The organism is Aromatoleum toluclasticum ATCC 700605, assembly GCF_000378245.1.
In the GTDB taxonomy this organism is placed as follows: domain Bacteria; phylum Pseudomonadota; class Gammaproteobacteria; order Burkholderiales; family Rhodocyclaceae; genus Aromatoleum; species Aromatoleum toluclasticum.
Map to the genome: position 1 here is coordinate 320,674 of NZ_KB899495.1, position 57,671 is coordinate 378,344.

Sequence of the window (57,671 nt, forward strand, 5' to 3'; positions counted from 1 at the left end):
GGTCGGACAGTTCGAGGTCACCGCGCTGTATGACGGTGCGATCGAGCTCGATACCAAGCTGCTCAAGAACGCCGACCCGGAAGACCTCAACCGGATGCTGGCACGCATGTTCGTCGGCAACCCGAAGATGCAGACCGCGGTGAATGCCTACCTGATCAACACCGGCGGCAACCTGATCCTGGTTGACGCCGGGGCGGCCAAGCTCTTCGGGCCCACACTCGGCTTCGTCGTCGACAACCTCAAGGCTGCCGGCTACGACCCCGCCCAAGTCGACACCATCATCCTGACCCACATGCACCCCGACCACATCGGCGGGCTCGGCGATCCCGCGGCTCCGCCCGCGTTCCCCAACGCCAACGTGTATGTCTCGGTGCTCGACAACGACTTCTGGCTGTCGCAGCAGGCGGCCGCGGCGGCCAAGCCCGAGATGCAGAATTTCTTCAAGATGGCACGCGACATCGCCGCACCCTACCAGGCACGCGGCAAGTGGCGCACCTTCGCCGACGGCACGGAGATCGCCGCCGGTGTCCGCGCGGTCAAGGCCTACGGCCACACGCCGGGGCACAGCGCGATCTCCATCGAGTCGTCGGGCCATAAGCTGCTGATCTGGGGCGACATCGTGCACTCGCATGCGGTCCAGTTCGCGCTGCCGGGCGTCTCGATCGACTTCGACTTTGACCAGAACCAGGCGATCGCAACCCGCCGCAGCCTCATGTACTCGCTGGCCGCAAGCAAGACGATGGTCGCCGGCATGCATCTGCCCTTCCCCGGCATCGGCCACGTGCGCGCGGATGGCAAGGGCGTCTACGCCTGGGTGCCGATCGAGTATTCGCCGCTTCCCAAACCGGGGCAGTGATCAGCGTTCCGGCCAGAAACGCTCCATCAGCGGTTTGACGCTGATCCCGTGGCACAGGATCGAAAGGGTAACGACGATCAGTGTCATGTGGATCAGCTCAAGCGCCAGCTTTTCCGGCAGCCCGTGCTGGATCGCGTACATCAGGTAGTACAGCGAGCCGATCCCGCGCACGCCGAACCAGCCGGCAAGCGCCTGGGCGTTCCAGGGCGTGCGCGTGCCGGCGAGCCCGACGAACACGCTCACCGGACGCGCGACGAGGAACAGGAACAGCGCCAGCGACACCGCGCGCCAGCTCCACGAGTCGACGAACAGGGTGCCGCCGATCAGCAGGATGAGCACGACCTCGGACAGGCGCTCGAGGTGTTCCTTGAACACCAGCGAGCCCTCGCTCACTGTCGCCGCCGGCACGCCCTCGCCCGCCTCGCCGATATAGTTCGCCAGTAGCCGGTCGGGCACATCCGGTCCGGCACCCGCCAGCTTCCGCTCGGTCTGGCGTAGCGCGACCGCGGCGAAGAACACCGCCAGAAAACCCCATGCGCTGATCAGCAGGCTGACGCCATACACCAGCGCGATCAGCCCGAGGCCCAGGAAGTCGTCGAGCAGCCCCTGTCCGGGCCGGTTGCTGCGCAGGCGATGCGCCATGTGGGCGAGCCCCGCACCGGAAACCGCCCCCAGGGCGATGCCGGCGAGCGTGGCCCACACGACGTCCACCAGCAGCCAGCGCGAGCCCAGCTCACCCAACTCGTGCAAACCGAGCAGCCCGAGTCCCAGCATGACGAAGGGAAACGCGCTGCCATCGTTCATGCCGGCCTCGCAGGTCAGCGTGAAACGCAGGCGGTCGCGGTCACCGGGGTGGCGGACCTGGACCTCGGTCGCGAGTACCGGATCGGTCGGCGCAACGATCGCCCCGAGCAGGATCGCGGCGCCGAGCGGCAATCCCAGGGCGTAATGGGCAAAGGCGGCCACCAGGCCAACCGTCACCGCCATCGACACGAACGCGAGGAGAATGGGCGTGCGCCAGCGCGCCAGGCTGACCGGAACCGGCATCTTGACGCCCGCCGCGTAAAGTGAGATCAGCGCCGCTGCTTCGGTGAGGATCTCGAGGAGCGCGGACTCCTTGAGCGGATTGAAGTGGAAGAGGTGCAGCACCGTCGGCCCGACCAGCATGCCGACCGCGAGGTAGATGATCGCGCTGGTGACCGGCAAGCGCTTGAGGACCGACGAAGTCAGGCCCATCGCCAGCAAAAGGCAGCCCACCAGCAGGAACCACTGCGCGTTAGTCATTGCGTAATCCGTGAATGCGGAAAGGCGCCGCGGGCGATCCCTTCCCCCGATATCGAACGTTTCCGCTTCGAGGCCGGCAAGGACGATACCTGTCGATGAAAGGCTGGCGCGGCCGAAACCCGGCTGCCACAGCACGAAGACCAGCTTCGCACGGACCGCCATTGCGCCCTATGGTGCCCAAGAAGGGACTCGAACCCCCACGCCTCGCGGCGCCAGAACCTAAATCTGGTGCGTCTACCAATTCCGCCACTTGGGCCCCGCCGTGCCCGCGAAGCGGGCTGCCGCCATTGCAGCGGCGGGCGCATTATACACGGCCTCACATCCGCAGGCGTTCGGCGTAGCCGGTCATCTCGAGGTAGCCGCGACCGATCTCGCGGCCCGCTTCGAACAGCCGCACGGCGCCTTCCCAATACACGGCGCCGGTCGAGCGGCGGCTGTCGAGTTCCTGGTCGTCCAGCAACGGGCGCAGCTGCAGCCGGCGGCCGTCGATGTCGATGTCCCATTCGACTGCGTACTCGGCGCCGGTGCGCGGGGAGCGCCAGCGCCGCTGGGGCGTGAAGGCCACCTGCGCGGGCCGCAGCGCGCGGGTTTCACCCGCCGCGGTGCGCAGCGTGCCGGAGGACCACATGGACCCGCCCCGCTCGTCGCGCATGCGGAAGGCCATCAGCGAGCCGCCGTCGTGGAGGTTGATGCCGATCCAGTCCCAGCCTCTCGCCCCGTCGGGCAGCAGTTCGCTGGACCACTCGTGGTCCAGCCAGGCCCGGCCCTTCACCGGGACGGTGGCGCCATCCACGCGCAGGGAGCCGCTCACCGCGAGCTGGGGACGGCTGTAGTAATGGCTCGCGTGCTTCGCATCGCCGGCCTTCTGGCTGAAGCCCTTGTCGCCGTTGAGAACGGGCGGTCCGGACGGGTCGAAGCGCAGGTCGAAGGCAAAGGATCCGGCGTCGACGCGGCTGCGATAGTGATCCTGGGCCCATTCGAGCTGCCAGTCGCGGATCCACACCCGCGTCGCCCCGGTGGCGGCGCCGGCCAGCGGGTCGAGCGCGCGTTCGCTGCGTTCGGCATGCAGCAGGCGACCCACTGCGGGATCGGCGATCGCCGCATGGGCAAGCACCAGCTGACGCGGCGCGAAGCGGCTCGGGTTGTCTTCCCCGATGCCCGTGCGGACGCGGAAAAAGGTGACCTGGAAGCCGCGCTCGACGCCCCGTTCGTCGGTGATCCACCCCGTGACATACCACCACTCGGTACGGAAGTCCGGATGGGCGCCGCCATCCGCGGGAAAACGCATCACCGTTCCGGGCAACACGGGCGGATAGTCAGGCCCCGCCTTCGCCGCCGGCACGGCAAGCGCCGCGCACAGAGCGAACGCAAGCGCACGCCGGATCGGCCACCAACGCATCACCAGTCCTCCCGCACGGCCAGCACGGCCGAACCGCGCATCGCCTGAAAGCCGGACACGCGCGCGGCGAGCCCCGCAAGCACGATCACGGCGCCGGCGAAAGCCAGCAAGCCGCCGAACGGAACCTGCAGATCCATGCTCCAGTGGAAACTCTGGCGATTGACGACTTCGATCAGGACGAAAGCGACCGCTGTTCCCGCGACCAGGCCGAGCGTGGTTCCCGCCGCGGCCGTGAGCACCCCCTCGAGCGTGATCAGCCGACCGACCTCGGGGCGCGTCATCCCGAGATGGCGCAGCACGCCGAATTCCTTGCGCCGTGCGATCGCCAGAACCGCAAAGCTGGTGCTGACACCGAAGAGACCGATGAGCACGGCGACCGCCTCCATCAGGTAGGTGACCAGGAAGGTGCGGTCGAAGATCGCGAGACTCTGGGCGCGAATCTCTCCGGGGCTCGCGATCCGCACGGTGTTCTCGCCGAGGATGCCGCGGACTGCCGCAGCGATCTCTTCGAAGGACGCGCCGTGGGCGAGGAACACGCCGACGTCGTTCGCGGCGAGGTCGCCCGTCGCCGCGCGGTAGTCCGCCAGCTCGATCGCGACTGCGCCCTGCTGCCGCGCGTAGTCGCGCCAGACGCCGGCGACGCGGAAGGCCACCGGCTGCCCGCCCAGTGGCAGAACGAGGCGGCCGCCGACCCCGAGCGCGAAGAGGTCGGCCAGCGCTTCCGATACCCACGCAGGTCTCTCCCCCGCGGGCGGCGGCACCGACTGGCCGACCAGCGGGAGCAGCCTTCCGCCGTCGAGCGGGCGCGCGATCAGGGATACCGGAAGATGCCGGTCGTCGAGACGCAGCGTGTCGAAGCGCACGGGCATGGTTCGCGTCACGCCGGGCAGGGCTGCGATCCGCTGCAGCGCGCCAGGATCGAGGACACCGCTGGTCCCCTGCGGGGAGGCGCTGACGTAGAGATCGGCGGGCAGCACGGCGGTGAGCCAGCGATCGACCGAGTCGCGGAAGGACGCGACCATGATGGCCATCGCGACGGCAAGCGCGACGCTCGCGACGACCCCGGCACCAGCGACGACGGCCTGCCCGGGTGCGGCCGCAAGGCGGGCGCCCGCCAATCTCCACAGGGCCTGGCGGTGGCGTGGCGCAATGCGCGTCGCACCCCGCACGAGCATGGGCAGGATCAGGACGGCACCGACCAGGATCAGCGCGACGGCGAGGTAGCCGAAAACGGGCACGCCGCCGAGCGGCGGCAGCAGGCACAGCGCGACCGCTCCCCCCAGGCAGGCCGCAGCGCGGCGCGGCTGCGGGCGGAACTGGAACATCCGCGCCTCGTCGCCGGACTTGAGCGCACGGGCGGGCAACATGCGCCGCGCCTCGCGCGCCGGCAGCCATGCCCCCGCGACGCCGGCGAGAACGCCCAGCAGGAGATAGGTGCCACTTGCTGGCAGATCGACGCGCAGCGCTGGGGTCACGCCGCGAAAGTAGCCCGCGCCGAGATCACCGCCCGCGACATCGAAGGCGATGGCGGCGAACCCGTGCCCGAGGGCGACCCCGAGCACGCCACCCGCGAACCCGACCACGGCACCTTCGACCAGCAGTCCGCGCATCAGCGTTCCGCGGTCGAGCCCCAGTGCGCGCAGGAAGGCGAACTCCTGGCGGCGGCGCGCGACGGCGAGGAATTGCGTCGAGAAGACGAGGAAGCCGCCGGTGACGAGGGCGATCGCAGCCAGCATCGTGAGATTGACGCGGTAGGCGCGCGACAGGCCCGCCGCGAGTTGCTCGGCTGCACGCGGGGTGAGCACTTCGACCCCTGCGGGCAGGCCGGCCGCGAGCGCGCTGCGTGCGGCCGCGACGTCGACACCTGCCTTCAGCCTCAGGTCGATGCGCGTGATGCGGCCCGATCGGCCGAAGAGCTGCTGGGCAGCGGCGATATCCATGACCGCCAGCGCCCGCCCCTGACCCGCTCCAGGCACCGATCCGGCCACGCGCAGCGACGCGACCCGCGTGCCGGCCAGCACGTCCAGCCGGTCACCGGGCGCGACACCGAGTTCGGCCTGAGCCGCAGCGCTCAGGAACAGCGTGTCGGGCTGCAGCGCGGCCAGGGCTCCATCGTCGTCCCGCGAGGCCTCGGCGACCCGCGGCATCAGGGCCGGATGGACATGTGCGACCCGCAGGGCGTCGACGCCGAGTATCCGCAACGACCGCTCATGCCCCGGCAGGCGGACCTCGAGTTCCACGATCGGGCTGGCATCGGCGACCTCGTCGCGCATCGCGAGCCGGCCGTACAGCGCATCGTCGAAGCCCTCCCGCGCGCCCGACACCTGCAGGTCCGCCTCGCCGGAAAGAAGGCGCATGCCGCGGCCGAATTCGTCGAGCGCCGCGCCGTGGATGATCTGCACGGCCAGGCCGAGGGCGACGCCGAGCGCGATCGCGACCAGCGACAACGCCGTCGCGAGCCGGCGGCGTGCGAGGCTTGCGACGAAGATCCGGCCGAGCACCCGGCTCACGTGCTCACCGCCTCCGGCAGCAGACCGCCGGGAGACAGGCGCAGGATGCGGTCGGCACGCAAGGCGGCGGTCCGCGAGTGCGTGACGAGGATGCCCATCGCCCCCGCGTCGCGAATGCACTCGAGCAGCAGGTCGAGCACGCCCGCCGCACGGCCGGGATCGAGGTTGCCGGTCGGTTCGTCGGCCAGCACCAGCGACGGCCGATGCACGAGGGCGCGGGCAATCGCCACGCGCTGCAGCTCGCCGCCGGAAAGTTCGCGCGGCCAGTCCCCGGCACGGTCGAGGAGCCCGACCCGCTCCAGCATCGCCCGTGCGCACCGGTCTGCCCGAGCGTCATCGGCGTCGAGCAGCCACAGCGGCAGGGCGACGTTCTGCGCCACATCGAGGTGCGGGAGGATGTGGAAGGCCTGGAACACGAAGCCGAAGCGGTGCCGGCGCAATCCGGCCAGCGCCTCGTCGCCGAGGCCGACGAGCTCGGTTCCGTCGAGACGGATGCTCCCGCCGTCGACCGACTCCAGCCCGGCCATGCAGTTCAGCAAGGTCGACTTGCCGACCCCGGACTCGCCCATGATTGCGACACACTCGCCTCGTTGCACGCGCAGCGACAGCCCGGCGAACAGCACACTTGTGCCAGCGCTCCCGAACCCCTTCTTCAAGTCGTCGATCTCGAACATTCCGAACGCCCCCTGTCCGGTCCCTCTTTCCCGAAGCATCCTGCGCACGACATCCGCGGCTGCCGGAATGACGTGCCGACGCGAAACAAATCCATGCCGCTTATGATGGGCACATTCGGGATTGACTCGACCGGGCATAAATGGAAAGCTGCGCTATTCGAATAGCACAGTGTATCCGGCGCGCATGAGGCGGATGAAAATCACCCGGGCCGGAAGCCCCTCCGTGCGCATCCTCGGTAACGAGGACGCGCACACTGGTCCGAAGCAAACCTGCTTGCAAGCATACGCTGCCCTGTTCCCCCGCGACGGTTGTCGCATGCCACGGATGACATGCTGAACCGCTTGGTGCGACTCGTCCTTGCCCTGTCGGTGCTGGCTCTGCCGGCCCCGTCGGCGTTCGCCCTCGAGGCGGCGGTGGTCCTGTCGAAGCGGAGCGATGCGCAGACGGCATTCGCAGCCGCGCTGGGCCGCGAAGTCTCGTCGTCGGCCTCTGTCCGCCTGAACGATTCCGGCAGCACCGGCGACGCGATCAACGAGGCGGCACTCAAGCGCGCCGACGTCGTGATCGCGGTGGGTGCGGAAGCGGCCGACGCGGCCGCCGAACGCAGCACGGCGCCGATTCTGGTGGCACTGATCTCGACGCCCAACCTGCGGGCGCTGCAGCAGCGCCATCCGCGTGCGAAGCTCGGCGGTTTCGTGCTCGACCAGCCCCTTGGCAGGCACATGCGCCTGATCCGCGCGACCAATCCGAAGACGACGCGCGTGGGCGTGCTGCTCGGCCCCCAGTCTGCCCCGATGCGCAGCGCACTCGCCGAAGCCGGCGCCCGCCATGGGCTGACGATGAACTTCGAGACCATCGAGGACACCGACGGCCTGCTGCCCGCGCTCGAACGCCTGCTCGAGGGGTCCGACGCGATTCTCGCGGTGCCCGACCCCGTCGCCTACAGCCCCGGCACGGCACGCCCTATCCTGCTCACCACGTACCGATACCGCAAACCGCTGTTCGGCTATTCGCAGGCCTACGTGACGGCCGGCGCGATCGCCTCGGTCTACACCGCGCCGGAGGATGCCGCTCATCAGGTAGGCGAATGGCTCATCGCGCAGCAAGGTGCAGCACACGTCGAGTTGCCGGTGGCCGATGCTCCCCGGTATTTCAGTGTCGGCGTCAATCGCCATGTCGCGCGTTCGCTGTTGTACCCGGTTCCGGACGAGTCCGCCCTCGTCGAGGCGATCGAAAAGAGGAGGCCGCATTGAAGCCGAGCCCCCTTTCCCTGCACAACCGGCTGCTGCTGGTGGCGCTGCTGCCCGCGGCGCTGCTCGCGACGCTGGTGACCGCGCTGGTGCTGTATCGCAGCGCACAGACGCTGGACCGGACCCTGCACCAGCACGGCAACGCGATCGTCAGCTTCCTCGCGCCCGCCGCCGAATACGGCGTCATTGCCGGCAATCGTGCCACCCTCCAGTCGCTGCTGCAGGCGGCGACGGCGCAGCGCGAAGTGAGCGCCGCCGCCGTGTATGACGATCGGGGCGCCCTGCTCGCCAGCAACGGACGCATCCGCGTGCTGGAGCCCGAGGTGCTGCGCAGCGTCAAGGATGGCGCGATTCCGCACGCGGCCCCGGACACCCTCGCGGTGATCGCGCCGATCAAGCCGGGCGGCATAGCCGTCGACGACGAGTTTCTCGACGGCTGGCAGGCTGGCGCCACCGAGCATGGGACGCGGACGATAGGCTGGGTTCACGTGGAGCTCGACACCCGGCCGTCTTCGCGGGAGAAGTCGCTGATCATCTGGACCTCCTTTGGAATCCTCGTCGCCGGCCTGTTGCTCACCGCGGTGATCGCCGTCAGGCTGGCGCGCTCGGTTTCGCAACCCGTGGCACGCCTGGTGCGGGGTGTCGGGAAGATGGCGGGCGGCGCGCTCGACGTCGCGATTCCCGAAGAGGCCACCAGCCACGAACTGTCAGCACTGGAGCGCGGCTTCAACACGATGGCGCGGGCGATCTCCGAAAACCATCGCACCCTGCAGTCGCGCATCGACGACGCCACGGCGCTGCTCGCGTACCAGGCGCAGCACGATCCGCTGACCGGCCTGCCGAACCGCCGCGTGTTCGAACAAAAGCTCGACGAATGCGTCGTGGCCTCCCGTCGGGCGGGCGATCAGGGGGCGCTATGCTTCATCGACCTCGACCGCTTCAAGATCGTGAACGACACCTGCGGCCATGCTGCCGGCGACGATCTGCTGATGCGCATCGCACTCCTGATCCAGCAGCGCGTGCGCGAGCAGGACATCATCTGCCGCATCGGCGGCGACGAGTTCGCGTTGATCCTGCGCGGCTGCAGCCCGTCCGATGCGATCAACATCGCCGACGAGCTGCGCGAGAGCATCTGCTCGTTCGACTTCGAGTGGCTGGGACACAACTTCTCGGTCGGCGCCAGCATCGGGATGGCCCATATCGACGGCACCTGTACCGATCCGTCGGAGATCCTGATCGCGGCCGACGCAGCGTGCTACGAGGCCAAACGCATCGGCCGCAATCGCGTCGTGCGGTATCCGCTCAAAGCGGGGAGCCAGGACTCACCCGCGCTTGAAGGGCCGGACAACGCGCAGACCGTCTGACTCCTCCCGGGGCGGGCGACGCCCCTGTGGGAGCGGCTTCAGCCGCGAATGAGCGGTTCACTCCGCGGCACGGCTGCTTCGCGGCTGAAGCCGCTCCCACATAACAGCTCTCACGCGAAGCCCCGCACCTGGTTCCTGCGATTGCCCTGGCGTGCCGTGCGGCGGCGGACGCGGCTTCGCGTATACTCGCGACGCCCCGATCATGCCCGTCGACCACTACGAAAACTTTCCTGTCGCGTCGCTCCTGCTTCCGGCCCGCCTGCGCGAGCCCGTGGAGGCGATCTACGCGTTCGCGCGCAGCGCCGACGACGTCGCCGACGAGGGCGACATGGCGCCCGTTGCGCGATTGGCACGGCTCAACGACTACCGCATCGAACTGAATGCGATCGGCGCCGGCCAGCCGCCGCGGGATGCCTCGCTCGTACCGATCTTCACCCGCCTCGCGGCGAACGTCCGTGCCTACGAGCTGCCGCTGCAGTACTTCCGCGACCTGCTCGACGCCTTCAGCCAGGACGTCGGCAAGACGCGCTATGCCGACTTCGCCGAACTGCTCGACTACTGCCGCCGCTCGGCGAACCCCGTCGGGCGGCTGCTGCTGCACCTCTATGACGCTGCGACCCCGGACAACCTGCGCCGCTCCGACCTGATCTGCACCAGCCTGCAGCTCATCAATTTCTGGCAGGACGTCGCGATCGACTGGCGCAAGCAGCGCATCTACCTGCCGCAGGCCGACATGGCGCGCTTCGGCGTCGATGAAGCGCGCATCGATGGCCGCCGCTGCGACGATGCGTGGCGCGCCCTGATGGACTTCGAAGTGCAACGTGCGCGCGCGATGATGCTCGAAGGGGCGCCGCTCGCACGGCAACTGCCGGGACGCATCGGCTGGGAGCTGCGCCTGATGGTGCTGGGCGGCCTGCGCATCCTCGAACGCATCGAGAAGGTGGACTACGACGTGTTCCGCCGCCGACCCACCCTCACCCGCAGCGACTGGCCGCGCCTCGCCTGGCGGGCCGTGCATTACCCGAGAAACCGATGAATCCGCACGATTACTGTCACGACAAGGCTGCGAAAAGCGGCTCCAGCTTCTACTACAGCTTCATGTTCCTGCCGCCGGAGCGCCGCCGGGCCATCACGGCCCTGTATGCGTTCTGCCGCGAGGTGGATGACGTCGTCGACGAATGCCACGAGGTGCAGGTCGCGCAGACCAAGCTCGACTGGTGGCGCAAGGAGCTTGCGCAGGCGTATGCCGGCTCCCCCAGTCATCCGGTCGGCTTCGCGCTGAAGGACGTCGCCGCGCGCTTCAACCTGCCGCGCGAACAGCTGCTCGAGATCATCGACGGCATGGAGATGGACCTCACGCAGAGCCGTTATCTCGACTTCAAGGGTCTGCAGCTCTACTGCTACCGCGTCGCCAGCGTCGTCGGCCTGCTCGCCGCCGAGATCTTCGGCTACCGCGAGCGCCAGACGCTGAAATACGCGCACGACCTCGGCATGGCCTTCCAGCTCACCAACATCATCCGCGATGTCGGCGAGGACGCGCGCCGCGGCCGCATCTACCTGCCGATCGAGGACCTGCAGCGCTTCAAGGTCCCGGCGAGCCAGATCATGGAGGGGCGCCACGACGACAACTTCCGTGCGCTGATGGCCTACCAAGCCGAGCGCGCCGAGAAGTTCTACGACCAGGCGCTGGCCCAGCTCCCCGCGGCCGACCGCAAGAGCCAGCGCCCCGGCCTGGTGATGGCGGCGATCTACCGCACCCTGCTGCGCGAGATCGCCAGCGACGGCTTCCTCGTGCTCGACCGCCGCACCTCGCTGACGCCGGTGCGCAAGCTGTGGATCGCCGGCAAGACCTGGGTGCGCGCATGACGACGCGGCGGGCGCGGCGATGAGTCATCCGGTCGCGGTCATCGGCGCCGGCTATGCCGGCCTGGCGTGCGCGGTCGAACTCGCCCGGCGCGGCGTGCAGGTGACCGTGTTCGAGCGCTCGCACACGCTCGGCGGACGGGCGCGCGTGGTCGCGAAGGACGGCAGGCGTATCGATAACGGGCAGCACATCCTGCTCGGCGCCTACGGCGAACTGCTGCGCCTGCTGCGCATGACCGGAGGCTCGCCCAAGGAGCTCGCGCACCTGCCGCTCACCCTGCACACACCGGGGCAGCTGCACCTGCAGGCCGCCCGCCTGCCCGCCCCGCTGCACTTGGCGCTCGGCCTGCTGAGCGCCAAGGGCCTGAGCTGGGCCGACCGGCTTGCGATGCTGCGCCTGATGCGCGTGCTGAAAAAACGGCGCTTCCGCGTCGACTCCGGGCAGAGCGTGGCCGCGCTGCTGCACGAGCTGCGTCAGCCGCAAGGCCTCGTCCGGCTGGTGTGGGAACCGCTGTGCGTCGCCGCGCTGAACACGCCGCTCGCCGAAGCCTCGGCACAGGTATTTGCGAACGTGCTGCGCGACAGCCTCGGCGCGGGCGCGGCTGCGAGCGAGTTGCTGATCCCGCGCGTCGACCTGTCAGAACTGTTCCCCGTCCCGGCAGCGCGCTACCTCGCCGTGCGGCGCGGCAAGCTGCGCACCGGTACGCCGGTCGAAGCGATCCATCAGGAGCACGGCGGATTCCGGCTCGAAGGCGACCCTTCGCCCCGGCAGATCTATGCGCAGGTGGTGCTCGCGACGGCGCCCCACCACGCCACTGCCCTGCTGAATTCCGTCGGCCACTGCGAGCGGCTCTCGGCGATGATCGCCGCACTGCCGAGCGAGCCGATCACGACCGTCTACCTCGCGCTCGGGCCGACGGTGCGACTGCCCTACGCGATGATCGGCCTCGCGCGCGGCCCGGCCCAGTGGGCCTTCGACCGCGGCCAGCTCGGCGGACCGCAGGGCCTCGTCGCCTGCGTCATCAGCGCGCACGGACCGCATGACGCGCTGTCGCGCGAAGACCTGCTGCTCGCCGTGCATGCGCAGCTCGAGCAGGAACTCGACCAGCGCCTGCCGCCGCTCGAGTGGTCGCAGGTGATCACCGAAAGGCGCGCGACCTTCGCCTGCCGTCCGGGCGTCTCACGGCCCGGCGCGCAGACGCCCGTGCCGGGGCTGTGGCTCGCCGGCGACTACCTCGATTCGGATTACCCGGCGACGCTGGAGTCGGCCGTGCGCTCGGGAATCAACGCCGCGTCGCGCGTGCTGCGCCGCATTGCCGCGACGGCGGCCTGAACCCGCAGCTTCAGGCGGGCCGCAGCGCCGGTTCGGTAAGGCGTCCCGCCTGCATGTGCAGGACGCGGTTGCAGCGTGCAGCGAGGGACTCGTCGTGCGTCACGAGAATCAGCGTCGTGCCGGATTCCCGGTTCAGCGCGAACATCAGCTCGATCACCGCTTCGCCGGTCTCCGCGTCGAGATTGCCGGTGGGCTCGTCGGCGAGGAGCAGGCGCGGATCGGGGGCAAAGGCGCGCGCCAGCGCGACGCGCTGCTGTTCGCCGCCGGAGAGATGCTTGGGATAATGGCGCAGGCGGCTGCCGAGCCCCACGCGCTCGAGCCACTTCCGTGCCGTGGCCGCCGCATCGCGGGCGCCGGCGAGTTCCAGCGGCAGCATGACGTTCTCGAGCGCGGTCAGCGCCGGCAGCAACTGGAAGGCCTGGAATACGAAACCGATCGACTCGCCGCGCAGGGCCGCGCGATCGTCCTCGCCGAGCGCGAACAGGTCGCGGCCGAGAATCCGCACGTCGCCGCTGCTCGGAACATCCAGCCCGGCGAGCAATCCGAGCAGCGTGGATTTGCCCGAGCCCGAAGCACCGACGATCGCGACGGACTCGCCGGTCGCGACGCTGAACGTGACATCCTGCAGAATCCGGAGCGCGCCCTGGCCATCGGCCAGCTCGACGCTCTTGGAAAGAGCCGAAACCTGCATCACCGGAACGGAGAACTCAATGCCGCTGCGATCCATCGTGACCTTCTTGTTTGCGATCCTGTTGTCGGGCGCCGCGCAGGCGGCAACGATACTGGTGTGGGGCGACAGCCTGTCCGCCGGCTACGGCCTGCGGCCGAAGGAAGACTGGCCCACCTTGCTGCAGACGCGTCTTGCACGCGAAGGGTTCCGCCATACCGTGATCAATGCCTCCGTCAGCGGCGAAACCACGGCCGGAGGGCGCTCGCGCCTGACTGCAGCGCTCGACCGGCACAAACCGGATTTCCTGATCCTCGAACTCGGCGCCAACGACGGCCTGCGCGGCCTGCAACCCGCGCTGATGGGCGAAAACCTCAGCGCCATGATCCAGGCCGCACGCGGCAAGGGCGCGAAGATCCTGCTTGTCGGGATGCAGCTGCCGCCCAACTACGGCCCCGCATACACGCGGCGTTTCCACGAGACCTTCGTCGAGGTCGCACGAAGCGAGAAGGTGCCCCTCGTCCCCTTCCTGCTCGACGGCTTTGCCGACAAGCCGGAATTGTTCCAGCCCGACGGCATCCATCCGACCGCCGAGGCCCAGCCCTTGATCGTCGAAACGGTATGGAAGGGGCTGAGGGCGCTGCTCAAAGGCTGAGGCAGCCTGCCGGGCCGGAACAACCCGGCCCGCATCCTTCTCATTCGACGTGCAGCACCGCCCGGCCGGCGACCATGCGTCCGATGACGTGGCCCTCGCTGCGCTGCTCCTCGCGGATCGCCGCCAGCACCGCATCGACGCCGGACTCGGAGCAGGCGATCAACAGGCCGCCGCTGGTCTGCGGGTCGGTGATGAACTTGCGCTGCCACTCCGGCGCATCGGCGGGCAGCGCCACGTCCTCGCCATAGCTCGCCCAGTTGCGCGTCGAGGCCCCGGTGGCGACGCCGTCGCGCACGAGCTTCTCGGCAGCGGCGATCTTCGGCAGCGCATCGAAGTTCACGGTCGCGCCGAGCTTCGAACCGCGACAGATCTCCAGCAGGTGCCCGGCGAGGCCGAAGCCCGTGACGTCGGTCACCGCATGCACGCCGCCCATGCCGGCAAGGCGTGCGCCGACGCGATTGAGCAGTGTCGTCCAGCGCAGCATCTCGGCGTAGTCCGCATCCGTCAGCAAGCCCTTCTTGAGGCCCGCGGAGAGGATGCCGATGCCCAGCGGCTTAGTCAGGATCAGCACGTCGCCCGCCTGCGCGCCGGCGTTCTTCTTGACCTGCGCCGGATCGACGACGCCCAGCCCGACGAGGCCGTAGATCGGCTCCAGCACGTCGATGGAGTGGCCGCCGGCGATCGGGATGCCCGCGTCGCGGCACACCGAGGCGCCACCTTCGAGGATGCGGCCGATCACCTCGGGCGGCAGCTTGTCGAGCGGCATGCCCACGAGCGCCAGCGCCATGATGGGACGCCCGCCCATCGCGTACACGTCGGACAGCGCATTGGTCGCGGCGATGCGGCCGAAATCGTAGGGATCGTCGACGATGGGGGTGAAGAAATCGGTCGTCGCGACGATGGCCTGCCGCTCGTTCAGCTGGTACACGGCCGCATCGTCGGCGGTTTCGGTGCCCACCAGCAGCTCGGGCGGGACAATGCCGGCCGGCGCGTGCGCGAGGAGTTTCGACAGCACCGCGGGAGCGATTTTGCAGCCGCATCCGCCGCCGTGGGAGAATTGCGTAAGTTTGATCTGATCCATGGATTCCGAAGGGGAAAGACGGCCGTCCGGCGAACACCGGCGCGCCGCGACAAGGCATGAAAAAAGGCATCGCGACCGTAGCACAGCTGAACACCTTTGACGAGTTCATCGACGCCCGCAGCCCCGCGGAATTCGAGGAGGACCACATCCCCGGCGCAATCAGCTGCCCGGTGCTGGACAACGAGCAACGTGCCATCGTCGGCACCATCTACAAGCAGCAGTCGGCTTTCGACGCGCGCCGCATCGGCGCCGCGATGGTCGCCGAGAACATCGCCCGCCACCTGCGCGAGCGCTTCCAGGACAAGCCCAAGGACTGGCGCCCGCTCGTCTACTGCTGGCGCGGCGGCCAGCGCAGCGGCTCCTTCGTGACCTGGCTGCGGCTCATCGGCTGGGATGCGTGCCAGCTCGAAGGCGGCTACAAGAACTGGCGCCGCATGGTCGTCACCGAACTGGAAACCCTGCCGCAGCGCTTCGACCTGCGCGTGCTCTGCGGGGCGACCGGCAGCGGCAAGACGCGCGTGCTCGAGCAGCTCGCGGCGCTCGGCGCGCAGGTGCTCGACCTGGAGGATCTCGCCGCGCACAAGGGGTCGGTGCTGGGCGCCCTGCCCGACCGTCCGCAGCCGACGCAGAAGTCCTTCGAGACCCGCCTGTACGAAAAGCTGCACGGCTTCGACCCCGCGCACCCGGTCTTCGTCGAGGCGGAAAGCCGCAAGATCGGCCGCATCCACCTGCCCGAGGGCCTGATCGCCCACATGCGGGCGAGCCCCTGCGTTGCGATCGAGGCCACGCGCGACGCGCGCATCGAATTTCTGGTGCGCGACTACGACTATCTCGGCGACGACGTGCCCGACCTGCAGAACCGCATCAATTTCCTGCGCGGCCTGCAGAGCAACGAGGTCATCGACCGCTGGAAGGATCTCGCCCGCCAGCAAGACCTGCACACGCTGTACGGCGAGTTCATCGACCTGCATTACGACCCGCTCTACCAGCGCTCGCAGAACCGCAATTTCGCACGTTTCCCGGAGGCGCCGAGCTTCGCCTGCAACGACCTCACACCCGCAGGCATCCGCGAGCTGGCGCAGCGGATCCTCGCGGCGCAGCCGTGAGCGTCGTCACAGGTGGGTCACCGTGAGCCCGAACTTGTCGATGCGGTAGCGCAAGGTATCGCGGCTGATACCGAGCACGCGGGCCGCACGCGACACGTTCCAACCGGTCTGGCGCAGCGCGTCGAGCAACGCGCGGCGCTCCATGTCCTCCAGCGTCAGCGGCGCGGAGGACGCGGCCGCCGCCGCGGGCGCGAACTCCGGCACGGCATGCGGCAGCGGCGGCGGCGGCACCGTGACGCCGGTCGACAGCGCTAGCTGAGAAACGTCGATTTCCGGCCCTGTCGCCAGCAGTACGGCCTGTTCAAGCACGTTGCGCAACTCGCGTACGTTGCCCGGCCAGCAGTGCGCGAGCAGCAGCGCCTCGGCCTCTGGTGTCAGTGCGGGCGGGTTCTTGCCGTAACGCGCGGCGTGCAGCGCAACGAAATGACGTGCCAGCGACAGGATGTCGGCCCCGCGCTCGCGCAGCGGCGGCAGGCTCAGCTGGAACACGCACAGGCGGAAGTAGAGGTCGGCGCGGAAGCTGCCTTCGCGCACCAGGGTTTCCATCGGCCGATGCGTGGCGGCGACGATGCGCACGTTCACGCGCTGGTCGCGCAGGCTGCCGATGCGCCGCACGGTCTTTTCTTCCAGCAGCTTCAGCAGCTTGGCCTGCAGGGACAGGTCCATGTCGCCGATCTCGTCGAGGAACAGGGTACCCCCCTCGGCCGTCTCGACGAGGCCCAGCTTGCGCTCGCGCGCATCGGTAAAGGCGCCGCGTTCGTAGCCGAACAGTTCGGACTCGAGCAGTTGCGCGGGAATCGACGCGCAATTCAGTTCGACGAAGGGCTTGTCGCGCCGCGGCCCGTTGAAGTGCAGTGCCCGCGCCACCAGCTCCTTGCCGGTTCCCGTTTCACCCAGCACCAACACGGCCGGCGCATCGGTGTCTTGCAACTGCGATTCCGCGTCGAGCAGCTGGCGCAGCGTGTTCTTCAGCCCGACCATGGGCGCGGAGTCGCCGAACAGGCTGGCCAGGTCCGTGGCATCGGCCTCGCGGCGATGGTAGTAGTCCAATGCACTGTCGCGCTGCTTCTCGTCGAAAGCCTTGTCGATCAGCAGTTTGAGCTTGCCCAACGCAACCGGCTTGGTCAGGAAGTCGCGCGCCCCTGACTTCATCGCCTCGACGGCCAGTTCGACCGTGCCATGCCCGGTGATCATGATGACGGGGATGCCGGAATCGAAGGCCCGCACGCGCGTCAGCGCCTCCAGACCGTTGAGGCCCGGAAGGTTGAAGTCGAGGATAACCCCGTCGGGCTTGAACACGTCGAGCAGCGCCAGCCCATCCTCGGCGCTGGCCGCGACGCGCACGTCGTAGCCGCTGCGCTCGAGATAGATACGGATGTTCTTGCCGAGGACCGCTTCGTCCTCGATCACCAGAATCGCGCGCCCCATAGCCCTTCTCCTGCCCGATCGAATCCGTCAAGCGCACGTCAGCGTCAGGTGCACGGCGGTTCCGCAACCCGGCGTGCTGTCGATTTCCATCGTACCGCCGTAGCGCTCGACGATGCGCCGGGCGAGCGCCAGCCCGACACCCAGCCCCTGCGTCTTGGTCGTGTAGAACGGCTTGCCCGCCCGCTGCAACTGCTCTGCGGTCATCCCGGGACCGCTGTCGCGCACCGTGAGCACCACCTCGCGTCCGCCGCGCGTATTCTCACAGCCGATTTCCAGCCGACCGTCGGCCTGGATTGCCTCGATCGCGTTCGCCACCAGGCTATGCAGGACCTGCGCAAGCAGCAGCGGATCGCCATGCACGGGCGGAACCTGGGGCGGCATATGCAGCGACGCCGTGATGTGCCGCCTGTGCAGTTCGCGCCCGAACTCCTCGACGCAGCGCGCCACGATGGGTGCGAGCAACACTGCGCCGGCCTTCTCGTCCAGTGGCCGCGAGTAGGACAGCAGTTCGCGCACCCAGGCTTCGAGCCGGTCGGATTCCGAAATGATGTCGCCCGCCGCCTCGCGTCCCGTCTGCTCGTCGGTGACCAGGATCAGCTCGGCGGAGCTGCGGATCGATGCCAGCGGATTGCGGATGCCGTGCGCGACCGCGGAACTCATCTCCCCCACCACGGCCAGCGTCTCCGCATCGACCAGGCGGCGCTGCTGCTCGGAGATCAGCAGGTCCGCCCGCCGCACCATGCCGAACAGGGCGACATACAGGAATAGTCCGGCCAGCGCGGCGCCGATCGCGATGTTGCGATTGAGCTGTTGCAGGGCATTGAACAGCGCCACGGGATTCTTGTAGAACTCGATCGCGCCCAGCATCGTGCCGTCCGTGTCGCGCACCGGCAGGTAGATCTCGACGAAGAAGTTGGCGGCACGTGCCAGATGCATGTGCTCCGCCTTTTCCTCGACCTCATGATGCTTGCCGTGTGCGACGAGCTGCCCCGCGAGGGCTTCGTCGAGCTCCTCGTTGGCGCCGAACTGCTGTCCGATCAGCTCCGCCTCGCTCGACCACAGGATGCGACGCGACGTATCGTAAACATTTGCCCTCAGCACTCCCGGCATCCGCCCGAGGTGGGCAAACGCCCCGCCCGGCTCGTCTGCGCTGACCGGCTCGCGGTCGACGAGGAGCTTGCGCATGGACTGCTCGGTCATGACCAGATTTTCGACCATCTCCATGGTCAACTGGCCTTCCTGCCGGACCATGCGCTCGGTCACGAATTCCGAGATCAGGTAGCCCGCAATCGCCGAGATCGAGGAGATCGACATCAGCCCGATCAGCGCAAACCAGCGACTCAGGTTGAACGGCCGCAACAGCACGGGCGTCGCACGTTTTTCACGTCTGGTTCCGGCCATTGCAGCATCCCCCGCGCCCGCATTCACCCCGGCGGACAATTCGCGGCCCCATGCGTCGCCCGCCGAACCGGGAACGACACGCGCGCATGCCCGCCGTATGGAGAGAATGCTTGCGTTCATCCCGCGCCCCTTCCGTCCGGCCCTGAAGAAGGTTTGCCCCGCAACTCCGCAGTCCGCGCCGCGCTCTCGACCAGCCCGAACAAGTGGCCGAACACCCGTTGCCCGAGCTCGCCCCGGCGCATACTGCGCCGGAAGGAATGCGGCGAGCGCGGCAGCAACTCAAAGCGTACCGGCGCCGCCAGCCCAAGCTCGACCGCCCTGGCGTTGACCGCATCCACCCAACGGATCCCGCGCTCCACCCGGGACAAGCCCTGCTCGGTCATCACGCGATCAGTCTTGCGCATCGCCGTGCCCTCGTACACATCGCGCTCGCCCACCAGGACCCACCCTGGCACCCCGAGGAACCGGTCCAGTTCGAAGCCGCCCATTTGCAGGCGCCTGCTGTAACGCGCCCCGTAAGGATAGCGTCGCTGCGCGTCCGGAAAGGTGTACCAACCGGCCGAGCCGACCACATAGCCCGCCACCCGGTCGGGATACGCCATCGCGTAACGATGCACGAACTGCCCGCCCCCCGAAAAACCGAAAAGGTGCAGGCGGTCGCCGCTCGCCCCTGTCGTCCGCGCCACTTCGGCGACGATCGCCTCCATCACTTCGACGGGACTCTCGCCACGCTCGTTGGCGGTCAGCCGCTGGTAACGGGGAAACCGTTTGTACTCGTACAGAGGCGCCACCAGCACGACGCCGGCACGCTCCGCGTAGGGGGCAAACATGCTCACCTGCTCCCACGCATTGCGGGAGATGCCGTGCACGGTAACGAGTATCGGCGCATCGGCGCCGCCGCGCGAGGGCACGTATACGACGTACTGCAGGCTCGCGTCGGATTCGAGAGCGCGCTGCTCGATCCGGCCCCGCAGCGGCGTCAGCTTCCGCACCGCACTCGCGTCGAGACTCTCGATTGCGTGCCTCCTGTCCCCCCGTCCGGCTGCGGGCGCTGCCGTGGAGGCCACGGTGACCTGGCAGGGCGCGACGGCCATGACCGCAGGCTTATCGTTCGGGGGCAAGAGATGGGGGGGGCAAAGCATGTGCTCACCCCGCCGCGTTGGCTTCGCGCTGGAACAACCGCCGGGTGCGGCTCACGCGTCCCATGAGCTCGTCCGGCGTGCCGGATTCAAGCAATCGTCCGGCTTCGACGTACCAGACGAGGTCAGCCTGAATCATCCGCGCATAACTGTGCGTCACCATCAGTGTGGTCCCGGCAAAATTGTCGAGAATCCGCCCGAAACCGCGTGCCGAGGCCGGATCGAGGTTTGCGTCGGCCTCGTCCAGCAGCAGCACCGACGGATTTCCGAGCAGAGCCCGTGCCCAAGCGATGCGCTGACGCTGTCCGTACGACAGATTCGCCCCCGCGTCCGCTACGCGCGTGCGCGCGCCATCCGGCAAGTCCGCCAGCAGCTCATCGACGCCGCACAGGCCGGCGACGCGGGCGATTTCGGCATCCGGCGCATCGGGCCAGCGATAGCGCAGATTGCGCTCGATCGAACCGCGCAGCAAGGGCAGGTCGGGCATCACGACGCCGAACGCACGCCGCAGGTCGGACAGTCGATAGTGTCCGATTGGAACTCCGGCGACGCGGACTTCCCCGCTGTCCGGTTCGAGCAGGCGGGCCGCCATTCCGAGCAAGGTCGACTTGCCGGCCCCGCTGGGTCCGACGATCGCGATCATCGCCCCCGCAGGTGCGCGCGCACTGAAGCTTCGCAACGCGGTCCCGCTCGACACGTCGCAGAACTCGATATCGACCGGCCCGCCATCTGCCGCAAGCGGCCCCGGCGACGCGTTGCCCTCTTCCTGTGGCGGTGTCACGAACCGCGGCGCGGCGAGGAAGGCAGCGAGCTTCTCCATCGACACGCGCGCAGAGCGCCAGTAACCCAAGGCCTGGCCGAAGTCGCGGAAGACGGGCGAGATCAGGCCGACTGCCGTGATTGCGCCCACGACCTGTGAAGCCTTCAGCTCACCCGTCGCCACCTCGATCGCGCCCGCGAGGAGCACCCCGGCGGTCGCGAAGGACGAGCTGAATTCCGCCGCGGACTTCAGCACGGCCATGCCGCGCGTCTGCGCAACCATCGCATCGGCGAGACCGGCCCCCTGACGCTCGATCAGGGCACGCTCGCGCGCAACCTGATCGAACACCTGCACCACGGCAATGCCACCGATCTTGTCATTCACGTTCGCAGCAAGGCGCGCCTGCCGCCGACGCGCTTCGCGCACGGCGGGATCGACCCGTTCGCTGAGGAGGGCCAGCGTGATCGCCGCGCCGATGAAACCCACGCTCGCGGCGAAGGCCATGGCTCCATTGACCAGGGCCAGTACCGAGAGCGCCACGCTTGCGCTCAACACGCCGACCGCAATTCTCGGTAAACCAAGGCTGATCCAGCGCCGGATCCCTTTTACATCGCCCACGAAGCGCAGGATCGTCGCGCCGCGGCTGCGTGCCAGCATTCGCCGCGGCGACTGCCCGGCCATGCTGTCGTACAGCGCGAGCCTCAGCTCCGAAGCGTAGTCCTGCCCCAGACGTTCCGCCTGCACCCGCTCCACCACGCGCAAGGCCGCGAGCGTTGCCCCCGCGCCCAACAACGCACCGATCAGCGCGAACGCCAGCCCCGAGCCACCCGTGCGCTGATCGATCACGACGTCGAAGAAGCGATGCGTCAGCCAGGCGCAGGCCAGTGCCACGACGGCCTGCGCAATGCCGTTGAGGGCCAGCCCCGCCAGCATCGCGCGCCGCGCCCCGGCCCACATGCTCGGCACGGCCGACGCCGCGCCCGCCATCACATGGCTCCCACGGCGACGCCTTCCGCGGCCCGAAACCCCATGAAGTCGAGGATGCCGGGACTGCGCAGCGCATCGAGATCGAGCACGTCGAGTCCCGTCGCCTGCGCGGCCTCGCGCATTGCCAGCGGCGAGGCCGTCAGCACGCCGCTGGCCGCAACCACGGGCAAGCCCATCGCACGCAAGGATTGCACACCACCGGCCGACCCCATCGCATCGCCGGCGGCGAAGACCACCGCGTCGACCGCGCACGCAAACGCCTGCGACTTCAACAGCTGCGCCGTCTCGCGCTGGTACAGACCGTCCGCGACCTCGAACACCACCACATCGACGCCGGCGGCATACAGCACACCCAGCAGCGTGCCCATCACCCGCTCCACTTCCTGGGGTTCGGCAAGGTAGGTCGACGGCAGCCCGGCGTCAGTGAAATCCAGCACCGTCTGTGCACCGGCATCCACCATCATCCATGTATCGCAGCCCGCCCCCGTTCCCGTCACCTTCGCTGCCCCGACGCGCAGCCCGGCGCTGGCAAAGCCGCGGATCAGGTTCGACGCCGTCTCGGTCTTGCCGGCGTTCATCGAAGTTCCCACCACGGCGACGGTGAAGGCCCGCCGACCATCGGTGCGCGGCGCCTCCAGCGCGTAGTCGGCGAGATTGATCGGACGGCCATTGCGATCGCCCAGCAGCCCCAGCGGCTGCACGACCGTCGCACCGCGCATCTTGTCGTGACGCGTGATCACGCGTGCCGCCACGCCGCCGCCGGCGACCATATGGCAAGGGCCGAGGTCGGACGGCACCTCGGCCTCGAACTGGTCGGGTGCGTAACGGTTGCCATAGGCGAGGACGATCTCGTCACCCTCATACAGACGCGCGCGGCGCCCACAGCTAAGCTCGAGGTGGCGGTGCTGCCCGAGCCTGTCGACACGCGCAAGGATCAGGTCGCCCGCGCGCGGAATCCGCGGACCACCGAGCAGCGTGACGAAAGCGGACGCCGGGACGCGGCGGGTCGTGTAAGGCGTCTTCAGACGCGCGACGCGATTGGCATTGAGCAGGGTAACGTTGGGGGTACTCATTTTCGGCCTCCGCTAGGTTGGCGGGTTATCCCCGGACTAGAGCGCCGGGTTTGTAGCCTTCCATGCACGTCGCGTGCCATCGGAGGAAAAAACTCCCTCCGTCAATGACCACGCCGCTTGCAGCCGATATGGCCCTTTCAGCGGGCTATGTGAACACCCCCGCATGGGGTATATCCCCCACCTCTTTAAGCAAAGTCGGGGGGGCTACCCACACATTTCCTCACTCCGAAGCGGACGGCAAGGCAACCGAATCCGCAGCCCGCCTGAGCGCGCACACGCGCTGCACGACCGCAGACTTCGGCCGCTCCACAACGCCCTGTTCGAACGCGAGCACCGTGAATCCCGCCCCCAGGGCGTCGAGCAACTCACCCGGCCGTAACAGGAACTCGGGACTCGACGGGCGCCCGAAGCGCTCGTTTCCCAGCATGAAGGTCTCGTAGATCAGCACGCCGCCCGGTCCGACGCACGCGAGCAGGTCGGCGAAGCGCGGCCGGAACAGGTAGTTCGTGACGACCACCGCATCGAAAACCTCTCCGGCCAGCGGCCACGGGCCATCCTCGAGATCTTCGCAGCGCGGCTCGACGCGCGGCTCCCCCGCCAGCGTCGCGAGCGCCTCGGCGTTGCGGTCCACCGCCACGACGCGAAAGCCGCGCGCCGCAAACAGCCGCGCGTGGCGTCCGCTGCCGCAGGCGTAGTCGAGCACGGAGCCGCCCGGCGCCACCAGCGGCAAGAAGCGGCGCACCCACGCCGAGGTTTCCGACGGCTGCGGGTGGCCGACCGGGATCGCCTCGCTCATCGATCGATGCCCGCCACGCAGATCGACTTGATCTCGAGGTATTCCTCGATGCCGTACACCGACCCCTCGCGCCCGAGACCGGACTGCTTGATGCCGCCGAAGGGCGACACCTCGTTCGACATCAGTCCCGTATTGACGCCGACCATGCCGTATTCGAGCTCTTCCGAGACACGGAAGATGCGCCCCACGTCGCGCGAAAAGAAATACGCCGCCAGGCCGTACTCCGTGTCGTTGGCCATGCGGATCGCCTCCTCCTCGGTGTCGAAGCGGAACAGCGGCGCCACCGGGCCGAAGGTTTCCTCGCGGGCGACGCGCATCGCCGGCGTCACGTCGGCCAGCACCGTGGGTTCGAAGAAGGACCCGCCCAGCGCGTGGCGCCCGCCGCCGGTCAGCACGCGCGCGCCCTTCCCCACCGCATCCGCGATATGACTCTCGACCTTGGCGACCGCCGCGTCGTCGATCAGCGGCCCGATATGCACGCCATCCGCGGTTCCCGGGCCGACCCGCAACGTCCTCACCGTCTCCGCGAGGCGCTCGGCGAAGCGGTCGTAGATGCCCGACTGGATCAGCAGGCGGTTCGCGCACACGCAGGTCTGGCCGGCATTGCGGTACTTCGACCCCATCGCGCCCTCGACTGCGGCATCGAGGTCCGCGTCGTCGAAGACGATGAAGGGCGCATTGCCGCCGAGTTCCAGCGACAGCTTCTTCAGCGTCGGCGCGCACTGCCCCATCAGCAGGCGGCCCACCTCGGTCGAACCCGTGAAGGACAGCTTGCGCACGACGGGGCTGGAGGTGAGCTCCCCGCCGATCGCCACCGGGTCGCCGGTGACGACGTTGAACACCCCCTTCGGGAAACCGGCCTTCTCGGCGAGCGCCATCAGCGCCAGCGCCGTCAGCGGCGTCTGTTCCGCGGGCTTCACGATCACCGTGCAGCCCGCGGCGAATGCCGGCGCCACCTTGCGCGTGATCATCGCCGCGGGAAAATTCCACGGCGTGATCGCCGCACACACCCCCACCGGCTGACGGATCACCAGCAGGCGGCGGTCCTGCCCCACGGTCGGGATGACGTCGCCCATGGTGCGCTTCGCTTCCTCGGCGAACCATTCGACGAAGGACGCCGCATACGTCACCTCGCCCTTCGCCTCCGCCAACGGCTTGCCCTGCTCCGCAGTCATGATCGCGGCCAGTTCGTCGGCCGCGTCCACGATCAGCGCGAACCAGCGCCGCAACAGTGCCGCGCGCTCTTTCGCCAGGGTGCGGCGCCAGGCAGGCAGCGCCGCATTCGCGGCGGCGATGGCGCGCGCCGTCTCCGCGGCACCCATGTCGGGGACGTGCGCAATCGTTTCACCGGTTGCCGGGTTGCGGACGGCGAAGCTCGCGCCCGAATCGGCATCCGACCAGCGGCCGTCGATGTAGGCCTGCTGGCGGAAGTTGGGGTAATCGGCGATATTTTTCATGGTGGGGAAATTTGTCCGTGTAGCCCGGAAAGCCGTGAAGAAGGTTGATTCTAGTCGCGCGGCCGCGCGTGCGCACGATCGGCGCCGCACCGCGCGCCGCAGGCGATCGGCAGGCCCTGCGGATCGTACTGATCGGATATCGTTAGCGTTTATGTCACAATAAGATTTGTGCACTGCGGTAAACTTGAGTTTCACGTAGGGTGAACCAGACTGCATCACCACGAACACGATTCATGCGGCATGGCCGGCGACGTGCCGCGACAAGCGGACGGCGGCTGGCGAACCTGGATCCAGGCAAATGACAATGAAAGAAAAGCACTACCTCAGCCCGCTGCTCGAACCGAAATCGGTCGCGGTCATAGGCGCCAGCGAGCGCGAGAACTCGATCGGCCACGTGGTCGTGCGCAACATGCTCGACGCCGGCTTCCGCGGACGCCTGTTCGCGGTGAACCCCAGGCACGAAGCCGTGCTCGGCGTTCCATGCCACAAATCGGTCGAGGACGTGCCACACCGGCTCGACCTGGCCGTCATCGCCGTGCCGGCAGAGAAAGTGCTCACGGTCGTCGAAAGCTGCGGCCGTGCAGGGGTCAAGGCGATCATCATCCTGTCCGCCGGCTTTTCCGAAAGCGGCCCGCGCGGCGCCACACTCGAGCGCCACGTCGTCGAAGCCGCACGCCGCTACCGCATCCGCCTGCTCGGCCCCAACTGCCTCGGCATCATGCGTCCCGAACTGGGCCTGAATGCGACTTTCGCGCATGTCAGCGCGCTGAAGGGCACCATCGGCCTCATCTCCCAGTCCGGCGCGCTGGTCACCTCCATCCTCGACTGGGCCAAGCCGAGCAACATCGGCTTCTCCACCGTCGTCTCGCTCGGCTCATCGAGCGACGTCGACTTCGGCGAAATCCTCGAATTCATGATCTCGGACCCGCGCACCGAGAGCATCATCATGTACGTCGAAGGCATCCGTGACGCGCGTCGCTTCATGAGCGCACTGCGCGGCGCCGCCCGCGTGAAGCCGGTGCTGCTGATCAAGGTCGGCCGCCATCCCCAGGGCGCGCGCGCAATCCGCCTGCACTCGGGCTCGGTGAGCGGCGACGACACGGTGTTCGACGCCGCCCTACGCCGCGCCGGCGTGATCCGCCTGTACAACATGGGCCAGCTCTTCGCCGCTGCGAACGCGCTGTTCGCGCACTTCCGCCCGCGCGGCAACCGTCTCGCGATCGTCACCAACGGCGGCGGCCCGGGCGTCATGGCCGTAGACCGTGCCGCCGACCTGGGAATCCCGCTCTCGGAGTTCTCCGAAGGGACGATGGAAAAACTCAACGCGATCCTGCCCCACGGCTGGTCGCGCGCCAATCCCGTCGACATGCTCGGCGATGCCGACGTCGAACGCTACAAGAAGACGGTGCAGGCCGTGCTGGAGGGCCCGAACGTCGACGGCGTGCTGGTGATGCTCACGCCGCAAGCGATCACCGATCCCACCGCGGTCGCCCAGGCCATCGTCGAGGTCGAAAAGACCGCAGACAAGCCGGTCGTCACGTGCTGGATGGGCGACGAGCTCGTGCGCGAAGGGCGCAAGACCTTCGAAGCCGCGGGAATTCCCACCTTCCGCTCGCCCGAACCGGCCGTCGAACTCTTCAGCCACCTGTCCGCGTACTACCGCAACCAGAAGCTGCTGATGCAGACGCCGGCGTCGCTGTCGCACCTGAAGCCGCCGAGCATCGAAAGCGCCCGTCTCGTCATCGAGACCGCGCTGGCCGAGCGCCGCAAGGTGCTCAACGAGATGGAATCCAAGGCGCTGCTTGCAGCCTTCCGCATCCCCATCGCGCAGACCGTCGTCGCGCGTTCGGCGACCGAGGCGATGGTGCTGGCCGAAGAGATCGGCCTGCCTGTCGTGATGAAGATCGACTCGCCGTCGATCATCCACAAGGCCGACTCGGGCGGCGTTCGCCTGAACCTGGGCAGCCTCGCCGCGGTACGCACCGCCTATCAGGAAATCCTCGAAGACGTCCGCCGCAACAAGCCCGATGCGGCCATCAACGGTGTCGCGATCGAGCCCATGATCGTGAAGCGCAACGGCCGCGAACTGGTCGTCGGCGTGCGCCGCGATCCGGTCTTCGGACCGGTGATCACCTTCGGCGAAGGCGGCAACCGCGTCGAAGCCAACAAGGATCTCGCGGTCGCGCTGCCGCCGCTGAACAATTACCTCGTGCACGACCTCATCAAGTCGTCGCGCGTCGCCAGCCTGCTGGGCGAATTCCGCACCATGCCGCCCGTGAATATGGAGGCGCTGGAATTCGTGCTGCTGCGCGTCTCCGAAATGGTCTGCGAGCTGCCGTGGATCACGACGATGGAGATCAATCCCCTCATCGTCGACGAACACGGCGCCGTCGCCGTCGATGCGCGCGTCACGGTCGAGAACGTCTCGCCATCGGTGGACCGCTACGCCCACATGGCGATCCACCCCTACCCCTCGCAGCTCACCAGCACCTGGACGCAACCCGACGGCACCGCTGTCACGATCCGCCCGATCAAGCCTGAAGATGCCGAACTCGAAGTCGAATTCGTGCGCAAGCTGTCGTCCGAGACCAAGTACTACCGCTTCATGAACACCATGCGCGAACTGCCGCCCGCGATGGTCGCGCGCCTGACGCAGATCGACTACGACCGCGAAATGGCCTTCCTTGCGACGATCCCGGGCGAGGACGGAACGAGCGAGGTCGAAGTCGGCGTGTGCCGCTACGCCGTCAACCCCGACGGCGAATCCTGCGAATTCGCGGTCGTCGTCGCCGACGACTGGCAGCACCGCGGCCTCGCGCGCAAGCTGATGGGCGTACTGATCGAGACCGCGCGCAACAAGGGCCTGCTGTACATGAACGGCGTCTTCCTGTCCAACAACGAGCGCATGCTCAAGTTCGTGCAGGGCCTCGGCTTCGTGCTTTCCAGCGATCCCGAGGACAACACCGTCAAACTCGGCGTGCTCGCGCTACAGGACTGAACACCCGTAATGCCAGCCACCATCGAAACCGTAGACTTCCACGGCCAGCCCGCCCTCGCGCTCGCCACGCAGGCGGGCGCCCGCGCCGTCGTGTCGCTGTTCGGCGCCCAGGTCCTGTCATGGATTCCCGCCGGCGGCGAAGAGCACCTCTACCTCAGCCCCGCCGCCGTCTACGACGGCAGCACCGCGATCCGCGGCGGCATCCCCGTCTGCTTCCCGCAGTTCGCCGGACTCGGCAAGCTCCCGAAGCACGGCATCCTGCGCACCCGCCCCTGGATCGTAAGCGATCAACGCAGCGGCGACGACTATGCGCTGGTCACGCTGCGCTTCACCGAGACCGACGACACCTGGGCGATCTGGCCGCAGAACTTCGTCGCCGAACTGACCGTGGTCGTCGAGGGCGAGCGTCTCGACGTCGAACTCGAAGTCGAGAACACCGGCCACGCCCCCTTCGCCTTCACCGCCGCGCTGCACACCTACCTGCGCGTGCACGAAGTCGAGAACGCACGCCTCGAAGGGCTCTACGGCCACGACTACCGAGACTCCGCCGACCACGACCGCGTCAAGCGCGACTCCGGCGACGTGCTCGTGGTCGAGGACGAGACCGACCGCATCTATCACGACGTCAAGCGTCCGTTGCTGCTGCGCGACAGGAATCGCCACCTCGGCATCAACGCTGAAGGCTTCCCCGACGTCGTCGTGTGGAACCCCTGGGAAGAGCGCTGCGCCGCGCTCGCCGACATGCCCGCGAACGGCTTCCGGCACATGCTGTGCGTCGAGGCCGCCGCCGCGCGCCAGCGCATAGAGCTCGACGCCGGGGAAAGCTGGGTCGGACGCCAGAGCCTCGTTGCGCTCTGAGGCCACACGTTCTGCAATCGGACGGTGCTCGCATCCTGGGCACTCGCACGCCCGTGTGGGTGGTTTCGTGGGAGCGGCTTCAGCCGCGAATCGGCGCCTGACGAACCCGAGCCGGTCGATTCGCGGCTGAAGCCGCTCCCACAGCCCGAGTTCTGCTCTACCGGGCTTCATGCGATTACCCTGTGCTTGCATCGGCAACGCCGCCTGTTGCACCATCGCCCCCCTCTTCACTGCCAACTTTGCCGGGCGCCCCTGAACGGCCCGCGAGACTCATGCTCCCCCCGATCGAACACCGTATCGCCGCAGAACTTGCGGCCCAGCCCCGCCAGGTCGTCGCCGCCATCCAGCTCCTCGACGAAGGCGCCACCGTGCCCTTCATCGCCCGCTACCGCAAGGAAGTCACGGGCGGCCTCGACGACACCCAGCTGCGCAACCTGGAAGAACGCCTCGGCTACCTGCGCGAGCTCGAGGATCGCCGCGCCGCCGTCGTCTCCTCGATCACCGAGCAGGGCAAGATGACCGACGCGCTGGCCGCCGAGATCGCCTCCGCCGAGACCAAGCAGCGCCTCGAAGACCTCTACCTCCCCTACAAGCAGAAGCGCCGCACCAAGGCCCAGATCGCCCGCGAAGCCGGCATCGAGCCGCTCGCACTCGCGCTGCTCGAAGACCCGAACCTCGTCCCCGAGACCGAGGCCGAACGCTATTTCAACGTCGAAGCCGGCTTCGCCGACGTCAAGAGCGTGCTCGACGGCGCGCGCCAGATCCTCATCGAACGCTTCGCCGAGGACGCCGAACTCCTCGGCACGCTGCGCACCTGGCTGCAGGAAAATGGCCAGGTCAGCTCGACGGTGATCGAAGGCAAGGAAACCGAAGGGGCGAAGTTCCGCGACTGGTTCGACTTCCGCGAGCCCATCGCCTCCATGCCCTCGCACCGCGCGCTGGCTCTGCTGCGCGGGCGCAACGAAGGGATGCTGCGCCTCGCGCTCACCGTCGACCAGCCCGACCCCGACGCGCCCCACCCCTGCGAGGGCCGCATCGCAGCGCGCTTCGGCGTGCGCGACCAGGGCCGCCCGGCCGACCGCTGGCTGCGCGACAGCGTGCGCTGGGCGTGGAGCGTGAAGATCTCGCTGCACCTCGAACTCGAACTGATGAACGAGCTGCGCGAACGTGCCGAAGAAGAGGCGATCCGCGTGTTCGCGCGCAACCTCAAGGACCTGCTGCTCGCCGCCCCGGCCGGCGCGCGCTGCACGATGGGGCTGGACCCCGGCATCCGCACCGGCGTGAAGGTCGCAATCATCGACCGCACCGGCAAGCTCGTCGACACCGCGACGATCTACCCCTTCGAGCCGCGCCGCGACCGCGAGGGTTCGCTCGCGACGCTCGCCGCGCTGGCGAAAAAACACGCGGTAGACCTCGTTGCCATCGGCAACGGCACCGCCTCGCGCGAAACCGACAAGCTCGTCGCGGACCTCATGGAAGCGCTGCCGCAACTACGCCTGACCCGGGTCACGGTGTCCGAAGCCGGCGCGTCCGTGTATTCCGCGTCCGAGCTCGCCGCGCGCGAATTCCCCAACCTCGACGTGTCGCTGCGCGGCGCCGTGTCGATCGCCCGCCGCCTGCAAGACCCGCTCGCCGAACTCGTGAAGATCGACCCGAAGTCGATCGGCGTCGGCCAGTACCAGCACGACGTCAACCAGTCGCGCCTGGCGAAGAGCCTCGACGCCGTCGTCGAGGACTGCGTGAACGCCGTCGGCGTCGACGTGAACACCGCCTCGGCGGCGCTGCTCGCGCGCATCTCCGGCCTCAACGCCACGCTCGCCGGCAACATCGTCGAGCACCGCGATGCCAACGGCCCCTTCCCGAGCCGCGACGCGCTGAAGAAGGTGCCGCGCCTCGGCCCCAAGACCTTCGAACAGGCCGCCGGTTTCCTGCGCATTCCCAACGGCGAAAACCCGCTCGACGCCTCCTCGGTGCACCCCGAGGCCTATCCGATCGTCCAGCGCATCCTCGCCAAGGTCAGCAAGAACGTGCGCGAACTGATGGGCAACGCGAGCTTCCTGAAGACGCTGCGCCCGGTCGAATTCACCGACGAGCGCTTCGGCCTGCCGACCGTTCAGGACATCCTCGCCGAACTGGAAAAACCCGGCCGCGACCCGCGCCCCGAGTTCCGCACCGCCTCGTTCCGCGACGGCGTCGAGACGCTCAAGGACCTCGCGCCGGGCATGATGCTCGAAGGCGTGGTCACCAACGTCACGAACTTCGGCGCCTTCGTCGACATCGGCGTGCATCAGGACGGCCTCGTCCACATTTCGGCGCTGTCCGAGCGCTTCGTCAAGGACCCGCACAGCGTCGTCAAGGCCGGCCAGGTCGTCAAGGTGAAGGTGCTGGAGGTCGACCTGCCGCGCAACCGCATCGCGCTGACGATGCGCATGAGCGACGAACCGGCGGCCACCCGCCCGGCCGGCGGCGCGCGCGACAACGCGCCGCGTGGCCGCAGCGACGGTCCGCGCCCGGACCGCAACGCCCCGCGCACCCCGTCGCGCGGCAACGACCGCCCCGCCGCCGCCGGCGCGATGGCCGACGCGCTCGCGCGCGCGCTGCGCAAGTAAGCCGCCAGTAAGCCAACATCGGGACGCAAGCCTGACGATGAACACGACGATTTACGGCATCAAGAACTGCGACACGATGAAAAAGGCCTTTGCCTGGCTCGATGCGCAGAACATCGCCTACACTTTCCACGATTACCGCAAGTCCGGCATTTCCCCCGATACGCTCGCGCGCTGGTGCGAGCGCCTCGGCTGGGAGGCCCTGGTCAACACGCGCGGCACCACCTGGCGCAAGCTCGATCCCGCGCAGCAGGCCATCGCCTCCACGGCGGACGCCGTCGCACTGATGGCCGCGCACACCAGCGTCATCCGCCGGCCGGTGATCGAGACCTCGTCCGGCGGGATCATCGCCGGTTTCGACCCCGAACGCCTCGTGGCGCTGTTCGCCCGGGAAGGAGCCCGCTCATGAAGGACCACAAGAGCTACGTCCGCCGTTTCCTGCTCGAAGACCTCGACATCCGCGGCGCCGTCGTGCGCCTGGACGACGTCTGGCAGGCGCTGCAACAGGGCCGCGACTACCCGCGCAACGTCGCCACCCTGCTCGGCGAGATGAGCGCCGTGTCCGCGCTGATCTCCGCCAACCTCAAGCAGGCAGGCCGCCTCACCTTCCAGGTACAGGGCCACGGCCCGGTGCGCCTGCTCGTCATCGACTGCAACGAGGCCCTGAACCTGCGCGGCTTCGCGGCCTTCGACGATCACGTTCCCGAAGGCGACCGCCTGCCGGAGCTGGTCGGCGACGGCATCCTCCAGCTCACTTTGGACGTCCAGGGCATGGACCAGCCCTACCAGAGCCTCGTCCCGCTCGAAGGCAACAGCATCGCCGCGGTGTTCGAGCACTACCTGCAGCAATCCGAGCAGCAGCCTGCGGGCCTGTGGCTCGCCTGCAGCAAGGATGCCGCCGCTGCGCTCTTCCTGCAGAAGCTGCCCGGCGCGGATGCGCGCGACGAGGACGGATGGTCGCGCGCGCACCAGTTCGCCCAGACCGTCACGCGCGAGGAACTCCTCGCCCTCGACCCCGAGACCCTGCTCGGCCGCCTGTTCGCCGAGGAGACGGTGCGCCTGTACGACGCACGCCCGGTGATCCACGACTTCCCGCCCGACCGCGACAAGATCATCGCGATGCTGCGCTCCCTGGGCGAAAGCGAAGTCCGCCGCATCTACGCCGAACACGGCGAACTGATCGTGCGCGACGACCTGTCGAACCACGAATACCGCTTCGAACCGGACGAAATCGACGAATTCTTCAAGTGCGGCCCCGGCGACGTCGATTCGCCCCCGACCCTGCACTGAGCCCCGTTCGCACGATGCCGCGCAGGGCGAAGGGAGCCGAAGGCGGATCCCGCCATCCGGCACTCGAGCGCCCTCGCCCGTTGGCGTGGCGGGATGCGCTGCGCTCCTCCCGCCACGCCTGGGTTTGCGCGATTGCCCCGCAGAGCCTTGCCCGATTCCATCGTCCTCAGTAGACTTCAAAGCTTTTCGGCCCCTTCGCACCCATGTCCGCACCCAACGCCGCCCGTTCGATCGAGTTCCGCAACGCGACGATCGGCGCCACCATCGCGGTCCTGCGCGAAACCGAACCGGCAAGGCTCGCCGATGCCCTGCACCTGATGCTCGGCGGCATGCCCGACTTCTTCAACGGTGAAGCGGCCGTGCTGGATTTCTCCGGCGTGACCTCGCATCCCGAGCGCATCGACTGGGTCGGCCTCGCCAGCCTGCTCCGCCGCTACCGGCTGCAGCCCGTCGGCGTGCGCAACCTGCCCGAGGAGCTCGCAGCATCGGCACGTCAGGCCGGCCTCGCGATCCTGGACGGTGCAGAACTACGCGAACGCCAGGCTACCGCCCCTCCCGCACCGCAGGCGCGACCGGAACCTGCACCCGCGGCACAGCCCGCTCCGGCCACGGCTCCGGCTCTGGCCGCGAACACCCTTTACATCGACCGTCCGCTGCGTTCGGGTCAGCAGGTCTACGCCCGCGGCGGCGACCTCGTGCTGCTCGCCGGCGTCAGCAACGGCTCCGAAGTCATCGCCGACGGCAGCATCCACTGCTACGGCCCGCTGCGCGGCCGCGCACTGGCCGGAGCCCAGGGCAACACCGAAGCGCGCATCGTGACGACCAACTTCGGCCCCGAACTGCTGTCGATCGCAGGCATCTACCGCACCTTCGAACAGGGCATTCCCGCCTCCATCGCTGGCCAGGCTGCACTGGTGCGCCTCATTGCCAGCGGCTCCGAACATAAACTTGACATCGATTCGCTGCAGCTCGGTTGAGCGCAGCGCACACTATCTGGAAGGACATACCGTGACTCGTGTCGTCGTCGTAACTTCGGGCAAGGGTGGCGTGGGCAAGACCACCACCAGCGCCGCCTTTTCCTCCGGCCTGGCCCTGCGGGGCTTCAAGACGGCCGTCATCGACTTCGACGTCGGCCTGCGCAACCTCGACCTGATCATGGGCTGCGAGCGCCGCGTCGTGTATGACCTCATCAACGTCATCAACGGCGACGCCAAGCTCAACCAGGCACTCATCAAGGACAGGCACTGCGACAACCTGTTCGTGCTGCCCGCATCGCAGACGCGCGACAAGGATGCGCTGACCGAGGAAGGCGTCGAGAAGGTCATCCACGACCTCGAGCACATGGGTTTCGACTACATCGTGTGCGACTCCCCTGCCGGCATCGAACGCGGCGCGGTGCTCGCGCTGACCTTCGCCGACGAGGCGATCGTCACGACCAACCCCGAAGTCTCGTCCGTGCGCGACTCCGACCGCATCCTCGGCATCCTGCAATCCAAGTCCCGCCGCGCCGAGGAAGGCAAGGAGCCAGTCAAGGAACACCTGCTCGTCACCCGCTACTCGCCCAAGCGCGTTGAGGAAGGCGAGATGCTGTCGTACAAGGACGTGCAGGAATTGCTGCGCGTGCCGCTGATCGGCGTGATCCCGGAATCCGAATCCGTGCTCCAGGCCTCCAACCAGGGCACGCCCGCCATCCACCTGAAGGGCTCCGACGTTTCCGAAGCCTATACCGACGTGGTCGCGCGCTTCCTCGGCGAGACCCGCGACCTGCGCTTCGTGAATTACGAGAAGCCTGGCCTGATCAAGCGCCTGTTCGGAGGCAAGTGAGATGTCCTTCCTCGCCCGCCTCTTCGGCGAAAAGAAGAAGACGGCCGAAATCGCCAAGAACCGCCTGTCGCTGCTGATCGCGCACGAACGCAGCGGCGACGCGGCCAAGGTCGACTTCCTGCCCGCGCTGCAACGTGAGCTGATCGAGGTGATCTCGAAGTACGTCTCGGTCAATCCGGACGACATCAGGGTGCACCTCGACAAGCAGGACAACTACGAGGTCCTGGAAGTCAAGATCGAGCTGCCCGAACAGGCACGCTGACCCCGCCCTGCGACGCACGCCGCACGTCACCGGACGCCGCACGGCGCCCGGTGGCACGACGTTCAGCGTTCGGCGAGCAGCGCCTCCGCCGGCATGCCGACCCGCACATTGCCCCAGAGCCGGCCGCCGACGGTGATCGGCATCGACATGTCGCACAGGATCTCGCCGGTATCGCGCATGAAGGTCTGCAGCAGCAGCGGGTCGGTGTTCTTCGCCCCGCGCAGTTCGGCCACCCCCTCGAACTTGCGGCAAGTGCGGTTGCCGACCAGATCCGCCTCCCGGTTACCCGTCAGCGGCTTCGAATACTTGAGGTTGTGCCCCGACAGATAGCTGTCGACGTTCAACCCCACGGCATACGAGCAGCCCGGAATCGCCGCGAGGCATTCGTCGAGCAGCTTCTGGCAGCGGCGCGTATATTCGTCGCCCCACGACACCTTGAACTTCTGCGGGAAGGTGTCGGGAATCGGCTGGTAGCGCCTGTCGAACACATCGATACGGCTGCTCCTCATCTCCTCGAGCTGAGCCTGCACACGGTCCCGGAAGATCCGCGCCTGCTCGACGGCGTGATCGAACTCGCCCTTGCCGATCTTGAAGCGCGACACCAGCTCCTGCACGGATTCGGTCGCGCGGGCGAGCTTCACCGTGCAGTCCTCGGACTCTTCCATGTGCGTCGCAACCGTGCCCGACAGATCGTGGATCGCAGCCACGTTCTCATGCACCTGCCCGTTGGTCGCCGACAGCTGCTCCATCGCGGTCGCGATCTGCAGCAACTGCTCGCCGGTCGTCTCGAATTCGCCGACCATGAACTGGAACTGCGTCGCCGAGCGCGCGACGACTTCGCGCGCCTGCAGCACGTCGACGTTGATGATCTCGTTCTCGGCGCGGGTGTTCATCACGCGGCCGATCATCCCGTCGATGTTGCCGGTGATCTCCTCGGCGGCGGTATTCACGCGCTCCGCGAGCTTGCGCACCTCGTCCGCCACGACCGCGAAACCGCGGCCCGCCTCGCCCGCACGGGCGGCCTCGATCGCGGCGTTGAGCGCGAGGAGGTTGGTCTGGTCGGCGATCTCGCGGATCAGCGACGCGATCTGCTTCACGCTCACGGAGCGCTTCGACAGGTCGTCCACGGTCGCGTTGAAGTGCAGCACTTTCTCGCTCACCGCGTTGATCTTCTCAGCGATGTCGCGCATCTCCCCCAGCGAAGCGCGTGCGATTTCCAGGTTCTTGGTCGTCGACGCGGAGATCTGATGCGTGCTCTCCGACACACTCTCGATCGCGGAAGTCGATTCGGTGCTCGCGCTGAACACGACCTCGGTGAGTTGCCCCTGCCGGCGCGCGTTGTTCGCTGCCCCCTGGACGCGCGACTTCACGATCACCGCGTCGCGGGCGATGCTGACGGTCATCGTGCGCACGTCGCCGATGATCTGGCGCATCTTCTCGGCGAAATGGTTGTAGCTGATCGCGAGATCGCGCAGTTCGTCGTGCGTGACGAGCGGCAGGTTGCGCGAGAAGTCGCCCTCGCCGCGCGCGATCTCGTTGAAGATGTCCGTGATGAGGCGCACCGGCCGCACGATCAGATGGCGCAGATAAAGGATCTGTCCCGCGCAGACCACCAGCGCAATCGCGGTCAGCCCTAGCATCAGGTACCAGCCTGCGTCGAGGGTCGCCATCGTCTGCGCGAGCAATTCGGGCGAAACGCTGCCCGTCTCCAGAAGCGTCCGGATGCTCGCCTGCTGGCTGCCGTAGATGACCAGGTAAACGAGGTTGATGACGCACAACAGCAGAAAGCTGCACAGCTTCTTCGTCAGCGAGTTCCAGAAGGTCTTCTCTATCGTTACGTACAGGCTCTCGGGCGAGCTCATGGGAAGTCTCCGATCTATTTTTGTCCAAACATGGCAACCTCTATCGGCCGCGAAGGCGGACACTTTAGGCGAAGCGCGAAACGGATGTGCGCACCGGCGCCCGGCACGCGACGACCGGCGGAAGATGTGCGACGGCCGGGGCAAACCTCGGGGGCGGCATGGGCCTTCCCTGATGGTTCGAATTTGCCCGGTATCCCGCGGCATGCCACAATTGTCTTTTTTCGCCGTAGCCTGCCGATTCATGAGCGACCAGAACAACAACCCCGTCACCGTGCCCGACGAGAACCACATCATCGCCGAGCGGCGTGAAAAACTGGCCGCGTGGCGCGCCACCGGCCGCGCCTTCCCGAACGACTTCTCGCGCGAAAACACCGCCGGCAAGCTCGACGAGCTGTATGGCGACAAGGAAGCCGAAGCCCTGGACGCCAACCCGGTCGAAGTCAAGGTCGCAGGCCGCGTGATGCTCAAGCGCGTCATGGGCAAGGCCAGCTTCATCACCATCCAGGACCTGTCCGGCCGCATCCAGCTCTACGTCACGCGTGACGCCGTCGGCGAGGACGTCTACGCCGACTTCAAGCACTGGGACATCGGCGACATCGTCGGCGGCGTGGGCACCGTGTTCAAGACCCGCACCGGCGAGCTGTCGGTGAAGGTGTCGGAAGTCCGCCTGCTCACCAAGAGCCTGCGTCCGCTGCCGGACAAGTTCCACGGTCTCACCGACGTCGAGCAGAAGTACCGCCAGCGCTACGTCGACCTCATCATGAGCGAGCAGACGCGCTTCACCTTCGTCGCGCGCAGCCGCATGGTGCAGTCGATCCGCAACTACATGGTCAACCACGGCTTCCTCGAAGTCGAAACGCCGATGATGCACCCCATCCCCGGCGGCGCGGCGGCCAAGCCCTTCACCACCCACCACAACGCGCTGGACATGGAACTGTTCCTGCGCATCGCGCCCGAGCTCTACCTCAAGCGCCTGGTGGTCGGCGGTTTCGAGAAGGTCTTCGAGGTCAACCGCAACTTCCGCAACGAAGGCCTGAGCCCGCGCCACAATCCCGAATTCACGATGATGGAGTTCTACGAGGCCTATGCAGACTACCGCAGCCTGATGAACTTCACCGAAGGCCTGCTGCGTCAGGCGGCGCGCGAGGCGCTGGGCACCGAGGTGTTCGTGTATCAGGGCCGCGAACTCGACCTGTCCAAGCCGTTTGCACGCCTGACCATCGTCGAGGCGATCCGCAAGTACCACCCCGGCTACACCGTCGAGCAGCTCAACGACGCCGCGTGGGTGCGGAACAAGCTCAAGGACATGAAGGCCGAACCGCGTGACGGCGCCGGCCTCGGCACGCTGCAGCTGATGCTGTTCGAAGAGACCACCGAAGCCGAGCTGTGGGAGCCGACCTTCATCATCGACTACCCGGCCGAGGTGTCGCCGCTGGCGCGCCGCAACGACGCCAACCCGGACATCACCGAACGCTTCGAGCTCTTCATCGTCGGCCGCGAGATCGCCAACGGCTTCTCCGAGCTGAACGACCCCGAAGACCAGGCGGCGCGCTTCCTGGAGCAGGTCAAGGCGAAGGAAGCCGGCGACGAGGAGGCGATGTACTTCGACGCCGACTACATCCGCGCGCTCGAATTCGGCCTGCCCCCGACCGGCGGCTGCGGCATCGGCATCGACCGCCTCGTGATGCTGCTGACGGACAGCCCCAGCATCCGCGACGTGATCCTGTTCCCGCAGATGCGGATGGAGTGAGCGGGACACTGCAAGGAAACCAGGGCGCCGCAAGGCGCCCTGTCCTTTTCGAGGCGGCCTTTTTCTTCACCGTTCCACCCGACGCCCATGCCCATCGACCCTGCCCGCCTGAACTTCACCGAGGACGGCACGCCCTGCTCGGTCGCCTACGGTGACGTGTATCACTCACACAACGGCGGACTCGAGCAGGCGCGGCATGTATTCCTCGGCGGCAACGGCCTGCCGGGACGCTGGCAGGGACGCGCGAGCTTCACGATCGTCGAGACCGGCTTCGGCCTGGGACTCAACTTCCTCGCGACCTGGGCGGCATGGCGCGACGATGCGCAGCGCTGCGACCGGCTGCACTTCGTGTCGGTCGAGCGTCATCCCTTCCCTCGCGAGGACCTCGCCGTCGTGCACGCGCGCTGGCCCGAACTCGCGTCGCTGGCGGCGGAGCTGCAGGCGAGCTGGCCCGTGCTGACGCCAGGCTTCCACCGCCTGCATCTCGACGGCGGCCGCGTCGTCCTGACGCTGCTGTTCGGCGACGCGCTGGAACTGATCCCCGAACTGCAGTGCCGCAGCGACGCCTTCTACCTCGACGGTTTCTCGCCCGCAACGAACCCGGAGCTGTGGTCGGCCGGACTGCTGCGCGAACTGCCGCGCCTGGCCGCAGCGGGCGCCACCCTCGCGACCTGGTCGGTGACGGGCGAGGTGCGGCGCACACTCGGCGAGCTCGGCTTCGACTGCGAGAAGGTGGCCGGATTCACCGGCAAGCGCGAGATGCTGCGCGCCCGCTTCGTCAACGCCGGCGACACTGCCGCAACGGACCCGGTCCGCCATGCGCTCGTGATCGGGGCCGGGCTCGCCGGCAGCAGCATCGCGAACCGTCTCGCCGAACGCGGCTGGACGGTCGACGTCATCGACGCGGCGGCGGAGCCGGCACAGGGCGCGTCGGGCAACCTCAGCGGCGTGCTGCGCCCCCTGCCCAGCCTCGACGACAACCGCCTCGCCCGCATCACCCGCGCCGGAGCACTGTACGGACTGCGCCACCTGCAGCGCCTGAGCGCCCGCGGCCTGCCGGTGCGCTGGGATGCGTGCGGCGTGCTGCACCTGGCACGCGACCCGATGCATGAGGAAAAGCAGCGGCGCGTCGTCGAGGCACAGCGGGCCCCCGGGGAGTACCTGGGGTTCGTCGACCGCGACGAGGCATCGCGCCTTGCGGGCTGGCCGCTACCGCTGGGCGGATGGTGGTTTTCCGGCGGCGGCTGGGTCAATCCGCCCAGCCTTTGCAGGGCGAACCTCGCCGCCTTCCCGGAGGCGATCCGGTGCCACTTCGGCCGCGGGGCCGCCGCGCTGGATGCGGGAAGCGAGGGCTGGCGCGCACTCGACGCGAACGGCAAGCTGATCGCCGCCGCGCCGGTCGCGATAGTCGCGAACGGCGTCGGCATCCGGCAGTTCCCGCAGGCCGCCGCCCTGCCCGTACGCAGCGCGCGCGGCCAGGTCAGCCATCTCCCGGCGCAGGCGGACAGCGCGCCGCGCGTGGTCGTGTGCCGCCTCGGTTACGTCAGCCCGGCCATCGACGGAGTACGCTGCGCCGGCGCAACGTTTTCGGTGAACGACGAAGATCCGTCGCTGCGCGTGACCGATCATCGCGAGAATCTTGCCAAGCTCGACTTCATCCTGCCGGGCTTCGCCGCCGGTTTCGATCCGGCCCGCCTCGACGGACGGGTCGGCTTCCGCCCGGCTTCGCCGGACCGCCTGCCGATGGTCGGTGCGGTTCCGTCGGTGCGGCAGGCCGATCGTGCGAGCCCGCTCTCGTCCATTCCGCGCCATCCCGGCCTCTACGCGGTCGAAGGCTTCGGTGCGCGCGGACTCGTCTGGGCGGCGCTGGCCGCCGAACTGCTCGCGAGCGAACTCGCGGGCGATCCCCTGCCACTGGAGCGTTCGCTGGTGGAAGCGCTCGATCCGGCACGCTACCTCCTCCGCCCGCCTCGTCACACGATGTCGGAAGAATGAGGAACGCCTGACGAAACATCGCGTTACATGCTGCTACGGGGTTCCGGGTATAGGTCCCGGATACGCCCCCCAGTATGATCGATTGTTTCGAAAGTTCGCGCTAACGTCATTTCCGGAAATGCCGTCAGAATGACCGTGGAACGCGACTCCGCGGGAGATGTCCCGCCCGCATCTTCGGGCTGCGGAACACGTATCGGCGGGTGAACCGATCGCGTGCTTTGGACGAGCGCAATTCCTATAAATATTCTTGACCGGCACACTAGAATGAAAGCGGTAGCTTGGGATTTCGCACCGTCCGGAAACGCACACGCGAATGTCGGCGCGGACCCGGACGCGGCGCCATGCGTTTTTGTGTCCCCTGCGTCGATTTCGACGCAGTGAGCTTGCCATGCCCCGGGAAATTGCCGATCGACCCAATGCCGAAGAGGTTCTGCGCGCAAGCGAGGCTCGCCTGCACGAAGCGCAGGCCGTCGGACGAATGGGCGACTGGGAGCTGGATCGCGACACCGGTGCAATGAGCTGGTCACCGCAACTGTTCCGCCTGTTCGAGCGCTCCAGCGCGCAGGGCACGCCCGACCTGAACGAGGCACTGGGCTATTATTCGCTGGAATCGGTGGAGCACACCCGCGCCGCATTCTGGGAAGCCATCGACACCGGCGCGCGACAGGAGCTGGAACAGAGCGTGCTCCTGCCTTCGGGAGCCCAACGCTACCACGCAACAACGATCGTCCCCGTCAAGAATCACCGCGGTCGCGTATATAAGCTCTACGGCACGACGCAGGACATCACCGAACGCAAGCTCGCGGAGCAGGAGCTGCGGCGCAAGACTTTCGAGATCGAGGATCTGTATCAGAATGCGCCCTGCGGCTATTACTCGCTCGACGCCGACGGAATGATCATCCGCATCAACGACACACAACTGCGCTGGCTGGGCTATGCGCGCGAAGAAGTCGTCGGGCGCATGCGGGCGTTCGAGTTGTTCAGCCCAAGCAGCCGGGCGCTGTTCGGACAGGTATTCCGCACGTTCAAGAAGACCGGCCTCCTGCGCAACATGGATATCGAGCTATTGCGCAAGGACCGTACATCGATGCCCGTGCTGCTCAGCTCGACGGCCATCTTCGACGCGCAGGGCAGTTTCGTCGCGAGCCGGACGGTGCTTTCCGACAATTCCGACCGCAAGCAGCTGGAGCTCGAGCGCGCGGCCCACGCGACACGGCTCGCGGAGCTCTCGCGCCACATGGTCGACGTGCAGGAAAACGAGCGCCGCAAGTTCGCCGCGGAACTGCACGATCACACCAGCCCCAATCTCGCCGCACTGCAGCTCACACTCACGAACCTTGCGCGCGCGCTGCCCGCCCCCGTACACGCGGAACTCGAACCCCTGCTCGACGACGCACAGGCCCTGCTGCTCGACACCATCACCGGCATCCGCGACATCTGCACCAACCTGCGGCCGGCGACGCTGGACTATGCCGGGCTGATTCCAGCCGTGCAGGACTATGCGCAGCAGTTCCACCTGCGCACGGGCATCGCCGTGCACCTCGACACCACCGACTTCAACATGCAACTGCCCTCGAACGTCCAGTCACTACTCTTCCGCATCACCCAGGAGGCGCTCACGAACTGCGCGAAACACGCGCGCGCGCGAAACGTCCGTATCCATCTGGAAAATTCCGAAAATCAGCTGCTGATGGACATCGCCGACGACGGCATCGGCTTCGATCCGCGGCATCTCGGCGAGTCCGGTACGGCGCCGGGACTGGGTCTGCTCACCATGAAGGAACGCGCCGAATTTGCCGGCGGAACATTCGCGCTGAATTCGGAACTGCAGACTGGTACCGAGATCCGGGTCAGCTTCGATCTCCATGCAGGTGAATTCAGCAAGCAGCCGCGCTCGGCAAGAAGCTTGGCCAATGAGCGAAGCGCAAGCGCGGGGCCGGTATGAGCAACGTGAAAGTGCATATCGCCCTTGCAGACGATCACCGCATGTTCCTGCATGCGCTGCGTGCGTTGCTGGAGAAGGAGCCCGGCATCGAGGTCGTCGGCGTTGCGGGCACCGGGGACGAACTGCTGGCCCTCGTCGGGGACAAGCCGGTCGATATCGTGTGCATAGACATCGGCATGCCCGCGATGAACGGAATCGAGACGACCCGGCGCCTGCTGGCCCTGCGGCCGAACGTGAAGGTCATCGGCCTGTCGGCGTTCTCCGACCGGCAGTTCGTGCTCGACCTGCTCAATGCCGGGGCACGCGGTTACGTCACCAAGGCCGAGGCGGGCGAGGAGCTGTTGCGAGCGATCCATACCGTGCAGCTCGGCAAGACCTATCTCTGCCCCGACGTCGCCGCGACGGTCACGAGCGCGCTGCTGGACAACACGCCGCGCGACACCTCGACGCCGCGCATCACCGCACGCGAACGCCAGGTGCTGCAACTGATCGCGGAGGGGCATACCTCGGGACGGATTGCCGAACGCCTGCACCTGGCCGCATCCACGGTCGAGGTGCACCGTCGCAACATCATGCGGAAGCTCGATCTGCATAGCGTGGCGGAGCTTACGAAATATGCCATTCGCAACGGAATCACGACGATATCGGGATAATTCCCCTGCCGCGGGCGAAATACCTGGAATCAGGTATCCAAAACACGCAGAACGATGTATGTCACGGGTGACGCCCGCAACGTAGCATTCCTTTTCCGCACTGCCGGACGCCCAGACGACGAAGATCGGATAGCGCCCATGATCACATACAGCCGAGGAGAGCTTGACGTGAACAATCTTGTATCCGCCCAGAAACTGGCGAAAGCCGCGAACGGCAACATCGAAGCCTTCCAGTCGCTCGCCGACACCATCCTGAACGCGACCGAACGCCTGCTGGCGCTCAATATCGATGCCGCACGCAGTGCCTGCGCGCGCGTGTCCGTGAGCGCTGCGCCGCTGGTCGAGGGCGACATGCGCGAGCAGTTCGCCTCGCGCCTCGCTGCCCAGAATCAGTCGCTGGAACAGGCCGCCGACTACTTCCGCAACGTCAACGAGCTGTTCTTCCAGACCCAGAGCGAGATCGCCGCCTTCGGCACCCGCCAGTTCGACGAAGCCGCACGCGGCCTGGGCGAGTTCGTGGAGAATTTCGCCCACACCGCCCCGACGGGCACCAACGACTTCGTCAATGCGGTCAAGACCGCAATGAGCAACGCCAGCGCCGCTTACGAGAGTTTCGTCAAGACCAGCCGCGACGTGGCGGAGACCAACATGGCCGCGGCCAGCAACGCGCTGCAGCCCATGCTGACGGCACAGGCGAGCAGCACGAAGAGCCGCAAGGCCGCCTGAGCACACACGGGCGCCCAGGCGCCCGGGCAATCGACACGAGGGGGCCGCCGGCCCCCTTTTTCATGCGAGGTATCCGCCTGCGCGGCCCTCAACCCCGGGACGTAGCAGCCCCCGCTTCGAGCTTCAGCAGTTCGATGCGGAACGTCGGCTCGTAGGGCGGCACGTTGCATTCGACGACGTCCGGCGGAGCGACCTGCAAGCGGACTCCCACGACGTCGGCATGGATCGGCAGGCGCGTGACGCAGCGGTCCGCGAGCGTGACGACAATGATCTGCCGTGGCTGCTTCTGCGCCAGCCAGGCCACCGCCCGCAGCATCGAATTCCCCGTGTACAGCACGTCATCGACGACGACGACGGTGTAGTCCTTCAATGCCAGCGCGCGCTGTTCCTCGTTGGCGTCCAGGCGGGTTTCGGGGTGCAGCAGGGTCAGGTCGTCCTCGTAGCGCTTGATCCTGAGATCGAGGCGCAGCGGTGCCGGCATGCCGTGATGGCGCTGCAGGGCCGCGACCAGCCGGTCTGCAAGCGGCGCACCGCGACGCAGGATGCCGACGACAGCGACGGGATCGGCGCGATCGAGGCGCTTGGCGAGCGCTTGCGCCATGTCGGAGAGGACCAGTTCGAGCTGGGTTTCGTCGTACAGGCAGGTGCGCAATCCACGTGGCCGTTCCATGGGCGACTCCGATATCGGGCCCGCATCCCCTGCAGGCGAAGCGCTTACTATAGCGCCGCTCGCACGACGCTGCGCGTCGTCATCAGCCCTCCCGTGCGCCGCTTTTTTGCTTGACGTCAAACGGTTTTACTTCCATCCTGAATCCATTCCGTACGATTTCCGCAGGATCCGCATGAAGACCCTCGACAGCAGGACGGCGCTGGCGCTGCTCGCCGGTTGCCTCGCCTCGGCCCAGGTCGGCAAGGTGCCTCCGGCGCTGGCCGCGATCAGGGATGAGCTCGGGGTGAGCCTCGTTCACGCGGGCTGGATCGCGACCGCGATCAACGCCGCAGCCGCCACGCTCGGCGTGCTCATCGGACTGGTGCTCGCCCGGATAGGCGCGCAGCGCGGGCTACTGGCGGGATTGCTGTTCCTGGGGCTGGGTTCCGCCCTCGGGTCGGCCGCGGCCGACGGACTGGCGCTGATCCTGTCGCGGGCGTGCGAGGGCGCGGGATTCGTGCTGCTCGTGGTCGCCGCCCCTTCGCTGCTGGCGACCGCGGCGGCCGACAACCCTCCGCGGCGCAGGCGGCTGCTGTCGCTGTGGAGCTGTTACATGCCCGCCGGGATGGGGTTGATGATGGCCATTGCGCCCTACATCCTCGAACACCACGGCTGGCGCGGCCTGTGGTCGGCCAATGCACTGGCGATCGGCATGTGCCTACTGCTCGCGCTGTCGCTGCGCGGCGGGGCGGAACGGGGAGCCGGCTCACGCCCGGTGCCGGTGGCAATGTTCACGCGCGCGCGCCTCGCGCAGCCCGCACCCTGGCTTATGGGGGTGTGTTTCGGCTGCTATGCGTCGATCTGGTTCATGATCGCGACCTGGCTGCCTTCGTTCGCGGTCGAGCACATGGGCTACACGCCGCAGCACGCGACCTGGCTCACCGCCATTGCCGTGGGGGGCAATATCCTCGGCAACCTGACGACCGATTTCTGGCTGGCACGAGGCGTTCCGCGCTGGGCGCTGCTGGCCGGGGTGTCGGTCATGATGGGCGCGTTCGGCTGGTTCGTGTTCACCGCGGGCTACGATCCGGTGCTGCGCTCGGTTGCGGCGGTCTTCGCCTGTAGCGTCGGGGGGCTGCTGCCTGCGGCCACGATGGGGGGGATTCCGCTGATCGCACGCACGCCGCCCGACATCGCGATCGCCAACGGCATCCTGATGCAATGCGCGAACATCGGCACCTTCGTGGGCGTCCCGGCCATCGCGGCGCTGGCGACCACGCTCGGCGGCTGGGACAGCGGCCGCTGGCTGATACCGGTGCTCGCGGGCATCGGCGTGGCAGCAGCGTGGGCGTTTCGCCGGGTCGAACTGCACCCCGCGGCGGATCCTGTCAGGGAAGCGCGGACGGGAAAGCTGGTCGAGCAGAGCTGAGCCCCTGCGCTACGCCTGACTGCGGCAATCGACGGCTTCGCGACGGCCGAAGCCGGCCGAGTTGTCGATGAAGTAGAGGCTTTCGGGCTCGAAGCGGTACCAGCGCACCTTCGCCAGCGCTTTCACGATGAAGGCGGGCGCCTGGGCGGCTTTCCCGACCACCGGATACTTTTCGCCGTAGAGCTCGCGCGCGCGGCTTTCCTCGGCGCCGCTGATTTCGGCCGCCCGCCCTTCTGCCTGGATGCCCTTGATCTCGGGCCAGTCGGCACAGTCTTCCTGAATCGTGATGGCGATGCGGGCATCGTGGGCGATGTTGCGGCTGTGCCGCGTGGTCGGCGCGGACAGGAAGTACAGGCGGAAGCCGTCGTTCACGTAGAACACGGTCGCCGCCCAGACACCCTCCTCACCATGCGAGGCGATGCTCATCGCGTGGTGCGCCTTCAGGTAGTCGAGCACCTTTTCGCGCAATGCGCTCATGTCATGCCGTCCCCGCCTCGGCATCCGGGGCCGCATCGCTTGAGGTGGCCTCCTCGTGCAGGCGCTTGAGGCGGTAGGCAAGCTGGGGGCGCGTCAGGCCGAGCATGCGTGCGGCGTACGAGAGGTTGCCGCGGGCCTTGTCCATCGCGGCCTCGAGCAGCATTGCCTCGACTTCGTCGAGCGTCATCGTGCCGTCGCACACGGCGTCGCACAGCGCACGGCCGGCGTTCGGGCCGTTGATGTCGAGCTTGCCGTCGGAATCGAGCCCCAGTTCCTGCACCTCGTCCTGGCTGCGCGACAGGAACAGGTGCTCGATCTCGATGCGGCCGCCGTTGGGGGCAAGGATCACGCCACGCTCGATGGTGTTCTGCAGTTCGCGGATGTTGCCGGGCCAGGCGTAGCCGACTAGAGCCTTCTTGGCCTTGTCGGTGAAGCCGAGCAGCTTCTTGCCGTTGATCGCGGCGTATTTCTCGAGGAAGTGCTTCGCCAGCGGCGAGATGTCGTCGCGCCGTTCGCGCAGCGCCGGGATGTTGATCTGGAAGGCGTTGAGGCGGTAGTAGAGGTCGGCGCGGAAGCGCCCTTCCTTGACCAGCTGCGCGAGGCCGGCGTTGGTCGCAGCGACCAGCCGGACGTTGATCTTGCGCACCTTGTCGTCGCCCAGGCGCTCGACCTCGCCTTCCTGCAGTACGCGCAACAGCTTGCTCTGCGCAGTGAGCGGGAGGTCGCCGATTTCGTCGAGGAACAGGGTGCCGCCATCGGCACGCTCGAAACGCCCCGGACGCGACACCTGCGCGCCGGTGTAGGCGCCCTTCTCGACGCCGAAGAGTTCGGATTCGACGAGATCGTGCGGGATCGCGGCGCAGTTGATGGCGACGAGCGGCTTGTCGCAGCGGTTGCTCATCTCGTGCAGGGCACGCGCGAAGAGTTCCTTGCCGACACCTGTTTCGCCGAGCAAGAGCACGGTGATCTGGCCGCTGGCGGCCTGCTTCAGGAGCGCCAGCGCCTGACGGAACTCGGGCGAATTGCCGATCATGTCGGCGGGGAGGTTCTCCTTCTCGGCGATCGTCGAACGCAGTTGCACGACCTGGGTCTGCAGGTCGATGAGCTGGTCGGCGATGGGATCGGGGGCGAAGTAGCGCATGTGCTCGTCGGCGTCTTCCCATTCCTCGATGGGCTTGCCGACGATGCGACAGCAGTCGTCGCCCATACCGGCGCATTCGACTTCCTTGAACAGGATCCGCCGCCCCATGAAGGCTGACGAGTAGCCGCAGGCGTAGCCGATCTGAGTCCAGCATACCGGCTCGTTATGGATGCCGTACTGGCGCCGGTGCGACTGCCCCTCCCACGAGTTGATCCAGCGGAACTCGCAGTGGAACTTCCCGGCTTCGCGGTCGACTTCGACGCGGATCGGGATCACGCCGACGATGCCTTCGAGCGAGTGCAGCTGCGGGCCGGTCATGAAGGCGTCGGTCTCGCTCAACTCGGGCATGCGGGTGCGCACGAGTTCGGCGTCGCGGGTTCCCGACGCGTAGCCCATGCGCAGCAGCAGGCCGCGCGCCCGGTTCATCCCGAGCGTGTCGATCAGCTCCTTGCGCAGCGAGGACTGGGCCTCGGCATGAACTAGAAGCATGCGGTGCTCGTGCAGCCATATCTGGCCGGTTTCGGCGCAGAAATGGACGCGCGAGCGCAGGTCATCCGCCGCCGCTCGCGACTTGGAATGGGCCCTGGTCATTGCCTGGTCCTCATGTGGTGTCTCCTCCTGGATCGTTCCTTCTACGCGTCGCACCTGCCCCCTGTATTGACCCAAGTCAAATGATTCGAAGTCGTGCTTTTTACTTTCAATTCGGGCCGTCCAGGAGGGGGTTCACCAAATGATGAATCCACCCGTGTCTAGCGTCCGAAAGCTCATCAATTGATCAAACGTCGCGTTGGCGCGCGCGGCGGAAAGCGAGGCCCCGCAAGGCGTTTCGAGGGGTGAGAAAAGATTTTTTTCCGCAGATGCGCAACGTGCGCCATCCCCTTGCACGACGGCCGCGACACCCCTTCTTCCCACTCGGTTGGCATGTGATGTTGCTGCGTTGCGGCAGTGGCTGCTGGCACAGCGGTTGCGATGGCTGTCCGGCAACCGGCCGCGAAACGAGTCCGGCGAAACCCAAAAACTACACAAGCACGAGGGGACACACATGAAGTTTCCTGTTCCGCACGATGTGAAGGGCAAGACGATTCCGGGCACCGAGGGCTGGGAGCGGATGTATCCGTACCAGTACCAGTTCGTGTCCGACGATCCCGAGCGCAACCAGTACGAAAAGGAGACGTTCTGGTTCTACGACGGGCTGCATTACCCGGAACCGCTCTACCCCTTCGACACGATCTGGGACGAGGCCTGGTACCTCGCGCTGTCGCAGTTCAACAACCGCATCTTCCAGGTGCCGCCGGTGCGCGGCGTCGATCACCGCATCATCAACGGCTACGTCTATATCTCGCCGGTGCCGGTGAAGGATCCCGACGAGATCGGCCAGCGCGTGCCCAACTTCATGGAGCGCGCCGGTTACTACTACAAGAACTGGGACGAGCTCGAGGCGAAGTGGAAGACGAAGATGGAAGCGACCATCGCCGAACTGGAGGCGCTGCCGATCCCGCGACTGCCGGAGGTCGAGGATCTGAAGGTGGTGACCGACGGCGTGGGCGAGTCGACCGCCTATCACCTGATCAAGAACTACGACGACCTGATCAACCTCGGCATCAAGTGCTGGCAGTACCACTTTGAGTTCCTGAACCTGGGCTATGCGGCCTACGTGTTCTTCATGGATTTCACGCAGAAGCTGTTCCCGAGCATCCCGCTGCAGCGCGTGACGCAGATGATCTCGGGTATCGACGTGATCATGTACAAGTCCGATGACGAGCTGAAGGCGCTGGCGAAGAAGGCGGTCGCGCTGGAAGTCGATGACGTCGTGACCGTGCATCGTGAGTGGGCCGACGTGAAGGCGGCGCTTGCGGGTCACCGCCACGGTGACGAGTGGCTCGCGGCCTTCGAGAAGGCGCGCTATCCGTGGTTCAACATCTCGTCGGGCACGGGCTGGTTCCACACCGACCGCAGCTGGAACGACAACCTGAACCTGCCGCTGGACGGCATCCAGACCTATATCCGCAAGCTGCGCGAAGGCGTGGCGATCGACCGCCCGATGGAAGCGGTGCGGGCCGAGCGCGACCGCGTGACCGCCGAATACCGCGACCTGATCGACAACGACGAGGACCGCAAGCAGTTCGACGAGCTGCTGGGCTGCGCGCGCACGGTGTTCCCCTACGTCGAGAACCACCTGTTCTACGTCGAGCATTGGTTCCATTCGGTGTTCTGGAACAAGATGCGGGAAGTGGCAGCGATCATGCAGGAACATGGCCTCATCGCCGAGATCGAGGACATCTGGCTGCTGCGCCGCGACGAGATCAAGCAGGCGCTGTGGGACATCGTCACGGCCTGGGCGACCGGCGTGACGCCGCGCGGCACGAAGACCTGGCCCGCCGAGATCGAGTGGCGCAAGGGCGTGATGCAGAAGTTCCGCGAGTGGGCGCCCCCGCCGGCGATCGGGATCGCGCCGGAGGTGATCCAGGAGCCCTTCACGATCGTGCTGTGGGGCGTCACGAACAGTTCGCTCTCCGCGTGGGCTTCGGTGCAGGAGGTTGCCGACCCGGACAGCATCACCGAGCTGAAGGGCTTCCCGGCGAGCCCGGGCATGGTCGAAGGCAAGGCGCGCGTGTGCCGCGGCGCGGAGGAGATCCGCGACCTGCAGGAAGGCGAAATCCTGGTCGCGCCGACGACCTCGCCGTCCTGGGCGCCCGCGTTCGCGAAGATCAAGGCCTGCATCACCGACGTCGGCGGCGTGATGAGCCACGCGGCGATCGTGTGCCGCGAGTACGGCATGCCGGCGGTCGTCGGCACCGGCCATTCCACACGGGTGATCAAGACGGGCATGACGCTGCGGGTCGATGGCTCGACCGGCCTCGTGACCATCGTTCAGTGACGGGGAGACCAGTGATGGGAAGCGCTTTGATGGCCAACGACGTGCGTCTCGCCCCCGGCATCGACAGCGGGGCTCCGAAGGTGTGCTTCTTCGAGGACTGCAACAAGGATTCTGTGCCGCTGGTCGGCGGCAAGTGCGCCTCGCTCGGGGAGCTGATCAACGCAGGCATCCGGGTACCGCCGGGCTTCGCGGTGACCACCGCCGGCTACGCTCAGTTCATGCGTGAAGCCGGCATCCAGGACGAGGTGAACGCGCTGCTGCGCGGGCTCGATCACGAGGACATGGACAAGCTGGAGGCTGCCTCCAACGCCATTCGCCAGATGATCGAGTCGCGGCCGATCTCGATCGAGCTGGAGGACCTGATCGCCGAGGCCTATCGCAAGCTGTCGGTGCGCTGCTACCTGCCGGCGGTCCCGGTGGCGGTGCGCTCCAGCGCGACGGCGGAGGATCTGCCGGGCGCGAGCTTCGCCGGGCAGCAGGACACCTATCTGTGGATCCGCGGCATCGACGACGTGATGCACCACATCCGCAGGTGCATCTCCAGCCTCTACACCGCGCGCGCCATCGCCTACCGCATCAGGATGGGCTTCCCGCACGAGCAGGTGGCGATCAGCGTGGGCGTGCAGAAGATGGCGAACGCCTATACGGCGGGGGTGATGTTCACGCTGCATCCCTCGACCGGCGACCGCTCGGTGATCGTGATCGACTCGAACTTCGGCTTCGGCGAATCGGTGGTGTCGGGCGAGGTGACGCCGGACAACTTCGTGGTCAACAAGGTCACGCTGGACATCATCGAGCGGACGATCTCGACCAAGGAGATCTGCTACACGGCCGACCTCAAGCTGCAGCGCTCGGTGGCGATGGAAATTCCGATCGAGCGCCAGAACATCCAGTCGGTGATCGACGACGAGATCACCGAGCTGGCGTGGATGGCCAAGAAGATCGAGAAGCACTACGGCCGTCCGATGGACATCGAGTGGGCGATCGACAAGAACCTGCCCGTGGGCGGCAACGTGTTCGTGCTGCAGGCGCGCCCCGAGACGATCTGGAGCAACAAGCAGAAGGCACCGGCGACGACCGGGGCGACCTCGGCGATGGATTACATCGTGTCGAGCCTGATCGTCGGCAAGCGCCTGTCCTGAGGAGGATACCAAGGTGATCGTACGCAACTGGATGCAAGCCAACCCCGCAGTGCTCGGCAGCGACACGCTGCTGTCGGAAGCGAAGCGGATTCTGTCGGAAACCAACCTGCATGCGCTGCCGGTCGTCGATGACGGGCGGCTGCGCGGACTCGTGACGCGCGCCGGGTGCCTCCGCGCGGCGCACGCGGCGATCCGCAGCCAAAGCCCGGATGAGCTGAACTACTTCTCGAACCACGTGAAGGTGAAGGACGTGATGGTGCGCAACCCCGCGACCATCGACGCCAACGACACGATGGAGCGCTGCCTGCAGGTCGGCCAGCAGGCGGGCGTCGGCCAGCTGCCGGTGATGGATGACGGCCATGTCGTCGGGATGATCTCGGCGATCGAGATGTTCTCGCTCGCGGCGCACTTCCTCGGCGCGTGGGAGCGGAGGAGCGGCGTGACGCTGGCGCCGACGCGCATCGGTCCGGGGACGATCGGCCGTATCGCCGACATCGTCGAAGGCACCGGCGCCGAGGTGCATGCGATCTACCCGATCAGCCTCGGACCCAAGGGCGTCGCGAGCGGCGACCAGGAACGCAAGGTGATCGTGCGCTTCCATCACGCGGACACGGCCGAAGTCACGCACGCGCTCGCGGCTGCCGGCTACGAAGTCATCGAGTCGGTGCAGGCCATGCACTGATTCCCGTCACACAACAACTCCAACTTTCCCGCCAAGGAGACATCCGAATGGACCTGAGATATTTCATCAACCAGTGCGCAGAAGCCCATGAACTCAAGCGCGTGACGACCGAGGTCGACTGGAATCTGGAGCTGTCGCACGTCTCGAAGCTCACCGAGGAGAAGAAAGGCCCGGCGCTGCTGTTCGAGAGCGTGAAGGGCTACGACACGCCGGTCTTCACCGGGGCCTTCGCGACGACCAAGCGACTCGCGATCATGCTCGGCCTGCCGCACGACCTGACGCTGTGCCAGTCCGCACAGCAGTGGATGAAGAAGACGATCACCTCCGAAGGCCTGATCAAGGCCAAGGAAGTGAAGGACGGGCCGGTGCTGGAAAACGTGCTGACCGGCGATAAGGTCGATCTGAACATGTTCCCGGTGCCGAAGTTCTTCCCGCTCGACGGCGGGCGCTACATCGGCACGATGGTGTCGCTGGTGCTGAAGGACCCCGAGACGGGGGAGGTCAACCTCGGCACCTACCGCATGCAGATGCTCGACGACAAGCGCTGCGGCGTGCAGATCCTGCCGGGCAAGCGCGGCGAGCGGATCATGAAGAAGTACGCCAAGATGGGCAAGAAGATGCCTGCCGCGGCGATCATCGGCTGCGATCCGCTGATCTTCATGGCCGGCACGCTGATGCACAAGGGCGCCAGCGACTATGACATCACCGGCACGGTGCGCGGCCAGCAGTCCGAGTTCCTGATGGCGCCGCTGACCGGACTGCCGGTACCGGCGGGCGCGGAGATCGTGCTCGAAGGCGAGATCGACCCGAACAACTTCCTGCCGGAAGGTCCGTTCGCCGAATACACCGGCTACTACACCGACGAGCTGCACAAGCCGATCCCGAAGCCGGTGCTGGAAGTGCAGCAGATCCTGCATCGCAACAACCCGATCCTGTGGGCCACCGGCCAGGGCCGTCCGGTGACCGACGTACATATGCTGCTTGCCTTCACGCGCACGGCGACCTTGTGGACCGAGCTCGAGCAGATGCGCATTCCAGGCATCCAGTCGGTATGCGTGCTGCCGGAGTCGGCCGGGCGCTTCTGGACGGTGGTGTCGCTCAAGCAGGCCTACCCGGGGCATTCGCGCCAGGTCGCCGACGCGGTGCTCGGCACGAACACCGGCAACTACGGCATGAAGGGCGTCATCACGGTCGATGAGGACATCCAGGCCGACGACCTGCAACGCGTGTTCTGGGCGCTGTCCTGCCGCTACGACCCGATGCGCGGCACGGAGCTCATCAAGCGCGGCCGCTCGACGCCGCTCGACCCGGCGCTGGACCCGAACTCCGACAAGCTCACGACCTCGCGCATTTTGATGGACGCCTGCATTCCGTATGAATGGAAGCAGAAGCCGGTCGAGGCGCGCATGGACGAGGAGACGCTGGCGAAGATCAAGGCCCGGTGGCACGAGTACGGAATCGGAATCTGAGGAGGAGTCGGAGACATGGAAAAGGCCAAGAACATCAAGCTGGTGATCCTCGACGTCGACGGGGTCATGACCGACGGGCGCATCGTCATCAACGACGAGGGCGTCGAGTCGCGCAACTTCGACATCAAGGACGGCATGGGCGTGATCGTGCTGCAGCTGTGCGGCGTCGAGGTCGCGATCATCACGTCGAAGAAGTCCGGTGCGGTGCGCCATCGCGCGGAGGAGCTGAAGATCAAGCGCTTCCACGAAGGGATCAAGAAGAAGACCGAACCCTACGCGCAGATGCTGGAGGAGATGAACATCTCCGACGCCGAGGTGTGCTACGTCGGCGACGACCTGGTGGATCTGTCGATGATGAAGCGCGTCGGGCTGCCCGTCGCCGTCGGGGACGCGGTCGCGGATGTCAAGGAAGCCGCGGCATACGTGACGACGGCACGCGGCGGGTACGGCGCAGTGCGCGAGGTCGCCGAGCTGATCCTGAAAGCGCAGGGCAAGTGGGACGCGATGCTCTCGAAGATCCACTGATATCACCGAAGCGAACAGCATATTCCTCACCAAGGAGACAGACGTGGGAAAGATTTCGGCACCCCGCAACAACCGTGAATTCGTCGAGGCGTGCGTCAAGTCCGGCGACGCGGTGCGCATCAAGCAGGAAGTGGATTGGGACAACGAGGCCGGCGCGATCGTGCGCCGCGTGTGCGAACTCGGCGAAGCTGCGCCCTTCATGGAGAACATCAAGGACTACCCGGGCTTCAGCTACTTCGGGGCGCCCTTGTCGACCTACCGTCGCATGGCGATCGCGCTGGGCATGGATCCGGCATCGACCTTGCCGCAGATCGGCGCGGAGTACCTGAAGCGCACGAACAGCGAGCCGATCGCGCCGGTGGTCATCGACAAGCGCGACGCACCCTGCAAGGAAAACATCCTGCTCGGCGACGACGTGGACCTGTGCAAGCTGCCGGTGCCGCTGGTGCATGACGGCGACGGCGGGCGCTACGTCGGCACCTGGCACGGCGTCATCACCAAGCACCCGGTGCGCGGCGATGTGAACTGGGGCATGTACCGGCAGATGATGTGGGACGGCCGCACGATGAGCGGCGCGGTGTTCCCGTTCTCGGACCTCGGTAAGACGCTGACCGACTACTACCTGCCGCGCGGCGAGGGCTGCCCCTTCGCGACCGCGATCGGGCTGTCGCCGCTGGCCGCGATGGCGGCGTGCGCGCCCTCCCCGATCCCCGAGCCCGAGTTGTGCGGCATGTTGTCGGGCGAAGCGGTGCGCCTCGTGAAGTGCGAGACGAACGACCTCGAAGTCCCGGCAGACGCCGAGATCATCATCGAGGGCATGATCCTGCCCGACTACAAGGTCGAGGAAGGCCCGTTCGGCGAATACACCGGCTACCGCACCAGCCCGCGCGACTTCCGCGTGACCTTCCGCGTCGATGCGATCACCTATCGCAACAACGCGACGATGACGATCTCGAACATGGGCGTGCCGCAGGACGAGGGGCAGCTGCTGCGCTCGTTCTCCCTCGGACTGGAGCTCGAGAAGCTGCTGAAGAGCCAGGGCATCCCGGTGACCGGCGTCTATATGCACCCGCGCTCGACGCACCACATGATGATCGTCGGCGTGAAGCCGACCTACGCCGGCATCGCGATGCAGATCGCACAGCTCGCCTTCGGCTCCAAGCTGGGCCCGTGGTTCCACATGGTGATGGTGGTCGATGACCAGACCGACATCTTCAACTGGGACGAGGTCTATCACGCGTTCTGCACGCGCTGCAATCCGGAGCGCGGCATCCATGTCTTCAAGAACACGACCGGCACGGCGCTCTATCCGCATGCGACGCCACACGACCGCAAGTACTCGATCGGCTCGCAGGTGCTGTTCGACTGCCTGTGGCCGGTGGATTGGGACAAGACCAACGACGTGCCGACGATCGTCAGCTTCAAGAACGTGTACCCGAAGGACATCCAGGAAAAGGTCCTCAACAGCTGGGCCGATTACGGCTTCCGCGGCGCGAAGAAATAAGGAGCGGTCATGGCAAACAAGTGGGAAGTGTTCGTGATGGACCTCGCGGAACTGGCCGAGGGCAAGGAGCTGGAGCTGACGATCCGCACGCTCAACGACGGGCTGCACAAGTACACCTACCAGCGCGCGAAGGTGGAGGTGTCGAGCAAGCTCGACCAGTTCGCCGACAGCCTGCAGGTGCGGCTGGGGCGTGGTCAGTTGAGTGATCGGAAGTTCTCGATCCGCGTGATCGAGCGGGTGGAGCGCTTGCCGGCGCAGTACCGGTAAGCAGTCCGAACCGGGCGGGCCGCGAGGCTCGCCCGAAGCATCCACACATCATCGAACGGAACGCGAAAACGATGGCCTACCCCGACCTGCGCAGTTTCCTGGCCGACCTCGGCGATGACCTCCTGCACGTGCGCGACGAGTTCGACCCGAAGTTCGAGATCGCTGCCGTGCTGCGCAGCCTGCCGGCGGACGCGCCCGCGGCGATCTTCGAGAACGTGCGCGGCTACCCGGGCGCACGGGTCGCGGGCAACCTGTTCGGCGCCCGCCACCGTGTCGCCCGCGCCTTCGGCACCACCGAGGAACGCCTCGCGCAGACGTGGCTGGACAACAAGCAGCGCGCGGTTGCTCCGGTCCAAGCGAAGCACGCGCCGGTGCACGAAGTCGTACATGAATCCCCCGACGAGTTGCTCTCGCTACTGCCCATCCTGACCCATCACGAGAAGGACGGCGGCCCCTTCATCACGACCGGCGTGGTGCTGTGCACCGACCCCGCGACCGGACGCCGCGGCATGGGCATCCATCGCATGATGGTGAAGGGTGGACGCCGGCTCGGCGTGCTGCTCGCGAATCCGCCGCTGTCGCAGTTCCACGCCAACGCCGAAGCGGCGGGACGTCCGCTCGACGTCGCGATCGCGCTCGGGCTGGAGCCGGCGACCCTGCTCGCCTCCGTCGTGCGCAGCGGGCCGCAGGGGCCGGACAAGATGGCGATCGCCGGCGGTTTGCGCGGCGAGCCGGTCGAGCTGGTGCGCGCGCGCAGCGTGGATGTCGAAGTCCCAGCGCGCGCCGAAATCGTCATCGAAGGCCGCATCCTGCCCGGCGTGCGGGAAAGCGAAGGCCCGTTCGGCGAGAACACCGGCTACTACTTCACCAACGTCAGCCCGGTGATCGAGGTCACAGCGGTCACGCACCGCGACAACTTCATCTACCCCGGCCTGTGCCCGTGGTCGGGCGACGTCGACACCCTGCTCTCGCTTGCCGCCGGCACCGAACTGCTGGGCCAGTTGCAGACCATGGTCGCCGGCGTCGTCGATCTCGACCTCACCGGTGGCACCGCGGGTTTCTCGGCCGCGATCGCCGTGAAGGGCTGCCAGCGCCACGAGGTGCGGCGCCTGATCATGCTCGCGCTGAACCTCGACAAGCGCCTCAAGACCGTGACCGTCGTCGATGACGATGTGAACATCCGCGATCCGCGCGAAGTTGCGTGGGCGATGGCGACGCGCTACCTGCCCGAACGCGACACCGTGATCATCGGCGGCGCCGAAGGCTACGTCATCGACCCGTCATCAGCCGGCAGCAGCGCCGGCTCCAAGGCCGGCTTCGTCGCCACGCGCGGCGCCGGCCCCGAATTCGACCGCATCACCCTGCCCGCCGCCGCACTCGCGAAGGCGCAGGCCCTGCTCGCAACGCTGCGCAATTGATGGAGACACGCACCATGAGAATCGTCGTCGGCATTTCCGGAGCAAGCGGTGCGATCTACGGCATCCGCATCCTCGAAGCCCTCAAGCAGATCGGCGTCGAGACCGACCTCGTGATGTCGGACTCGGCCAAGCGCACGATCGTCTACGAGACGGACTACTCGATCAACGACGTCAAGCGCCTCGCCTCCTGCGTGCATGACAACAACGACGTCGGCGCGTCCATCGCGAGCGGCTCGT

At 67.2% G+C, this 57,671-nt stretch carries 48 protein-coding genes and 1 tRNA gene (2 of these 49 only partly in view); 31 read left to right on the forward strand and 18 right to left on the reverse strand.

Annotated features, from left to right (window positions below; translation table 11 throughout):
* On the forward strand, window positions 1-856 hold the 3' portion of the coding sequence (locus F464_RS0110905; RefSeq protein WP_018989842.1) for an MBL fold metallo-hydrolase. 125 nt of this gene lie to the left of the window's left edge; only the last 856 of its 981 coding nucleotides appear in the window; its start codon lies beyond the left edge, outside the window; the stop codon is at window positions 854-856.
* On the opposite strand, the gene F464_RS0110910 is transcribed toward F464_RS0110905, so the two are convergent.
* The 5 genes from F464_RS0110910 to F464_RS0110930 all read right to left on the reverse strand — a co-directional run bounded on the left by F464_RS0110910 (window position 857) and on the right by F464_RS0110930 (window position 6,723).
* Window positions 857-2,302 carry a cation:proton antiporter gene (locus tag F464_RS0110910; protein ID WP_018989843.1) on the reverse strand — a complete coding sequence of 482 codons (1,446 nt, stop codon included), beginning with the start codon at window positions 2,300-2,302 and terminating at the stop codon, window positions 857-859. It abuts the gene before it with no gap.
* Window positions 2,303-2,311: 9 nt separating this feature from the next.
* Window positions 2,312-2,396, reverse strand: a tRNA-Leu gene (locus F464_RS0110915).
* A gap of 60 nt (window positions 2,397-2,456) precedes the next feature.
* On the reverse strand, window positions 2,457-3,539 hold the full coding sequence (locus F464_RS0110920; RefSeq protein WP_018989844.1) for a lipocalin-like domain-containing protein: 1,083 nt from the start codon (window positions 3,537-3,539) through the stop codon (window positions 2,457-2,459).
* Window positions 3,539-6,049 (reverse strand): FtsX-like permease family protein, encoded by a 2,511-nt coding sequence (locus tag F464_RS0110925; protein ID WP_018989845.1) that lies wholly within the window; start codon window positions 6,047-6,049, stop codon window positions 3,539-3,541. The genes F464_RS0110920 and F464_RS0110925 overlap by 1 nt, the downstream gene beginning before the upstream one ends.
* Window positions 6,046-6,723, reverse strand: coding sequence for an ABC transporter ATP-binding protein (locus F464_RS0110930; RefSeq protein WP_018989846.1), 678 nt, complete (start codon window positions 6,721-6,723; stop codon window positions 6,046-6,048). The genes F464_RS0110925 and F464_RS0110930 overlap by 4 nt, the downstream gene beginning before the upstream one ends.
* Window positions 6,724-7,053: 330 nt before the next feature.
* Here F464_RS0110930 and F464_RS0110935 point away from each other — a divergent pair, with 330 nt between their 5' ends.
* The 5 genes from F464_RS0110935 (at window position 7,054) to hpnE (ending at window position 12,534) form a co-directional block, all read left to right on the forward strand.
* The gene (locus F464_RS0110935) at window positions 7,054-7,977 is read left to right on the forward strand and encodes an ABC transporter substrate-binding protein (RefSeq protein WP_018989847.1); all 924 of its coding nucleotides are present in this window, start codon (window positions 7,054-7,056) and stop codon (window positions 7,975-7,977) included.
* Complete coding sequence (locus tag F464_RS0110940) at window positions 7,974-9,338, forward strand: sensor domain-containing diguanylate cyclase (RefSeq protein ID WP_018989848.1); 1,365 nt, start codon at window positions 7,974-7,976, stop codon at window positions 9,336-9,338. Before F464_RS0110935 ends, F464_RS0110940 begins: the two co-directional genes overlap by 4 nt.
* Before the next feature lie 202 nt (window positions 9,339-9,540).
* Entirely contained in the window at window positions 9,541-10,374 is an 834-nt protein-coding gene (gene hpnC, locus F464_RS0110945; protein ID WP_026295919.1) for a squalene synthase HpnC, read from the forward strand.
* A complete protein-coding gene (gene hpnD / locus F464_RS0110950) occupies window positions 10,371-11,204 on the forward strand; it encodes a presqualene diphosphate synthase HpnD (protein WP_018989850.1) in 834 nt (277 codons plus the stop codon). The genes hpnC and hpnD overlap by 4 nt, the downstream gene beginning before the upstream one ends.
* A 19-nt stretch (window positions 11,205-11,223) precedes the next feature.
* Window positions 11,224-12,534, forward strand: coding sequence for a hydroxysqualene dehydroxylase HpnE (gene hpnE, locus F464_RS0110955; RefSeq protein ID WP_018989851.1), 1,311 nt, complete (start codon window positions 11,224-11,226; stop codon window positions 12,532-12,534).
* A 10-nt stretch (window positions 12,535-12,544) separates the two neighbouring features.
* Here the strand turns inward: hpnE and F464_RS0110960 are convergent, their stop codons facing one another.
* Window positions 12,545-13,261, reverse strand: a complete 717-nt coding sequence (locus F464_RS0110960) for an ABC transporter ATP-binding protein (protein WP_018989852.1) — start codon at window positions 13,259-13,261, stop codon at window positions 12,545-12,547.
* On the opposite strand from F464_RS0110960, the gene F464_RS0110965 reads away from it, so the two are divergent.
* Window positions 13,245-13,856 (forward strand): arylesterase, encoded by a 612-nt coding sequence (locus tag F464_RS0110965; RefSeq protein ID WP_018989853.1) that lies wholly within the window; start codon window positions 13,245-13,247, stop codon window positions 13,854-13,856. The genes F464_RS0110960 and F464_RS0110965 overlap by 17 nt on opposite strands.
* Before the next feature lie 40 nt (window positions 13,857-13,896).
* Here F464_RS0110965 and selD read toward each other — a convergent pair whose 3' ends face one another.
* Complete coding sequence (selD, locus tag F464_RS0110970; RefSeq protein ID WP_018989854.1) at window positions 13,897-14,937, reverse strand: selenide, water dikinase SelD; 1,041 nt, start codon at window positions 14,935-14,937, stop codon at window positions 13,897-13,899.
* A gap of 56 nt (window positions 14,938-14,993) precedes the next feature.
* Between selD and mnmH the strand changes: the two genes are divergently transcribed.
* Window positions 14,994-16,043 carry a tRNA 2-selenouridine(34) synthase MnmH gene (gene mnmH, locus F464_RS0110975; RefSeq protein WP_018989855.1) on the forward strand — a complete coding sequence of 350 codons (1,050 nt, stop codon included), beginning with the start codon at window positions 14,994-14,996 and terminating at the stop codon, window positions 16,041-16,043.
* A gap of 6 nt (window positions 16,044-16,049) precedes the next feature.
* Here the strand turns inward: mnmH and F464_RS0110980 are convergent, their stop codons facing one another.
* The 7 genes from F464_RS0110980 to F464_RS0111010 form a co-directional block, all read right to left on the reverse strand.
* Window positions 16,050-17,471 (reverse strand): sigma-54-dependent transcriptional regulator, encoded by a 1,422-nt coding sequence (locus F464_RS0110980; protein ID WP_018989856.1) that lies wholly within the window; start codon window positions 17,469-17,471, stop codon window positions 16,050-16,052.
* A gap of 27 nt (window positions 17,472-17,498) precedes the next feature.
* Window positions 17,499-18,872 (reverse strand): sensor histidine kinase, encoded by a 1,374-nt coding sequence (locus tag F464_RS0110985; RefSeq protein WP_018989857.1) that lies wholly within the window; start codon window positions 18,870-18,872, stop codon window positions 17,499-17,501.
* Window positions 18,873-18,988: 116 nt separating this feature from the next.
* Window positions 18,989-19,864 carry an alpha/beta fold hydrolase gene (locus F464_RS28325; RefSeq protein ID WP_157353700.1) on the reverse strand — a complete coding sequence of 292 codons (876 nt, stop codon included), beginning with the start codon at window positions 19,862-19,864 and terminating at the stop codon, window positions 18,989-18,991.
* 154 nt (window positions 19,865-20,018) lie between these two features.
* Window positions 20,019-21,758, reverse strand: coding sequence for an ABC transporter ATP-binding protein (locus F464_RS0110995; RefSeq protein WP_018989859.1), 1,740 nt, complete (start codon window positions 21,756-21,758; stop codon window positions 20,019-20,021).
* Complete coding sequence (locus F464_RS0111000; RefSeq protein ID WP_018989860.1) at window positions 21,758-22,831, reverse strand: P-loop NTPase family protein; 1,074 nt, start codon at window positions 22,829-22,831, stop codon at window positions 21,758-21,760. The genes F464_RS0110995 and F464_RS0111000 overlap by 1 nt, the downstream gene beginning before the upstream one ends.
* 220 nt (window positions 22,832-23,051) lie before the next feature.
* Complete coding sequence (locus F464_RS0111005; protein WP_018989861.1) at window positions 23,052-23,627, reverse strand: class I SAM-dependent methyltransferase; 576 nt, start codon at window positions 23,625-23,627, stop codon at window positions 23,052-23,054.
* Window positions 23,624-25,084, reverse strand: coding sequence for an NAD-dependent succinate-semialdehyde dehydrogenase (locus F464_RS0111010; protein ID WP_018989862.1), 1,461 nt, complete (start codon window positions 25,082-25,084; stop codon window positions 23,624-23,626). The genes F464_RS0111005 and F464_RS0111010 overlap by 4 nt, the downstream gene beginning before the upstream one ends.
* Before the next feature lie 304 nt (window positions 25,085-25,388).
* On the opposite strand from F464_RS0111010, the gene F464_RS0111015 reads away from it, so the two are divergent.
* The 8 genes from F464_RS0111015 (at window position 25,389) to minE (ending at window position 34,922) form a co-directional block, all read left to right on the forward strand.
* Window positions 25,389-28,082 carry a bifunctional acetate--CoA ligase family protein/GNAT family N-acetyltransferase gene (locus F464_RS0111015; protein ID WP_018989864.1) on the forward strand — a complete coding sequence of 898 codons (2,694 nt, stop codon included), beginning with the start codon at window positions 25,389-25,391 and terminating at the stop codon, window positions 28,080-28,082.
* Window positions 28,083-28,091: 9 nt separating this feature from the next.
* A complete protein-coding gene (locus tag F464_RS0111020; protein ID WP_018989865.1) occupies window positions 28,092-28,940 on the forward strand; it encodes a D-hexose-6-phosphate mutarotase in 849 nt (282 codons plus the stop codon).
* A gap of 272 nt (window positions 28,941-29,212) precedes the next feature.
* Window positions 29,213-31,549: a Tex family protein gene (locus F464_RS0111025; RefSeq protein WP_018989866.1), complete on the forward strand. Its 2,337-nt coding sequence runs from the start codon at window positions 29,213-29,215 to the stop codon at window positions 31,547-31,549.
* A 37-nt stretch (window positions 31,550-31,586) separates the two neighbouring features.
* Complete coding sequence (locus F464_RS0111030) at window positions 31,587-31,955, forward strand: ArsC family reductase (RefSeq protein WP_018989867.1); 369 nt, start codon at window positions 31,587-31,589, stop codon at window positions 31,953-31,955.
* Entirely contained in the window at window positions 31,952-32,836 is an 885-nt protein-coding gene (hslO, locus tag F464_RS28330; RefSeq protein ID WP_018989868.1) for an Hsp33 family molecular chaperone HslO, read from the forward strand. The genes F464_RS0111030 and hslO overlap by 4 nt, the downstream gene beginning before the upstream one ends.
* 203 nt (window positions 32,837-33,039) lie before the next feature.
* Entirely contained in the window at window positions 33,040-33,813 is a 774-nt protein-coding gene (gene minC / locus F464_RS0111040) for a septum site-determining protein MinC (RefSeq protein ID WP_018989869.1), read from the forward strand.
* 31 nt (window positions 33,814-33,844) lie between these two features.
* Window positions 33,845-34,660, forward strand: a complete 816-nt coding sequence (gene minD / locus F464_RS0111045; protein WP_026295922.1) for a septum site-determining protein MinD — start codon at window positions 33,845-33,847, stop codon at window positions 34,658-34,660.
* A 1-nt stretch (window position 34,661) separates the two neighbouring features.
* Window positions 34,662-34,922, forward strand: a complete 261-nt coding sequence (minE, locus tag F464_RS0111050) for a cell division topological specificity factor MinE (RefSeq protein WP_018989871.1) — start codon at window positions 34,662-34,664, stop codon at window positions 34,920-34,922.
* Between the two features lie 62 nt (window positions 34,923-34,984).
* Here the strand turns inward: minE and F464_RS0111055 are convergent, their stop codons facing one another.
* The gene (locus tag F464_RS0111055) at window positions 34,985-36,784 is read right to left on the reverse strand and encodes a methyl-accepting chemotaxis protein (RefSeq protein ID WP_018989872.1); all 1,800 of its coding nucleotides are present in this window, start codon (window positions 36,782-36,784) and stop codon (window positions 34,985-34,987) included.
* Window positions 36,785-37,025: 241 nt separating this feature from the next.
* On the opposite strand from F464_RS0111055, the gene lysS reads away from it, so the two are divergent.
* The 5 genes from lysS (at window position 37,026) to F464_RS0111080 (ending at window position 43,853) form a co-directional block, all read left to right on the forward strand.
* Window positions 37,026-38,534: a lysine--tRNA ligase gene (lysS, locus tag F464_RS0111060; RefSeq protein ID WP_018989873.1), complete on the forward strand. Its 1,509-nt coding sequence runs from the start codon at window positions 37,026-37,028 to the stop codon at window positions 38,532-38,534.
* A gap of 87 nt (window positions 38,535-38,621) precedes the next feature.
* Window positions 38,622-40,529 (forward strand): bifunctional tRNA (5-methylaminomethyl-2-thiouridine)(34)-methyltransferase MnmD/FAD-dependent 5-carboxymethylaminomethyl-2-thiouridine(34) oxidoreductase MnmC, encoded by a 1,908-nt coding sequence (gene mnmC, locus F464_RS0111065; protein WP_018989874.1) that lies wholly within the window; start codon window positions 38,622-38,624, stop codon window positions 40,527-40,529.
* A gap of 388 nt (window positions 40,530-40,917) precedes the next feature.
* Window positions 40,918-42,474, forward strand: coding sequence for a PAS domain-containing sensor histidine kinase (locus F464_RS0111070; protein WP_018989875.1), 1,557 nt, complete (start codon window positions 40,918-40,920; stop codon window positions 42,472-42,474).
* A complete protein-coding gene (locus tag F464_RS0111075) occupies window positions 42,471-43,127 on the forward strand; it encodes a response regulator (RefSeq protein WP_018989876.1) in 657 nt (218 codons plus the stop codon). Before F464_RS0111070 ends, F464_RS0111075 begins: the two co-directional genes overlap by 4 nt.
* A gap of 168 nt (window positions 43,128-43,295) precedes the next feature.
* Window positions 43,296-43,853 (forward strand): phasin family protein, encoded by a 558-nt coding sequence (locus F464_RS0111080; RefSeq protein WP_018989877.1) that lies wholly within the window; start codon window positions 43,296-43,298, stop codon window positions 43,851-43,853.
* A gap of 88 nt (window positions 43,854-43,941) precedes the next feature.
* Here the strand turns inward: F464_RS0111080 and F464_RS0111085 are convergent, their stop codons facing one another.
* Window positions 43,942-44,523 carry a phosphoribosyltransferase family protein gene (locus tag F464_RS0111085; RefSeq protein ID WP_018989878.1) on the reverse strand — a complete coding sequence of 194 codons (582 nt, stop codon included), beginning with the start codon at window positions 44,521-44,523 and terminating at the stop codon, window positions 43,942-43,944.
* Between the two features lie 172 nt (window positions 44,524-44,695).
* Between F464_RS0111085 and F464_RS0111090 the strand changes: the two genes are divergently transcribed.
* Entirely contained in the window at window positions 44,696-45,931 is a 1,236-nt protein-coding gene (locus F464_RS0111090; protein WP_018989879.1) for an MFS transporter, read from the forward strand.
* A gap of 9 nt (window positions 45,932-45,940) precedes the next feature.
* On the opposite strand, the gene F464_RS0111095 is transcribed toward F464_RS0111090, so the two are convergent.
* Together F464_RS0111095 and F464_RS0111100 are read right to left on the reverse strand one after the other, a co-directional pair.
* A complete protein-coding gene (locus tag F464_RS0111095; RefSeq protein WP_018989880.1) occupies window positions 45,941-46,408 on the reverse strand; it encodes a pyridoxamine 5'-phosphate oxidase family protein in 468 nt (155 codons plus the stop codon).
* 1 nt (window position 46,409) lies between these two features.
* Window positions 46,410-48,140, reverse strand: a complete 1,731-nt coding sequence (locus F464_RS0111100) for a sigma-54-dependent Fis family transcriptional regulator (RefSeq protein WP_018989881.1) — start codon at window positions 48,138-48,140, stop codon at window positions 46,410-46,412.
* A gap of 451 nt (window positions 48,141-48,591) precedes the next feature.
* Here F464_RS0111100 and F464_RS0111105 point away from each other — a divergent pair, with 451 nt between their 5' ends.
* The 9 genes from F464_RS0111105 to F464_RS0111145 all read left to right on the forward strand — a co-directional run.
* Entirely contained in the window at window positions 48,592-50,427 is a 1,836-nt protein-coding gene (locus tag F464_RS0111105; RefSeq protein WP_018989882.1) for a PEP-utilizing enzyme, read from the forward strand.
* Window positions 50,428-50,441: 14 nt separating this feature from the next.
* On the forward strand, window positions 50,442-51,569 hold the full coding sequence (locus tag F464_RS0111110) for a PEP/pyruvate-binding domain-containing protein (RefSeq protein ID WP_018989883.1): 1,128 nt from the start codon (window positions 50,442-50,444) through the stop codon (window positions 51,567-51,569).
* Between the two features lie 13 nt (window positions 51,570-51,582).
* The gene (locus F464_RS0111115) at window positions 51,583-52,251 is read left to right on the forward strand and encodes a CBS domain-containing protein (protein WP_018989884.1); all 669 of its coding nucleotides are present in this window, start codon (window positions 51,583-51,585) and stop codon (window positions 52,249-52,251) included.
* Between the two features lie 47 nt (window positions 52,252-52,298).
* Window positions 52,299-53,720, forward strand: a complete 1,422-nt coding sequence (ppcB, locus tag F464_RS0111120) for a phenylphosphate carboxylase subunit beta (protein WP_018989885.1) — start codon at window positions 52,299-52,301, stop codon at window positions 53,718-53,720.
* A gap of 15 nt (window positions 53,721-53,735) precedes the next feature.
* Window positions 53,736-54,245, forward strand: a complete 510-nt coding sequence (ppcD, locus tag F464_RS0111125) for a phenylphosphate carboxylase subunit delta (protein WP_018989886.1) — start codon at window positions 53,736-53,738, stop codon at window positions 54,243-54,245.
* Window positions 54,246-54,288: 43 nt separating this feature from the next.
* Complete coding sequence (ppcA, locus tag F464_RS0111130; protein ID WP_018989887.1) at window positions 54,289-55,749, forward strand: phenylphosphate carboxylase subunit alpha; 1,461 nt, start codon at window positions 54,289-54,291, stop codon at window positions 55,747-55,749.
* A gap of 9 nt (window positions 55,750-55,758) precedes the next feature.
* Window positions 55,759-56,016 (forward strand): phenylphosphate carboxylase subunit gamma, encoded by a 258-nt coding sequence (gene ppcG / locus F464_RS0111135; RefSeq protein ID WP_018989888.1) that lies wholly within the window; start codon window positions 55,759-55,761, stop codon window positions 56,014-56,016.
* Window positions 56,017-56,087: 71 nt separating this feature from the next.
* Window positions 56,088-57,434: a UbiD family decarboxylase gene (locus F464_RS0111140; protein WP_018989889.1), complete on the forward strand. Its 1,347-nt coding sequence runs from the start codon at window positions 56,088-56,090 to the stop codon at window positions 57,432-57,434.
* Window positions 57,435-57,448: 14 nt separating this feature from the next.
* On the forward strand, window positions 57,449-57,671 hold the 5' end (the start) of the coding sequence (locus tag F464_RS0111145) for a UbiX family flavin prenyltransferase (RefSeq protein ID WP_018989890.1). The gene runs 362 nt beyond the window's last position; the window shows 223 of its 585 coding nt (coding positions 1-223); its start codon is at window positions 57,449-57,451; its stop codon lies beyond the right edge, outside the window.

Coding starts and splice junctions, on each gene's coding strand:
- lysS (WP_018989873.1), top strand. CDS start 37,026: ATGAGCGACCAGAACAACAACCCCGTCACCGTGCCCGACGAGAACCAC.
- F464_RS0111140 (WP_018989889.1), top strand. CDS start 56,088: ATGGCCTACCCCGACCTGCGCAGTTTCCTGGCCGACCTCGGCGATGAC.
- F464_RS0111100 (WP_018989881.1), bottom strand. CDS start 48,140: ATGACCAGGGCCCATTCCAAGTCGCGAGCGGCGGCGGATGACCTGCGC.
- F464_RS0110995 (WP_018989859.1), bottom strand. CDS start 21,758: ATGGCGGGCGCGGCGTCGGCCGTGCCGAGCATGTGGGCCGGGGCGCGG.
- F464_RS0111020 (WP_018989865.1), top strand. CDS start 28,092: ATGCCAGCCACCATCGAAACCGTAGACTTCCACGGCCAGCCCGCCCTC.
- F464_RS0111055 (WP_018989872.1), bottom strand. CDS start 36,784: ATGAGCTCGCCCGAGAGCCTGTACGTAACGATAGAGAAGACCTTCTGG.
- ppcG (WP_018989888.1), top strand. CDS start 55,759: ATGGCAAACAAGTGGGAAGTGTTCGTGATGGACCTCGCGGAACTGGCC.
- F464_RS0111005 (WP_018989861.1), bottom strand. CDS start 23,627: ATGAGCGAGGCGATCCCGGTCGGCCACCCGCAGCCGTCGGAAACCTCG.
- F464_RS0111070 (WP_018989875.1), top strand. CDS start 40,918: ATGCCCCGGGAAATTGCCGATCGACCCAATGCCGAAGAGGTTCTGCGC.
- F464_RS0110930 (WP_018989846.1), bottom strand. CDS start 6,723: ATGTTCGAGATCGACGACTTGAAGAAGGGGTTCGGGAGCGCTGGCACA.
- ppcB (WP_018989885.1), top strand. CDS start 52,299: ATGGACCTGAGATATTTCATCAACCAGTGCGCAGAAGCCCATGAACTC.
- F464_RS0110960 (WP_018989852.1), bottom strand. CDS start 13,261: ATGGATCGCAGCGGCATTGAGTTCTCCGTTCCGGTGATGCAGGTTTCG.
- hslO (WP_018989868.1), top strand. CDS start 31,952: ATGAAGGACCACAAGAGCTACGTCCGCCGTTTCCTGCTCGAAGACCTC.
- F464_RS0111090 (WP_018989879.1), top strand. CDS start 44,696: ATGAAGACCCTCGACAGCAGGACGGCGCTGGCGCTGCTCGCCGGTTGC.
- hpnC (WP_026295919.1), top strand. CDS start 9,541: ATGCCCGTCGACCACTACGAAAACTTTCCTGTCGCGTCGCTCCTGCTT.
- mnmH (WP_018989855.1), top strand. CDS start 14,994: ATGAAAAAAGGCATCGCGACCGTAGCACAGCTGAACACCTTTGACGAG.
- F464_RS0111105 (WP_018989882.1), top strand. CDS start 48,592: ATGAAGTTTCCTGTTCCGCACGATGTGAAGGGCAAGACGATTCCGGGC.
- F464_RS0110910 (WP_018989843.1), bottom strand. CDS start 2,302: ATGGCGGTCCGTGCGAAGCTGGTCTTCGTGCTGTGGCAGCCGGGTTTC.
- F464_RS0110985 (WP_018989857.1), bottom strand. CDS start 18,872: ATGGCCGGAACCAGACGTGAAAAACGTGCGACGCCCGTGCTGTTGCGG.
- F464_RS0110935 (WP_018989847.1), top strand. CDS start 7,054: ATGCTGAACCGCTTGGTGCGACTCGTCCTTGCCCTGTCGGTGCTGGCT.
- F464_RS0111110 (WP_018989883.1), top strand. CDS start 50,442: ATGGGAAGCGCTTTGATGGCCAACGACGTGCGTCTCGCCCCCGGCATC.
- F464_RS0110920 (WP_018989844.1), bottom strand. CDS start 3,539: ATGCGTTGGTGGCCGATCCGGCGTGCGCTTGCGTTCGCTCTGTGCGCG.
- F464_RS0111030 (WP_018989867.1), top strand. CDS start 31,587: ATGAACACGACGATTTACGGCATCAAGAACTGCGACACGATGAAAAAG.
- mnmC (WP_018989874.1), top strand. CDS start 38,622: ATGCCCATCGACCCTGCCCGCCTGAACTTCACCGAGGACGGCACGCCC.
- F464_RS0111095 (WP_018989880.1), bottom strand. CDS start 46,408: ATGAGCGCATTGCGCGAAAAGGTGCTCGACTACCTGAAGGCGCACCAC.
- F464_RS0110980 (WP_018989856.1), bottom strand. CDS start 17,471: ATGGGGCGCGCGATTCTGGTGATCGAGGACGAAGCGGTCCTCGGCAAG.
- F464_RS0111010 (WP_018989862.1), bottom strand. CDS start 25,084: ATGAAAAATATCGCCGATTACCCCAACTTCCGCCAGCAGGCCTACATC.
- F464_RS0110965 (WP_018989853.1), top strand. CDS start 13,245: ATGCCGCTGCGATCCATCGTGACCTTCTTGTTTGCGATCCTGTTGTCG.
- selD (WP_018989854.1), bottom strand. CDS start 14,937: ATGGATCAGATCAAACTTACGCAATTCTCCCACGGCGGCGGATGCGGC.
- F464_RS0111000 (WP_018989860.1), bottom strand. CDS start 22,831: ATGAGTACCCCCAACGTTACCCTGCTCAATGCCAATCGCGTCGCGCGT.
- hpnD (WP_018989850.1), top strand. CDS start 10,371: ATGAATCCGCACGATTACTGTCACGACAAGGCTGCGAAAAGCGGCTCC.
- hpnE (WP_018989851.1), top strand. CDS start 11,224: ATGAGTCATCCGGTCGCGGTCATCGGCGCCGGCTATGCCGGCCTGGCG.
- F464_RS0111075 (WP_018989876.1), top strand. CDS start 42,471: ATGAGCAACGTGAAAGTGCATATCGCCCTTGCAGACGATCACCGCATG.
- ppcD (WP_018989886.1), top strand. CDS start 53,736: ATGGAAAAGGCCAAGAACATCAAGCTGGTGATCCTCGACGTCGACGGG.
- minE (WP_018989871.1), top strand. CDS start 34,662: ATGTCCTTCCTCGCCCGCCTCTTCGGCGAAAAGAAGAAGACGGCCGAA.
- F464_RS0111085 (WP_018989878.1), bottom strand. CDS start 44,523: ATGGAACGGCCACGTGGATTGCGCACCTGCCTGTACGACGAAACCCAG.
- F464_RS0111015 (WP_018989864.1), top strand. CDS start 25,389: ATGAAAGAAAAGCACTACCTCAGCCCGCTGCTCGAACCGAAATCGGTC.
- F464_RS0111025 (WP_018989866.1), top strand. CDS start 29,213: ATGCTCCCCCCGATCGAACACCGTATCGCCGCAGAACTTGCGGCCCAG.
- minC (WP_018989869.1), top strand. CDS start 33,040: ATGTCCGCACCCAACGCCGCCCGTTCGATCGAGTTCCGCAACGCGACG.